This window comes from Streptomyces sp. NPDC059398 (genome assembly GCF_042751845.1).
GTDB lineage: Bacteria > Actinomycetota > Actinomycetes > Streptomycetales > Streptomycetaceae > Streptomyces.
The window spans coordinates 1-50,687 of record NZ_JBHYWP010000057.1; the positions used below are offsets into that span (position 1 = coordinate 1).

42 protein-coding genes and 1 pseudogene are annotated in these 50,687 nt (G+C 71.8%); 20 read left to right on the forward strand and 23 right to left on the reverse strand.

The window, feature by feature from the left end; all coding sequences use genetic code 11:
• Positions 1 to 402 (reverse strand): annotated as a pseudogene (locus ACFXBC_RS20525) (hypothetical protein); the annotation flags it as partial.
• A gap of 247 nt (positions 403 to 649) precedes the next feature.
• Here ACFXBC_RS20525 and ACFXBC_RS20530 point away from each other — a divergent pair.
• Positions 650 to 1,189: a GNAT family N-acetyltransferase gene (locus tag ACFXBC_RS20530; protein ID WP_385026049.1), complete on the forward strand. Its 540-nt coding sequence runs from the start codon at positions 650 to 652 to the stop codon at positions 1,187 to 1,189.
• Positions 1,190 to 1,271: 82 nt separating this feature from the next.
• On the opposite strand, the gene ACFXBC_RS20535 is transcribed toward ACFXBC_RS20530, so the two are convergent.
• The 12 genes from ACFXBC_RS20535 to ACFXBC_RS20590 form a co-directional block, all read right to left on the reverse strand.
• The gene (locus ACFXBC_RS20535; RefSeq protein ID WP_385026052.1) at positions 1,272 to 2,180 is read right to left on the reverse strand and encodes a hypothetical protein; all 909 of its coding nucleotides are present in this window, start codon (positions 2,178 to 2,180) and stop codon (positions 1,272 to 1,274) included.
• Positions 2,181 to 2,184: 4 nt separating this feature from the next.
• Positions 2,185 to 3,264 carry an NlpC/P60 family protein gene (locus tag ACFXBC_RS20540; protein WP_385026055.1) on the reverse strand — a complete coding sequence of 360 codons (1,080 nt, stop codon included), beginning with the start codon at positions 3,262 to 3,264 and terminating at the stop codon, positions 2,185 to 2,187.
• Positions 3,265 to 3,613: 349 nt separating this feature from the next.
• Positions 3,614 to 3,958, reverse strand: a complete 345-nt coding sequence (locus ACFXBC_RS20545; protein WP_385026058.1) for a beta/gamma crystallin domain-containing protein — start codon at positions 3,956 to 3,958, stop codon at positions 3,614 to 3,616.
• 321 nt (positions 3,959 to 4,279) lie between these two features.
• Positions 4,280 to 4,882: an RNA 2',3'-cyclic phosphodiesterase gene (gene thpR, locus ACFXBC_RS20550; protein WP_385026061.1), complete on the reverse strand. Its 603-nt coding sequence runs from the start codon at positions 4,880 to 4,882 to the stop codon at positions 4,280 to 4,282.
• Positions 4,883 to 5,005: 123 nt separating this feature from the next.
• Positions 5,006 to 7,003, reverse strand: a complete 1,998-nt coding sequence (locus ACFXBC_RS20555; RefSeq protein WP_385026064.1) for a TOMM precursor leader peptide-binding protein — start codon at positions 7,001 to 7,003, stop codon at positions 5,006 to 5,008.
• Positions 6,996 to 8,417 (reverse strand): hypothetical protein, encoded by a 1,422-nt coding sequence (locus ACFXBC_RS20560; RefSeq protein ID WP_385026067.1) that lies wholly within the window; start codon positions 8,415 to 8,417, stop codon positions 6,996 to 6,998. The genes ACFXBC_RS20555 and ACFXBC_RS20560 overlap by 8 nt, the downstream gene beginning before the upstream one ends.
• A gap of 49 nt (positions 8,418 to 8,466) precedes the next feature.
• Positions 8,467 to 9,804, reverse strand: coding sequence for a hypothetical protein (locus tag ACFXBC_RS20565; RefSeq protein ID WP_385026070.1), 1,338 nt, complete (start codon positions 9,802 to 9,804; stop codon positions 8,467 to 8,469).
• A complete protein-coding gene (locus ACFXBC_RS20570) occupies positions 9,801 to 11,006 on the reverse strand; it encodes a thiopeptide maturation pyridine synthase (RefSeq protein WP_385026073.1) in 1,206 nt (401 codons plus the stop codon). The genes ACFXBC_RS20565 and ACFXBC_RS20570 overlap by 4 nt, the downstream gene beginning before the upstream one ends.
• A 60-nt stretch (positions 11,007 to 11,066) precedes the next feature.
• On the reverse strand, positions 11,067 to 12,023 hold the full coding sequence (locus ACFXBC_RS20575) for a lantibiotic dehydratase C-terminal domain-containing protein (protein WP_385026076.1): 957 nt from the start codon (positions 12,021 to 12,023) through the stop codon (positions 11,067 to 11,069).
• Positions 12,017 to 14,704 (reverse strand): lantibiotic dehydratase, encoded by a 2,688-nt coding sequence (locus ACFXBC_RS20580; RefSeq protein WP_385026079.1) that lies wholly within the window; start codon positions 14,702 to 14,704, stop codon positions 12,017 to 12,019. The genes ACFXBC_RS20575 and ACFXBC_RS20580 overlap by 7 nt, the downstream gene beginning before the upstream one ends.
• Entirely contained in the window at positions 14,704 to 16,032 is a 1,329-nt protein-coding gene (locus ACFXBC_RS20585; RefSeq protein WP_385026082.1) for a hypothetical protein, read from the reverse strand. The genes ACFXBC_RS20580 and ACFXBC_RS20585 overlap by 1 nt, the downstream gene beginning before the upstream one ends.
• 68 nt (positions 16,033 to 16,100) lie before the next feature.
• Positions 16,101 to 17,198 (reverse strand): hypothetical protein, encoded by a 1,098-nt coding sequence (locus tag ACFXBC_RS20590; protein ID WP_385026085.1) that lies wholly within the window; start codon positions 17,196 to 17,198, stop codon positions 16,101 to 16,103.
• Between the two features lie 201 nt (positions 17,199 to 17,399).
• On the opposite strand from ACFXBC_RS20590, the gene ACFXBC_RS20595 reads away from it, so the two are divergent.
• Complete coding sequence (locus ACFXBC_RS20595; protein ID WP_385026088.1) at positions 17,400 to 17,591, forward strand: thiomuracin/GE37468 family thiazolyl RiPP peptide; 192 nt, start codon at positions 17,400 to 17,402, stop codon at positions 17,589 to 17,591.
• A gap of 221 nt (positions 17,592 to 17,812) precedes the next feature.
• Here the strand turns inward: ACFXBC_RS20595 and ACFXBC_RS20600 are convergent, their stop codons facing one another.
• Positions 17,813 to 18,778: a pirin family protein gene (locus ACFXBC_RS20600; RefSeq protein WP_385026091.1), complete on the reverse strand. Its 966-nt coding sequence runs from the start codon at positions 18,776 to 18,778 to the stop codon at positions 17,813 to 17,815.
• A 257-nt stretch (positions 18,779 to 19,035) separates the two neighbouring features.
• Between ACFXBC_RS20600 and ACFXBC_RS20605 the strand changes: the two genes are divergently transcribed.
• The 3 genes from ACFXBC_RS20605 to ACFXBC_RS20615 all read left to right on the forward strand — a co-directional run bounded on the left by ACFXBC_RS20605 (position 19,036) and on the right by ACFXBC_RS20615 (position 21,424).
• Positions 19,036 to 19,707, forward strand: a complete 672-nt coding sequence (locus ACFXBC_RS20605; protein WP_385026093.1) for an ABC transporter permease — start codon at positions 19,036 to 19,038, stop codon at positions 19,705 to 19,707.
• Entirely contained in the window at positions 19,704 to 20,378 is a 675-nt protein-coding gene (locus tag ACFXBC_RS20610; protein WP_385026096.1) for an ABC transporter permease, read from the forward strand. The genes ACFXBC_RS20605 and ACFXBC_RS20610 overlap by 4 nt, the downstream gene beginning before the upstream one ends.
• Positions 20,379 to 20,503: 125 nt before the next feature.
• Complete coding sequence (locus ACFXBC_RS20615) at positions 20,504 to 21,424, forward strand: ABC transporter substrate-binding protein (protein WP_385026167.1); 921 nt, start codon at positions 20,504 to 20,506, stop codon at positions 21,422 to 21,424.
• 30 nt (positions 21,425 to 21,454) lie between these two features.
• Here the strand turns inward: ACFXBC_RS20615 and ACFXBC_RS20620 are convergent, their stop codons facing one another.
• The gene (locus ACFXBC_RS20620) at positions 21,455 to 22,612 is read right to left on the reverse strand and encodes an ABC transporter ATP-binding protein (protein WP_385026098.1); all 1,158 of its coding nucleotides are present in this window, start codon (positions 22,610 to 22,612) and stop codon (positions 21,455 to 21,457) included.
• Positions 22,613 to 22,974: 362 nt separating this feature from the next.
• Here ACFXBC_RS20620 and ACFXBC_RS20625 point away from each other — a divergent pair, with 362 nt between their 5' ends.
• The 8 genes from ACFXBC_RS20625 to ACFXBC_RS20660 all read left to right on the forward strand — a co-directional run bounded on the left by ACFXBC_RS20625 (position 22,975) and on the right by ACFXBC_RS20660 (position 32,274).
• Complete coding sequence (locus tag ACFXBC_RS20625; protein ID WP_385026101.1) at positions 22,975 to 24,510, forward strand: sugar ABC transporter ATP-binding protein; 1,536 nt, start codon at positions 22,975 to 22,977, stop codon at positions 24,508 to 24,510.
• A complete protein-coding gene (locus ACFXBC_RS20630) occupies positions 24,507 to 25,532 on the forward strand; it encodes an ABC transporter permease (RefSeq protein WP_385026104.1) in 1,026 nt (341 codons plus the stop codon). Before ACFXBC_RS20625 ends, ACFXBC_RS20630 begins: the two co-directional genes overlap by 4 nt.
• Complete coding sequence (locus ACFXBC_RS20635) at positions 25,529 to 26,542, forward strand: ABC transporter permease (protein ID WP_385026107.1); 1,014 nt, start codon at positions 25,529 to 25,531, stop codon at positions 26,540 to 26,542. Before ACFXBC_RS20630 ends, ACFXBC_RS20635 begins: the two co-directional genes overlap by 4 nt.
• Complete coding sequence (gene rhaS / locus ACFXBC_RS20640) at positions 26,539 to 27,621, forward strand: rhamnose ABC transporter substrate-binding protein (RefSeq protein WP_385026110.1); 1,083 nt, start codon at positions 26,539 to 26,541, stop codon at positions 27,619 to 27,621. The genes ACFXBC_RS20635 and rhaS overlap by 4 nt, the downstream gene beginning before the upstream one ends.
• 75 nt (positions 27,622 to 27,696) lie before the next feature.
• Positions 27,697 to 29,121, forward strand: a complete 1,425-nt coding sequence (locus ACFXBC_RS20645) for an arabinose isomerase (protein ID WP_385026113.1) — start codon at positions 27,697 to 27,699, stop codon at positions 29,119 to 29,121.
• A gap of 127 nt (positions 29,122 to 29,248) precedes the next feature.
• Positions 29,249 to 30,547: an alpha/beta fold hydrolase gene (locus ACFXBC_RS20650; protein ID WP_385026116.1), complete on the forward strand. Its 1,299-nt coding sequence runs from the start codon at positions 29,249 to 29,251 to the stop codon at positions 30,545 to 30,547.
• Between the two features lie 66 nt (positions 30,548 to 30,613).
• Positions 30,614 to 31,348 carry a PIG-L deacetylase family protein gene (locus ACFXBC_RS20655; protein WP_385026119.1) on the forward strand — a complete coding sequence of 245 codons (735 nt, stop codon included), beginning with the start codon at positions 30,614 to 30,616 and terminating at the stop codon, positions 31,346 to 31,348.
• A gap of 92 nt (positions 31,349 to 31,440) precedes the next feature.
• Positions 31,441 to 32,274 carry an enoyl-CoA hydratase/isomerase family protein gene (locus ACFXBC_RS20660; RefSeq protein ID WP_385026122.1) on the forward strand — a complete coding sequence of 278 codons (834 nt, stop codon included), beginning with the start codon at positions 31,441 to 31,443 and terminating at the stop codon, positions 32,272 to 32,274.
• Between the two features lie 49 nt (positions 32,275 to 32,323).
• Here ACFXBC_RS20660 and ACFXBC_RS20665 read toward each other — a convergent pair whose 3' ends face one another.
• Positions 32,324 to 33,211: an SDR family oxidoreductase gene (locus ACFXBC_RS20665; RefSeq protein WP_385026125.1), complete on the reverse strand. Its 888-nt coding sequence runs from the start codon at positions 33,209 to 33,211 to the stop codon at positions 32,324 to 32,326.
• A 142-nt stretch (positions 33,212 to 33,353) separates the two neighbouring features.
• Between ACFXBC_RS20665 and ACFXBC_RS20670 the strand changes: the two genes are divergently transcribed.
• The 4 genes from ACFXBC_RS20670 (at position 33,354) to ACFXBC_RS20685 (ending at position 36,947) form a co-directional block, all read left to right on the forward strand.
• Complete coding sequence (locus tag ACFXBC_RS20670) at positions 33,354 to 34,322, forward strand: NADPH:quinone oxidoreductase family protein (protein ID WP_385026128.1); 969 nt, start codon at positions 33,354 to 33,356, stop codon at positions 34,320 to 34,322.
• The gene (locus ACFXBC_RS20675; RefSeq protein WP_385026131.1) at positions 34,319 to 35,536 is read left to right on the forward strand and encodes an acyl-CoA dehydrogenase family protein; all 1,218 of its coding nucleotides are present in this window, start codon (positions 34,319 to 34,321) and stop codon (positions 35,534 to 35,536) included. The genes ACFXBC_RS20670 and ACFXBC_RS20675 overlap by 4 nt, the downstream gene beginning before the upstream one ends.
• Complete coding sequence (locus tag ACFXBC_RS20680) at positions 35,533 to 36,624, forward strand: acyl-CoA dehydrogenase family protein (RefSeq protein WP_385026134.1); 1,092 nt, start codon at positions 35,533 to 35,535, stop codon at positions 36,622 to 36,624. Before ACFXBC_RS20675 ends, ACFXBC_RS20680 begins: the two co-directional genes overlap by 4 nt.
• A gap of 128 nt (positions 36,625 to 36,752) precedes the next feature.
• Complete coding sequence (locus ACFXBC_RS20685) at positions 36,753 to 36,947, forward strand: hypothetical protein (protein WP_164261242.1); 195 nt, start codon at positions 36,753 to 36,755, stop codon at positions 36,945 to 36,947.
• A 26-nt stretch (positions 36,948 to 36,973) separates the two neighbouring features.
• Here ACFXBC_RS20685 and ACFXBC_RS20690 read toward each other — a convergent pair whose 3' ends face one another.
• The 3 genes from ACFXBC_RS20690 to ACFXBC_RS20700 all read right to left on the reverse strand — a co-directional run bounded on the left by ACFXBC_RS20690 (position 36,974) and on the right by ACFXBC_RS20700 (position 38,959).
• Positions 36,974 to 37,486: a GNAT family N-acetyltransferase gene (locus ACFXBC_RS20690; RefSeq protein ID WP_385026137.1), complete on the reverse strand. Its 513-nt coding sequence runs from the start codon at positions 37,484 to 37,486 to the stop codon at positions 36,974 to 36,976.
• Positions 37,487 to 37,624: 138 nt separating this feature from the next.
• Positions 37,625 to 37,975 carry a DUF779 domain-containing protein gene (locus ACFXBC_RS20695; protein WP_385026140.1) on the reverse strand — a complete coding sequence of 117 codons (351 nt, stop codon included), beginning with the start codon at positions 37,973 to 37,975 and terminating at the stop codon, positions 37,625 to 37,627.
• Between the two features lie 135 nt (positions 37,976 to 38,110).
• Positions 38,111 to 38,959: an IclR family transcriptional regulator gene (locus ACFXBC_RS20700; RefSeq protein WP_385026143.1), complete on the reverse strand. Its 849-nt coding sequence runs from the start codon at positions 38,957 to 38,959 to the stop codon at positions 38,111 to 38,113.
• A 295-nt stretch (positions 38,960 to 39,254) separates the two neighbouring features.
• On the opposite strand from ACFXBC_RS20700, the gene ACFXBC_RS20705 reads away from it, so the two are divergent.
• The 3 genes from ACFXBC_RS20705 to ACFXBC_RS20715 all read left to right on the forward strand — a co-directional run bounded on the left by ACFXBC_RS20705 (position 39,255) and on the right by ACFXBC_RS20715 (position 45,244).
• Positions 39,255 to 40,538, forward strand: coding sequence for a hydroxyacid-oxoacid transhydrogenase (locus ACFXBC_RS20705; RefSeq protein ID WP_385026146.1), 1,284 nt, complete (start codon positions 39,255 to 39,257; stop codon positions 40,536 to 40,538).
• Between the two features lie 287 nt (positions 40,539 to 40,825).
• Entirely contained in the window at positions 40,826 to 42,145 is a 1,320-nt protein-coding gene (locus ACFXBC_RS20710) for an MFS transporter (RefSeq protein WP_385026149.1), read from the forward strand.
• A 192-nt stretch (positions 42,146 to 42,337) separates the two neighbouring features.
• Complete coding sequence (locus ACFXBC_RS20715) at positions 42,338 to 45,244, forward strand: FAD-binding and (Fe-S)-binding domain-containing protein (protein WP_385026152.1); 2,907 nt, start codon at positions 42,338 to 42,340, stop codon at positions 45,242 to 45,244.
• On the opposite strand, the gene ACFXBC_RS20720 is transcribed toward ACFXBC_RS20715, so the two are convergent.
• From ACFXBC_RS20720 to ACFXBC_RS20735, 4 genes are all read right to left on the reverse strand, one after another.
• Positions 45,189 to 46,658, reverse strand: coding sequence for a sodium:solute symporter (locus tag ACFXBC_RS20720; RefSeq protein ID WP_385026155.1), 1,470 nt, complete (start codon positions 46,656 to 46,658; stop codon positions 45,189 to 45,191). The genes ACFXBC_RS20715 and ACFXBC_RS20720 overlap by 56 nt on opposite strands.
• Entirely contained in the window at positions 46,655 to 46,897 is a 243-nt protein-coding gene (locus ACFXBC_RS20725; protein WP_385026158.1) for a DUF3311 domain-containing protein, read from the reverse strand. The genes ACFXBC_RS20720 and ACFXBC_RS20725 overlap by 4 nt, the downstream gene beginning before the upstream one ends.
• Complete coding sequence (locus ACFXBC_RS20730; protein WP_385026161.1) at positions 46,894 to 48,600, reverse strand: amidohydrolase; 1,707 nt, start codon at positions 48,598 to 48,600, stop codon at positions 46,894 to 46,896. Before ACFXBC_RS20730 ends, ACFXBC_RS20725 begins: the two co-directional genes overlap by 4 nt.
• Positions 48,601 to 48,767: 167 nt before the next feature.
• On the reverse strand, positions 48,768 to 50,234 hold the full coding sequence (locus ACFXBC_RS20735; protein ID WP_385026164.1) for an amino acid permease: 1,467 nt from the start codon (positions 50,232 to 50,234) through the stop codon (positions 48,768 to 48,770).
• Positions 50,235 to 50,687: the final 453 nt, after the last annotated feature.

Consider the following 50,687-nt stretch of genomic DNA (forward strand, 5'->3'; position numbering starts at 1 on the left):
GGCTCCCGGCTCCCGGCTCCCGGCTCCCGGCTCCCGGCTCCCGGCTCCCGGCTCCCGGCTCCCGGCTCCCGGCTCCCGGCTCCCGGCTCCCGGCTTGTCGAGTCTCTTAGTGTATCCAACTCCGTGCGAAAGTACGGCCAGTTTGCCCTTGATCCGGTCAAGTTGTCCGCCGAAGCTGGCGGAGACAGCCAGGTCCACGGGTGTCCTCAGAGCCTGCTCCCAGGGGATGACGGGCAAGCCCAGTTCGCCGAACAGCTCGGCCGTGCCGCTCTGGAAGACGGAGGACCCCGTCGAGGTCACGAGTGTCTGGATCCGGAAGTCGTCATGGAAGAGCGGCAGCACATCCAGCAGCCGTCCGGCAGAGGTGACGTTGTGCACCACGAGCAGAACGCGGCGATGCACCCTGCGGCTCGTCCAGCGCTCGGCGTCTCTCCCCACCGGTACCTTAATGAACGGGACGTTCGTCGCTCCCATCCGTCACTCCCCACTCCCTGCAAGGTCACACCGACCCAACAGCCACCCTAGCCATGCGATCGCCGACGAGGGTCCCGGGGACCGAGGCGAACTCCTCGGGAAGGCTGAACCGGTTCGCCGCCGCTCTGTCGAGCGGCCCTGGGCGGGCGGCCGCTCAGGTTGTTAGGCTGCGCGCATGTCTGATCTCGGGCCCGTAGCCTGGCCGCCCGAGCCGATCAGGACCGAGAGGCTCGTACTCCGTGAGTCCGAGGCCCGGGACCGTGAGGCCTTCATCGAGTTGCTGGCGTCGCCGGAGGTGCACACCTACCTCGGTGGCCCCCGGCCGCGTGACGACCTTGAGCGCGAGATGCCCGGGGTGCCCGAGCGGTGGCCCGGCAGCTTCGTCGTCGATCTCGACGGGGCGATGATCGGCCAGATCCTGCTCAGGAGGGCTGCGGCGCATCATCGTCCGGCTGCCGCGGGGAAGGCCGAAATCGGTTACCTGTTCTCGCCGCGGGCGTGGGGATCCGGGTACGCAGCCGAGGCGTGCGCGGCGGCACTCGGCTGGCTCGACGGCGTCCTCCCCGGTGAGCCGGTGGTGCTCGCCACCCAGACCGCCAACGTCGGCTCGATGCGCCTCGCGGCGAAGCTGGGGTTCACCGAGGTGGAGCGGTTCCACGCGTGGGACGCCGAGCAGTGGCTCGGCCTGCGGCACCCGGTCACGCCGTCCCCCTGAGCCCCAGCCGCCGCGGCAGGGCGCGTTTCTGCTGGGGCGACTGCTTCCGAAGGCTTCCGAGGGCTCCGAAGGTGGGTTCCGGTCAGTCGGCCGCCCGGCCGGGCCACCTGGTGAAGCGCCGCAGTCCCCTTCGGGTGGGCTTGAGCGGCTCGTCCTCAGGGGCGGCCGGGCCCTGAGCCGCGGTCAGGGCCGCCGCGGGGGCGGGGGCCGGCTCGACGTACTGACTGCCCCGTTCGAGCCGGGTGCGTACGGCCTGCGCCATGGTGCGGTGGGACGGGTCCTGCAGCAGGCCCTCCGTCGACAACCGCTCCCACATGTGCAGCAGTTCCTGCCCCCGGGTCACCACCTGGTCACCGTCGCGCAGCCGTTGCCATGCCGCGGTGGCACGGGCCACCTCGGGCGCGGCCCGGTTGAGATCGGTGCGGCAGCGGATGCGCGCCACGGTCAGCGCGAGGACGGTGGAGATCATGTAGTCGCCGCGCAGATAGGCGATGTACGCCTCGATCGCCCGTGCCTCCAGCGACAGATCGTCCTCCGCGTTCCTGCGCAGCGTCAGATGTTCCCGCAGGGCGCTGGCGAGGACGAACGCGGCGTGCAGCTCCTCGCGCTGCGCGTGCTGGATGATCCGCTCGACGCGGGCGAGCGGAGGGAAGGCCGCCTCCTCCGCCGCGGTCCGCTCGGGCCCCGGCGGCAGGTCCTCCTCCTCGCCGATGCTCCGGCTCGACCCGTCGGGGTACACCCGGATCCGCGCCACCTGCTGAACGCTGCGGTCGATGACGGTCGCCGCCACCGGGGCCCCCAGAGTGCGGGCGAACATGGCTATGGCGTCGAGAATCGCCTCGTTGGGCGGGCGTGTGCCGCCCATCTCCAGCAGATGGCCGTTGATCACCGTCGACCCGTCATCGGCGACGTACGCGTCGAGACGGATCAGCGGCTGTGCGCTGAGCGCGGGCAGGTTCCCCTTGTCACGGGGGGACAGTGAGTGGGACATTCGCTCAGACTCCGGGTCGGACTACGCCGAGGATGGGCATGGAAGCGGCGGGCGCGGTGGTGATCGAGCGGCCGGGCCGTGGGGCGTGGACGACCTGTCCGCCTCCGATGTACATGCCCACGTGCGTGGCGTTGTAGTAGATGATCAGGTCACCGGGCCGCGCGGATGACAGGCTGACCCGGGTCAGACCCGCCCACTGCGCCTGCGAGGTACGGGGGATGGGGTGCCCGGCCGCCGCCCAGGCCGCGGAGGTCAGTCCCGAGCAGTCGTACGACGAGGGGCCGACCGCGCCCCATACGTACGGCTTGCCGATCTGGGCCATGGCGAAAGCAACGGCTTTCCCGGCCGCTCCGCTCACCTTCGTTCCGCCGGGACTGTTCCCGCCCGACGGGCCGCCGCTCTGACCGGAGCCCGGCCACTTGGACTTGGCCGCGTCTTCGCGCTGCTTCTCCAACTGGGCCAGCTTGCGGGCCTCTCCCTTCGCCAGCCCCGACTCGATCCGCTCGGCCTCGGCGATCTTCTTCTCTATCTCCGTCTTCGACTTGGCCTTGTCCGCACGGGTGCGTTTCAGCTCCCGCAACTCCTTCTCGGCGGCCTCGGTCCGCGCGTCGAGATCCTCGCCCGCGGTCTTCTGGGCCTCGGAGGCGTTGACAAGGCTCTGCATGGCCTGACTGCTCTGGGCGGCGTCGTCCAGAGCCCGGTCGGCGTGGTCACCGAGCAGCAACTGCAGTCCGGTGGAGCCGAGATAGCCCCCGCGGTACTGGGTACGGGCCGCCTCACCCGCGAGATCGTGCAGGCTCTCCACCCGGTCCTTGGAGTGGGCGAGTTCCTTCTGCAGGGAAGCCAGCCGCTTCGCCTGCTTGGTCGCCTTCTCGTTGGCTCCGTCGTACGCCTCGGTGGCCACCTCGGCCTGACGGTAGAGGCCGTCCAACTCCGTACGGATCTGCTCGATCGACTCGTTGCCCCGCGTCCCGGGGTCGTTCGGAGCGGCGTAACTCGGCCCAGGTATCAGGGAGATCGCGCAGACGAGGACTGCTACGGTGGTCCGGCCTCGCAGCTGTCCGCCGCCGGTCGACACGTTCATCAGCTCCACTTTCAGAGGTCGCGTGCGGACAGCTCGGACGGATCGCCTGCCACCGCGGTCGCCACCACGGGGCATAGGGAGATCTGTTCGACCTGTGAACACACTACCCTCACTCGAACGGCCCACCCCGGTATCCCCGCACGTGTCAACGTCCCCGCGGAACAATGGCCCATCGCGGGGACGGAGAAGTGAATTGCAGGAAGCCCAGCCGTTCTGATCCGGTGTCCGGTCTTCTCGTGCGGATTCCCCGGAGGGGGCTGTTGCTTCCGTACGGCATTGACCGCGACCGGCCAGGTCAGCGTGGTCTCCGCTGGCCTGGCCGGGTGCCGCCGGTGCTGCTGTCAGGACGTCACAGGATCTCGATGGAGTTGACCTTGGGCGGGCGGTTCGGGAACGTGATCTCCGTCCAGCGGTTGATCCGTACGGAGTCGCCGTTGGCGTCGTAGTAGATCAGGTCGTTGTTTCCGGTGGAGATCTTGTCGACCCACCAGCCGCCGAACGCGGTCCGTCCCTTGTTCGCGTAGCAATCCACGCTCTGCCGACCGCCGCTGTGGGACCAGATCTTCAGGAAGTTCTCACCGCCCCGGCACTCGACGTGGTTGATGGCGAAGGCATTGCCGGGAGTGGTCAGCATGATTGCTGCCGCCGCGGCGAACGCCACGGCAGCCGATCGGATGAGTCTCTTCGACTTCATGAACACGTTCTCTCTTTCACGGGAATCGAGCAGGGCGGCGCCCCCGCGCCCGCGGGCACGTGGGGCGCCCGCACCGCGACGGACCCCCCAAGGTCCTTCGCGGTCGCGCACTGAGATTCCCGCGTGACCGGTGCGCTCCGGGATCAACTTGGCCGCGCTCGTCCGAAATTCGCACCTCAATGTCCCGATTTAGGCGTTCGGTTCACTGATGAAACGTTTGGGCGCCTTGGTGCGGTGGGAGGGCGGTGACGTGGTCGGCGGGGGCGGTGGGCGCGCGCCCCGCATGGGGTTCGGCCGCCGCCGTCGGCTGCCGTACGGCGTTCAGTCACCACTGCCGAGGGTCCAGGCCTCGATGTCGCGGTAGTGGATCGGTCCGGGACCGCGGCCGGTGTTGCTGCCGACGAGGTGCAGACGTCCGGCCTGCCATCGACGGCCGGTGAAGCCGGCGAGCCCGGCGGCGATCTCCGTCACGGAGGAGCGATCGTCCCTGCGGGCACGGGCCAGCGTCAGATGGGGGCGCAGCGGCCGGTCCTCGAAGGCGGCTCCGCAGTACCTGGCTACGGTACGCACGTCGGCGGCGAGCGACCGGAGCCCGTCGAGATCCCCGTCGACCCCGCTCCACAGCACGCGCGCGTCGAAGGTCCCGCTGCCGCGCAGCGCCAGGCTGAGAGGCCGGGCGGCAGCGGCGAGAGGTGCGAGCTTCAGGCGCAGGAGAGCGACGGCCGATGCCGGAAGCTCTCCGAGGAACGCGAGGGTGATGTGCCAGTCCTCGATACGGTTCCACCGCATATGAGGGTGTGTGCCGTAGGCGGGGAGCAGTTCGCGCGAGAGTTCTTCCTTCGCGCTGTCGGGCGGGGCGAGGGCGATGAACACGCGGATACTCGCGGGGCCGGTCTCTTCGTTCACTGGGACTTCGTACCGCATTCGGGTGGTCGGACGCGTTTTCGCTTCTGCCGTACGACCGTATCCGGTGCACGGGCTTCCGTGGGCGGGCGCGAGGCGGTGCCCGCTTCTCCGTGGACGCCGGGACGGCGGTCTCCGGCATGGTCACGGAAACGGGTGCGGATGCGGGTTGACCTCCTCCGGGCGCAAGGGCCGGGAGAGGCGCCCGAGGCGGTGGGGGACGGTCAGCACCCGGTCGAGTCCGGAGATGCGGCGCAGATGATGTCCGAAGGTCATCGGGAGCAGTCCGGGGACGACGGCCTTGACACAGGACAGTCCGGACGCGGCGTGCACCGGGGTGGTCTGGTCGACGACGATCGCTTCGAGACCGTTCGCGGCGAAACGGCTCACCAACGTGTCGAGATCCGCACGCAGATCGGTGTGGCGGGGCCAGGCGTAACGGTCGGCGAGTTCACGCAGGTTCAGGCGTTCCTGTGGCGGCCGGCCGCCGGGGGCGAGGAGGAAGTCGAGGCGGCGGGCGGCGACCGGATCGCAGTACAGCAGCGCGTGGTCGTCCATCAGGCGGACCTGCTCGGGGTCCTCGCGCATCCGGGCGGCGTCCTCCCTACGCTGCGGGTAGATCAGCCCGTACGCCTCGATGGCGGTGACCAGTTCGTGCAGTGCGCCGAAGATGCCCCGTTCGGGGTCGAGTCCGGAACCCCCGGCGCAGAGCACGGCGGGGCGGGGCGCATCGTGTCCGGAGCCGGGAGCGGGCCGCGGCCGAGTGTCCACGGCGGCGGCCCAGAAACACGGAATGCCCTCGGCGCCGGTCACGTCGAAGACTTCGACGCGGTAACCGGTGCGCTCCCGGATCCGGTCGGCGAGCAGGCCGATCCGCCGGTCGCGCGCGGTGTGCAGGTCGAGCGCGGGCGCCGGCACACGGGCATACCAGGTGAGCAGGAACGCGTCGCGCTCCGCGAGTTCCAGGAGCCCGTACAGGGCGGCCTCCTCGACGCAGCCGCCGAGGGCACAGCCGTTGGAGATCTCGGAGACGAACGGCCTTGCGGGGTGCGGCCGGTGGCGGCCGAGACGGTAGTACGCCAGGCTCTCGGGCACCAGGACCGGCTGTTCGCGGGTGAGGGAGTAGCCCCAGACCCACGGCAGGCCGAGGTCGGGGTGGTACGGCTGGAAGGGGAAGCCGGGTTCCTGGTAGCGGCGGGGTTCGTGGCTGCCGGTGGTGGCCGGGTCCAGTACGCCGCCGGGGTACCGGGCGGCGAGTTCGCGGTGACTGCCGTGCATCACGGTGGTCCGCCCTCCCGGGTGGCCTCCGCCGAGCCGCTCCAGCGCCTCGGCGATCGCGGTGACCCTGGCGGTACGGAAGTCGAGCGCACGGCCGTACCCGCCGTCGACCGACTCGGGCGGGCCGACCTTGGCCTCGGAGAACGGCAGGGTGTGCAGTCCGCGGTTCCGCAGCCCCTTGAGTACACCGGTCTCGTCGTCGACGTAGCGGGCTTCCAGTACGGCCCGCTCCGCGCGCAGGTCCCGGACCCGCAGGACCCCGGGGTCCGGTTTGGGCCGGGGGACGCGGGGGATTTCCGCGTGGGCCGGAGCGTCATCGGGCAGGCTGCCGCAGCCGGGGCAGTGGGGGTCGGGCAGGAAGACATGCCGGGTGATCCCCAGGTCGGTGAGCCGGAGCATGGTGACGGCGTCCTCGGCGGCCCCGGCATTCTCGGTGGCCCCCGCGGCGGTGAGCCCGCTCAGGGCGAGGTTCGCGGCGAGGTCGGCGGCGATCGGGGTGAGCAGCGGGGAGACGGTGCCGGTGAGACGGCTGCCGTAGGTGGCGAGCAGGGCCGCCGCCTCCGCCGCGTCGGCACGCGCTCCGGCACGGCGGGCGGCGAGACAGCGGTGGCAGCCCGGTGCGCCGGGGCGGATCTGCGGGCCGATGACCACGCGGTCCAGCTCCGCGACGACGAGCAGGAGCGGATGCCCGTCGGCAACCAGGTCACGCACCCGTTCTGACGCGGCGTCGGGGGTGTCGGCCGCCAGCAGCCGGACCCCGGTCCGGGGCAGCGGCACGGTGCCGGAGCGGCGGACGAGGGCCTGGCCGAGCAGGCCGCCGTCGTGGTGCACCCGGGCGGAGGCCGGCAGGAGGTCGTCACTCATCGCAGCGCACCGCTTTCAGCAGGCAGGGCAGTATCCCGGTGGCGGCCGGATCGTGGTCGAGCGGCACGAGCAGGGTGCCGTGCGCGGGGCCGCGCCGGTCGCGGAGCGCCTCCGCCACCGCCTCGTCGAAGGTGGCAGCCGAACCGAGCCCCCGGGGCGCGGACGGGCCCTGCGTACGTACGGCCGACGCCGGAACCAGGTGGGCCGTGCCGCGCTCGGGACACCACGCCCAGAGGGACGGCCCACCGGATGCCGCGACGAACCGCCGGGGGTCCAGGGCGAGCAGCGCGTAGCGCGCCAGGGCACGCCGTGCGGTGCGCAGCCGCGCCGTGGTGAAGTCCCGGCCCGTGGCGTAGACATGGTGATCGGCCAGGCCGGTGCGCGGGTCACGGACCAGGGCCCGGGAAGCGTGCCGGGGGAACTGCGGAAGAGCCCCCTCGTCCAGCTCGGCGAGCAGGCCGCCGCGCGGGTCGACGCAGGCCGCGGCGCGCCGGGAGAACTCCTCAGGACCGACGGCCGGTCCGTCGCGCAGGGAAGCGATCCCGGCGAGGAACTCCGCCGCGGACTGCGGCGCCGCCGGCAGTGCGGCCGGGTGCGGCCGGTAGGGGTGGCGGGTGGTGGTCAGGGTCGCGATGTCCAGCCGGACGAGCGGTTCCGGCTCGCCCGCCCTGCTGGTCGACGGGGCCAGGAGGGCCCGCTGGAACCGGTGCGCCAGCAGAGCGGCGGCGAACTCGGCCGCGTCGGAGTGACATGGCGGGACCCGAGGAGGGGGCTGGGTGCCATGCACGCGCAGCCAGCCGCCCAGCCAGCCACCGGCGGCGCGGTGCGGGCCGGGGGAGAGCGTCTCACCCAGCCACCAGGACTCCGCGTCACGGACGGCGGCGGCGAACCACAGGCCATGGGCACGGCACTCCTCGTCGAGCCGGGCGACGGACCGGGCGTCGTCGCCGGGCGCGAGCAGCAGCAGTGCGTCATGGCCGCCGGCCGCCACCGCGGTCCGGGCCGCCGCGTGGTCGGCCACCGGTGTGACGGCCGACAGGCCGGTCAGCCGCAGAGCGTCGGTCAGGGCCCCTGCCGCGGCCGGAGCACAGAGGATCAGCACGCGCAGCCGTGGGTAGGCCGCGGCGCGCCGCTCCGTGTCCGGAGTGGCCCGGTCCGCCAACAGGCCGTGGCGGTCGATGAGCTGGAGCACGCGCAGCACCGTCGTGCGACGCGCTCCGTCGAGGCCGTCGAGCAACTGCTCCACCGTGCGGGTGCCGTCCAGGAACGGAGTGAGCCGGTCCAGCCACCCGGCGATACCGGGGGCGGCAATCAGGTCGGTGCCATGGCTGGAGCGCACATGGACGGTACCGCTGCCGCTCGGGGTCAGGAAGACGTCGGGACGCAGGAGAGGTACGGAGTCGGAGGTGATCACTTTGTCCTCGGCCTGAGAGGGGTCGGTACGGTCGGGAGGTCCGCCAGGGTCACAACGGGCCGCCCAGCCGGGCCAGATGGCAGGCCGGCGTCCCGTTGCCGCGTTCGTGGCCGAGCAGAACGGCGAGCAGCGTGGTGCGGTCCGGGTGCGCGCCCAGTACGGCGTCGGCCGCCGCGGTGTCGACATCGCAGCGGAGCCCGGCGCCGATCCCGGCACGCGCGGCGGCCAGGCCGATCCGCTGGCCGATGACGCCCGCCCGCAGGTTGAGCATCCGGTACCAGCGGTCGCCGTGCCCGGGATAGCCCGACTCGTAGTCGCCGGTCACGAGCACGGCGCAGGCCGCCTCGAAACCCGCCAGTTCTCCCGGACCGCCGGGCGGGAAGAGGCTCCGGGGTGTGGCGCCGCCGGTGACCGGTCCTAGCTGACCGGTGCGTGGGTCGAACCGGTGACAGCCGGCTTGCAGTCCGGTGACGCGGTGGGCCACCACGTACAGCTCGCAGTCGGCCGGGACGTCATGGCCGAGGGATGTCCGGGCACCCTCGTCCAGGGGTATCGGGCGGGCCGCCTCCGCCACGGCCGCGAGCAGGGTTTCCGACGGAACGGGGACCGGCTCGAAGCCGGAGCGGGCCGTGTGGCGGCGCAGCAGCGGCGCGTCCGGCTCGATCGCCCCGGGCGTCCGCGCGGTGACGACCGAGTGGACGTGCTCCGCTGCGGAGTCGAGGCCGAGCAGGCGGCCCACTTCCCCGTCGGCGAAGCGCGTATGAGCGGTCGGCGCGGCGCCCGCCGACTCCAGCAGGGTGAGGGCCTGCCCGGTCAGCACGCCGGTGTCGAGTGCCTGCAGCCGGTGGCCGAAGGGACCGTAGCGGGCCAGATTCGCGTCCAGGCGACTGGTGATCAACAGGACTGATTCCGGCAGTTCGAGAGGCGGTCGGTCCAGTGTGCGGGTGAGGTCGGCACGCAGGTCGGCGGGGGAGAGGAGTTCGAGTGCGTGAGCCGTCGGCAGATAGTGGCAGAGCCCGGACGCGGTGGCCGTGTACACCTCACCCGGGTAGGTGCCGCCGCCGGACGGCACCGGCCGCCCGGCGGCCACGCCGGTGCTTGTCCAGTCGACCCGGGTGACGCCGTTGAGCAGGGCGAGGAGCGCGCCCAGACACTCCAGGAGTGCGGCAGGACCGCGGTCGCCCGACGGGGACGGGAAGGCCGGGGGGAACGGCAGGGGCAGGACGGGCACACCCGGATGGTGCCTGGGTGCGGTGCTGCCGGCCGCCGGGTCGATGGTGGGCAGCACACTGCCGTGCCGTGCGTGGTAGCGCCGCGCCGCCGCCCCTCCGGTGTCGGCGGGCGGTGGGTAGGCGCCGGGCGGGGGAGCCGGTGAGGCGGTCCTCATCCGCGTGCCCGTGCCGCGCTGGTGGTGCTCTCCGGCGTACCCGGGTCGTCCGCTGCGGTGGCCAGGACCAGTTCGAGCGCGCTGACCCCGTAGACCTCCTCCACCGCGTTGGCCGCGAGGTGGCAGAGCAGATAGCGCGTGAGGCCGGGCAGCCCGAGACGGGAGAGGTGGAGGTAGGTGTAGTTGAGCATCAGGCGGTAACGCAGGAAGCGCGGGTCCCGGTACATCATCTCCTTGTACGTGGGGCTGCCGCTGATCGCCCGGTGCAGCGGGCTGGCTGTGAGCAGTTCGCCGAGGCCGTTCTCCTCGTCGGCCGGGATCTCCGCCTCGGGGATCTCGCCCGCCTCGTACAGACCTGTCCAGCGGCTGCCCAGCGGGTCGATCGCACCCACCCACCGGTGCAGCGCCGCCGACAGGCCCGGCTCCGCCGCGGCCCCGGTATCCGGTGCCCCGGGCTCGGTGACCGGGGCGTCGAAGGCCGCGACCACGGCACGCACCTGAGCGGTGAGCAGTGCGCTGTTGGCCGCGTACCGCTGCTCGAAGGCGTCCCGCACCCCGGGACCGACGGTGCTCAGGTAGCCCTCGGCGTGCGAGCGGAAGGAGACGAACCCGCGGCGCACCGAAGGGTCCTGCGGGTGCCGGCAGAGCGTGTGTGCGGTGGCGAGCATCAGGCGCAGGGCCAGCGTCTCGCGCGGCAGACCCGCGGCGACGGACTCCAGGTGTTCGAACAGCAGGTCGTTGGTCCGCTGGTAGAAGAGGGCCAGCTCGTCCGCGCCCACCGGGCAGCCCAGCACGTCGACCCGGCGGTCGTGCTCCTCCCAGGTGATCGAGTTGTCGGGATAGAAGGGGGTCAGCGGGCCGGGTTCCCGTTCTGCTGCGGCGAGTCGGCGGTGCAGCGGCAGCAGGGCGGCCTCGTCGAGAGGAGCAGCGGTGGACGGCCGCGTCCTCAGAGCTCCGCCGACCAGCTCGGAAACGGCGGGTACCACCAGCCCGGCGAAGACGGCGGGTGTGGCCCGGACCACCAGGCGCAGATGGGGGCCGCGGCGCCAGTGCCGGAGCACGTACGCCGATTCGGCATGACCGGCGCAGCGCTCGATCACCGGCCGTACAGCGTCAAGGATCAGCTGGTCGGTGTCGTCACCGAAGTACGCGATGTGGGCCGCGCGCCACTGCGGCTCATCCGTCTGCGGGATGGCTGTCACGGGAGTCCCTCCTTGGCGGTTCTGTGTGCTGTCCGGGCTTCTCGGGGCGCGGGACCGGCCTCATGGCGGGTCCGCGCCGTCGTGCCGGGCGTGGTCGTGGCTGCTCCGCTGCCGCCGGGTGCTGTGCTGCAGCGGTCGGTCGTCTTCTGTCAGCTCCGTCACGGCCAGCAGGGCCAGGGCACGCAGGCCGGCCTCCTGGCCGAGCCGTATGCCGAGACGGTTGCAGGCCAGATGGGACAGATGACCGGCCAGCCGGGCAGGGAAGGCGGCCTGCGACTGGGCGCTCCGGCAGGCCGCGAGCCATCGGCTCACCGGGTCGGCGCCGGCCGGGGCGTCCACTCCCGGCGGTGCGGCCGTGCGTGCCGCGTGGGCGACGGAGAGCAGGGCGGCGCGCCGGGTCCTGTACTGGGCCCGCACATCCGGCGCGGGCCGTCCCGGCGGGACGCCCGGGTCCGTGGTGGCGGCCAGCAGGGCGAAACAGTGGGCCGTGCGCTGTGCCTGGCTCCATTCGGCCACTATGGCGTCGGTGGCCAGCTCGCTGCAGGTGGCGAACGCGTCTTCGGCGGCCCGCAACGCGGCGCCATGGCCGTACTTGCCGTGTTCCGGCCGGTAGGTGTGGAAGGCGAGGCTGTCGTTCGGGGCCAGGCCCCCGGGCTCGCTCTCCGGCTCCCGCGCGGTCAACTGGGCTGCCAGGGAACGGTACTGGTCTGCCGTCATGGGCTGTGACGGTGGCAGCGCGCGGAACACCGCCGTGGTGTGTGCCTCCAGCGCTGCGCGTACCGCGGGCTCGGCGGCCGCTGTGGTGAGACGGACCCGCAGGCGCAGGTGCGGGCCGCCCTGCCAGTGGCGGAGGAAGAAGAACTGGTCGGCCAGTCCCCGTTGCCGCAGCTCCGCGACGACCGGGGGGATCAGCGCGCTCACCACCAGGTCGAGCGGGTGGCCGGTGAACACATGGGCGCTGACCCAGCGGCCCGCCGGTTCCGGCGCCGCCGCCCCTCCGGGCAGGCGGGTCAGCATGTCCGCTCGCGCCGGTCTGCCGCCGGGAGCGGTGCGGTGGGCAGTTCGATGACGAACTCGGTCGCGTAACGCCGGCCGTCCTGGTGGGCCGGGGCGTCGTGGAGGTCGGGCAGGGCCTCGGTGAACAGCAGGGGCCGGCCCGTGGCCGCGGCCCGCTCGAAGACACGCAGCAGATGGGCGTGGGCGAAATCGATGTACACCGGCTTGCGGTCCTTGTCGTGCAGCGCGGGGCCGGTGAAGCCGTCGGCGGGGCGCGGAGTGAGGAGGCGCAGGAAGCAGCGCAGCGGCAGCCCGAGCGCCACGCGCCAGGTGTGCACGCGGACCAGATACGCCGCGTCCGCTTCCCCGGCGGCGCGGGCGGGTGCCCGGCCGGGGTCGACGAACCAGGTCGCACGGCGCAGGACCAGGGCCCCGACGGTGAGACGGGGCATCTTCGTCCACCCCGCACCGGGCGCCGCCTCCGGGCCCCCGGGGGGCGGGCCTGTCCGCTCCGGCGGGAGCAGCCGCCACAGCTGCGGCCAGTCCGACCAGAAGGCGTAGGAGGTCTGACCGAACGCCTCCGCCAGCAGCCGCGCCTGCAGCGGAAGCAGTGGTGTGGCGAGCAGGCCCAGGTGCAGTGGCCGTATGACACGGCCGGTGGTGCGGTGGGTCAGGCGGAGGCGCTGGGTGCGCCGGTCGTGTACGACATCGAGGTCGGCGGGGCGGATCAGCTGCCCGGCAGGCCGGTCCGATGTGGCACCGTCCAGGTCGATCGCGTAACGGGTGGCGGGCGCACGCTGGTTGAGGGCACTGCCGAAGGCGGCGTCGAACTCGGCGTACAAGGGGCCGTCCGCGGGGCCGCCGGGAGGCTCCTCGCGGGCCGCCCCGGGACGGGCGGATGCGCCGAGCAGGTGGGAGATCCGGGTCCGGCCGGTGCCATGGCCACAGGTGACCGTGTTGAGCACCAGTCCGAGACCGGTGGCCGGGTCGGGCAGCGTCTGTACGTAACAGGCGTGACGGTCGCCCGAGGTGTCCGGCTCGGTCCAGGCGCCGCAGAGTTCACGGACGGCCCGCGGTTCGAGACGGACAGTGCCGTCGGGGGCGAGGGGAGTACGGGCGATCAGGCGGCGCAGTGCGTCCTGCCGCCGCGCGTCGCGCTCGGTGGGAGCGTGCGGCCCGGCCGCGGCCCACCAGGGGCCGAAGTCCTGGAGGAAACGGGTGAACGGCTGCCTGAAACCCGGGCCGTGGACGGTCACGGCCTGCTGGCGGAGTGCTTCGCGCCGAGGTGTGAGGGTGTCGAACGGGGCGAGCAGCGCCGGTACTTGGGCGAGGTCGGCGAGAGCCGGCCGCCAGGCAGCCGGGTCGAGCACGGCAGCCGTGCCGACGGCCACCGTGTGGTGGAAGTACAGCGGGCCGCGGTCCAGCTCTTCGCCCGGACCGATCAGTCCGAGCCGTCGCGCGGCGGCCGTGGTGTGGTGCTGAAGGGCGGTGGCGATGCCCCGGTGGGAGCCGGGCCTGGCGGTTCTGGCGGAGTCGACACGGTCGCGGACGGCGCGCAGGTCCGCGAGCAGGAGGGTGAGGCGGTCGCCGCCGGGCGGCTCCGGCAGGTGCCGGCCGAGCCAGTCGCAGAGCGTGGTGGCGTCGAGTCCCTGGTCGGGCAGGCCGAGACGCATCTCCAGCAGGCCGGTGCGGACGAGCCGCGCGATGACGGCGTCGGCGGTGGCGGTCGTGGCGCTCCCGGTGCCGGAGGCACCGAGCAGGGTACGCAGCCGCGCAGGGCTGCCTGCCTTGTCGACCGCTGCCAGGACCGCGGCCAGCGCCGGTGTGGCGGGCAGGGCACGCACCTCGCCGGACGGGCCCGGCGCGGTGAACAGCCACTGCTCTCCCCCGGAGGAGAGCACCGGTGTGGCCGACGGATTGACGCGCAGCCGGACGGCGCCGTCCACTTCGGGCAGGTGGGCGAGAGCGGCGGCGATCCGGGACAGCGGGAGGAGAGCCGCTTCGGCCGCCTCGGCCCGGACGGAACTCACCAGGGTGACATCGGCGCCGGCGTCCGTCGCCCAGTGGCCGAAGCCGCTCGCGGCGAAGGTGGTCAGCGGGCTGGGCTTGGCCATCGCGCGGCCCGCGTACTTGGCCAGCCGGACGGCTGCCCCGTCCAGCGGCCGCCGCTCCGGCGCGTCGCGCTCCCGTCGGCGCAGGTCCTCGTACAGGTCCGGACTGGCGTAGTCGAGACCGGTGGCGAACGCCGGGTCCTGGACAAGCGCATCGAGGGCCGCTGCCGCCGACCGGGTCTCGGCGGGCAGGACGCGGCCCAGTTCCGCGAAGAGCCCGGCCCGGGCACGGCCAAGAGCGGCGTGGCCGTGGAGACGTCCGGTGAGCGCGGCACCGAGCACATCCGGCGGGGCCGCCGCGTCCAGCAGAGGGCCGATGCGGGCGCCCCGGTGCACAGCTCGGCGCAGCCCCACCAGCCTGGGCTTGAAGGGGCGTGCCGGTTCGGTACCGATCAGGGCGTACAGCGCGTCGCTGAGCTGCGCCGCCTCGTCGGCCAGCCGTTGGTCCAAAGACCCGATACGCAGGGCGAGTTCGGTGCTGCGGGGGACGCGGGAGGCGTCGAGTGCGGTGGTGGGCAGTCCGGCGATCCGTACCCCCACGGGGGCGGTGGACGCGGGAGGCGCCGTCGAGGGCGGTGTGTTCCGGCTCATCAGAACACCACCGGGATACGGAAGGCGGCGCCCGGCCGCATCCTGCCGATGGCCACCTGGAAGAGCACGGTCTCCTCACCCCGGGCAAGCCCGAGCAGACGTTCGGCCCCGGCGGCGTCGTAGCCGTTGTGGACGCGGGCGGCCAGGCCATGACGGGCCGCGACCACGCAGATCAGGTGCGCCGCCGCCCCCGCGATCAGGTGCAGTCTGCGGAAGGCGTCCGCGCCGTACCGTGCGACGGCGCCGGCGCGCCGGACGGCGATGTAGGCGGTACAGGCGGTCGAGCGGAAGTTCATCGACACCCGGCCTTCGGTCTGCCCGATCTGTTCGAGCGAAGCGAGCGGGTCGCCGTCGCCGGTCTGTCGCAGGCCGCCGCCGCTGTGGACGTAGTGGCCCGGGGGGAAGCCGGTGACACGCTGGACGAGCAGGTGGCAGGAGAAGCCGGGGAACGGCGCTGCCGTGAGGGCGGCGTCGAGATCGGTGAGCAGCGCCCGCGGGGATGGCGCCGGTTCCGGGTCGAATATCGCGGCGCCCGAGTGGCGGGCACGGAGCACAGAGGCCAGGTCGGGCGGGAGCCAGCCCCGGTCGGCCGGACGCTGCGCGGATCGCGGGATCTCCAGGTAGCCCATCGGGTGCTCGGCCGCCGGCAGCCGGTTCGCGCAGAGGCCGAGCAGCGTCTCCCGGTCCTGCCCGGGGCGGGTGCGCAGACCGACTGCGGCGGCGACCAGGTGCAGCGCGCCCAGCAGCATTCCTGCTTCCTGGGCGCAGAGCCGTGGAGCGTAGTCGCCGTAGAGCCGGGCGGTACGGGCGAACCGGCTGGTGATCACGATGAACCGGGACCGTCCGGGATCGCACTCCGGATCATCCGTCATCGATGCGTTCAGCAGGACGAGTTGATGGTGCATCGGATCGAACCGGAACGCCGCGGCGGGTGTGACGAGGGTGACCTCGCTCGGATAGCGGCAGCGCGCGGAGGCCACCGCCCGGTGAAGCGGCCAGCCGCCCGGGGTCAGGTCGTGCTGGAACAGGCCGTAGGAGTAGTGCAGCAGCGCGGAGAGGATGGCCGGGTCGGTGAGGGCGGCCGGGGATTCGGGGGTGACCGGGGATTCGGGGGTGACCGGAGGTTCGGGGGTGACCGGAGGTTCGGGGGCGGGCGGCAGGTGGAGCGGCGGCGGTGCCAGCGCAAGGCGTGGCCCGCGGGGGAGCGGGTCGCACTCCGCACCGGCTTCTCCTGGGACCGGGGATCCCGCGGCGAGCGTGGCCGGAATGGCCCTGCGGGAGTAGACCGCGTCGGCCCAGAGCGCCAGTGGGAAGGGGGTCTCGCTCACACGGGCCCGGAGGATCCCGTCGGTTTCGTCGGTTCCCCCGGTCCTGTCGGTCCTGTCGCTTCTGCTCTTCACCCCGCCTCCGTGCCGAGGAAGCGGCCGGTGGCCAGATCCAGTACCGCGGTACTGCCCACCACTGAAGGATCTGCCAATGACGGATCCTTCAGTGACGGATCTGCGCCGCCAACGGCGTTGTCCAGACCCGCCATCCGGTGCAGCAGTTGCCGGCAGAGCTGATGGGCGGCGAGAGCCGCGATCGGACCACCGAGGTAAGGACTGGGGTCTTCCGCCTGGATCAGGCCGTGCTCCCGCACGCCGGCCGGGTTTCCCGGATCCGCCGCGCCTGCTCCGTCGTGATCGTGAGCCGGTCCGCTGCCCGGCGGCCTGCAGGGGGCCGGTGCTGGAGGTTCCGACGCGCTCCCGGGGTCGCCCACGGCGCTGATCACGATGTGATCGCCCTGTGCCACCGCCTCTCCGTACCGAAGGCCGCCGCGTATCGCGAGCGCGCGGGCCCGCTCGGCCGCCTCCGCGTCGAACACGTCCGAACCGAAGAGCACCACGCCCGCGTCCGCGGGCAGTTCGGCACGGTCCCCGCTGAGCTGTTCGTAGCGGAAGCATCCGCCCTCCTGCTGGAGCAGGGCCACACACTCCCGTAGCCGGTCCACGCCCGCAGGGGCTCCGGACGCCTCATCCGCGGTGCCGGGCCGGCGGCGGACATGTGCCACACCCGAGGCGAGCAGGGCGAGCACCAGCGCATGTGCCATCCGCCCGGAACCGAGCACGAGGGGGGCGCAGTCGCGGTACCGCTCGAAGCGGTACTCGGGCGAGTCCGCGCGCGCCGCGATGAAGTCGATCAGTGCCGCGTGGTGCGCAAGGACCTGTGGGCTCAGCCCGTGTGGCAGATCCGCCGTCGCGTCGCGTACGAAGCCTTCCCGGGCCAGCAGTTCCACCAGAGCGCGAACATGCTGCGCGGTCTGTGGCGGGAGGTCGGCGGTGAGCTGGTCCAGAGTGCTGCGACCGTCCAGAAACGGCCGCAGACGTTCCAGCCACGGGTGGATTCCCGGCAGCGCGAAGGCAGTCGTGTGCTGGGGCCCGCGGATCACCACACCCCGGTCGGATGGCAGCAGATGCGTGTCGGGGAGCAGCCTCGGCCTCATCGCCACCTCCATCGGGATTCCTCAGCGGTAACGGCCTTTCGCAGGCGTGGAAGCGCCGGACGAAGTTGCGTTCCTGGGCCTCCGGGCGGCCGACACTAGCGGAGCCTAATGGTCTAGTCCATCCCCTTCACAGTTCCCAATAGTCACGCTAGTGTCCGAACTGGGTGCCCGAACATGTCTGTTGATGCTCCATTAGTTCGAAAGGAGGGCTTGATGAACGAGAACAGCACCGGTTCACCGTCGCTCGCTGCTGCGGTCGCCGACCTCGCGCTGGACCTCGACCTCGGCTCGCTGGCCGGGGACGAGCACAGCCAGTCGCTCACAGCGGGTCACGGCATGACGGAGGCGAGTGCGAGCTTCTGCTGCGCTCCGCCGCCGAACTGCTGTAACTGCAGCTGCTCCTGAGCCGGCAGCGCGTGCCGGGCGAGCAGCCGGCCCGGCACGCGCGTGGGGCCACCGGTGGCGTAAGCGGCATCGAACGGCTCGGCCCCGGCCGGCCGCACCGGGGGCAGGCCGTGTCAGAACTTGCCGTGTCAGAACTTCAGGTGAACGTCTGCCGCCGTAGCCGGTGTTCGGTGTTCTCTGCCGGTGATCTCTGTCGATCCGGGATGCGCAAGAGGCGCGGGTCAGCGCACTCGGCCCCGTGGTTTCAGCGGTACGGGCGGGAGTTCGGGAGCGGACAGCCGGTCGCCGTCGTAGCCCTTGACCTCGCCGAAGCGTGACCCTGTCATCCAGTCCGCGCGTGCCTGCGCGATGTCCTCGTCGGACCGTCCGATGAAGTTCCACCACATGACGATCTCTTCCGCGAACGGCTCGCCGCCCAGCAGCATCAGGCCCGCGTCCGACACCGCGCGCAGCGGCAGTTCTGTGCGTCCGCAGCCGAGGTAGAGCATCGAGCCGGGCTGGACCGGTACGCCGTCCACGGACGCCTCGCCCGACATGGCGAGGACCGCGTACTCGAAGTCCGGCTCCAGCGGCAGGGCGGTCTCCGTTCCCGCTGCGAGGGCCAGGTCGGCGCCGAGCAGCGGGCTGTACGCCGTACCGGGGGAGAGGGCGCCGTCGAGTTCGCCCAGGACGACCGTTGCCGTGAGGCCCGGGGCCTCCACTGTCGGCAGGTCCGCGTGGTGCTGGAAGTGCGGTTCCACTGTGCGGTGGGCTTCGGGGAGCGCCACCCAGAGCTGGGCTCCGTGCAGATAGCGGGCGTGCGCCGCGGGGCTCTCCTCCGAATGGCTGATCGCCCGGCCCGATGTCATGAGCCCCAGCTCGCGCGGGCGCACCGTCTGCAGGCTTCCCGTGCTGTCCCGGTGCAGCACTTCCCCCTCGTGCAGCCAGCTGACCGTCTGGAGGCCCATGTGCGGGTGCGGCGGGACCTGCATGCCCGGTTCGCCGGCGATGTCGTCGGGGCCGTAGTGGTCGACGAAGGCCCAGGCGCCGATCATGCGGCGGCCCAGGTTCGGCAGCAGCCGGCGCACCTCGGTCGATTCGCCGAGTCCCACCCGGCGGGGGCTGAGGAGTTCGCGCACCGGCTCGGCCGGGACGAAGCCGCGGCCACCGCAGACGGAGAGGGCCGCCTGGCGATCGAGATTGCTCATGCTGCACAACCTAGCGCCGCTGCGGGCGACAGTGCGGGGCTCCGTACGCGCGATGACACATCTGGCTCTGGAAGGTCCCAGGTTCCGTCATGGAGGCTTGGGCCAGGTCCGCCCCGACCGGTTGCGGCTTTCCCCACCGGCCGGCGCTGTCCGGCCCCCGCCCTACCGGCCGGGCCGCATCACCCCGAGCCCCGCCCTGACACTCGAACAGACCACCAGGACGGGCACCGTACCCGGTCGCGGACTGCAATGGACGGATGATCGCGCCTCCGCATGACTGCCTCGCGCGCAACGAGTGGATCTGCGGTGCCTATCTGTCGACCCGCAAGACCATCCTCTGGGATGCCGTCCTCCAGCACCTGCAGCTCACGGCGGTCTCCGTGCTGGTCGGGCTGGTGCTCGCCGTTCCCCTCGCGGTGGCGGCCCGTCGCTGGCGGCTGGCCGCCGGTCCGGTGCTCGCGATCACCACCGTGCTCTACACGGTCCCCTCCCTCGCGATGTTCTCGCTTCTCCTGCCGGTGTACGGCCTCTCCGCCTCCCTCGTGATCGCCGGCCTCGTCCTCTACTCGCTCACCCTGCTGGTACGGAACATCCTGGCCGGGCTGCGCGCCGTGCCCGAGGAGACCCGACAGGCCGCCCGCGGCATGGGGTACGGGCCGATCCGGCTGCTGCTCGCCGTCGAGCTTCCGCTCTCGCTCCCCGCCGCCATGGCGGGGCTGCGTATCGCGACCGTCTCGGCCGTCTCGCTCGTCACGGTGGGCGCCATCGTCGGATACGGCGGCCTCGGCAACCTCATCTACAGCGGTATGAACACCTACTTCAAGGCCCAGGTGCTGACCGCGTCCGTGCTCTGTGTGGTCATCGCGGTCGCCGCCGACCTCGTACTGCTCGGCGTGCAGCGGCTGCTCACACCATGGACCCGCGTATGAACACGCTCTCCTCCGCCTGGTCCTGGCTCACCAGCTCCGCCCACTGGTCCGGCGGTGACGGCATCACGCACCGGATCACCCAGCATCTCTTCCTCACCGTCGTCTGTCTGGCGCTGAGCAGTCTGATCGCCCTGCCGGTCGCCGTGGTGCTCGGTCACATCGGCCGAGGGGGTGCGCTCGCCGTCAATATCTCCAATGTCGGACGCGCCGTCCCCACCTTCGCCGTACTCGTCCTGCTGCTGCTCACCCCGCTCGGCAAGCACGGCGAGTGGCCGACCGTCATCGCGCTGGTGCTCTTCGCCGTACCGCCGCTGCTGACCAACGCCTATGTCGGGATGCGCGAGGTGGACCGGGACGTGGTCAGCGCGGCCCGGGGGATGGGCATGTCAGGGCGACAACTGCTGTTTCACGTGGAACTGCCGCTTGCGTCGCCTTTGATCCTCACCGGTATGCGGATCGCGGCCGTCCAGCTCGTCGCCACGGCCACCCTCGCCGCGCTGGCCGGTGGCGGTGGGCTCGGACGGATCATCACCGGTGGGTTCAATCTCGCCTCCACGCCTCAGGTCGTGGCGGGAGCGCTGCTGGTGGCTGTGTTCGCGTTGCTGGTGGAGGCCCTGTTCGTGATCGGGCAGCGGCTGGCACCCGCTTGGGCGCGAGGCGGTACGGAGTGAGGGCGGGCCCGTCGCACGACCGGGCCGGGCCGTGCGGGCTCTGTCCCCGGCCCCGCCTGTTGTGCGGTGCGGGCCGGGCCCGGCCCCGGCTGCCGCGCGGTGCGTTCCATGCCCGGCCCTGGCTGCTGTGCGGTGTGCTCCTGCTGACAGCCGCCGCGTGCACCACCGGACCCGCCCTGGAGAGCCGCGGTACGGTCACGGCCCCGCCCGGCAACAGCAAGCAGCTGACCATCGGCACCGCGGGTTTCACCGAGAGCGATCTGCTCGCCCAGATGTACGCGCTCCTTCTCCACCGGGCCGGATACCGCACCGACATCCTGTCCGTGACCAATCGGGAACTCTATGAACCCGCCCTGGAGAGCGGCCAGATCGACGTCGTACCGGAGTACGCGGCGACCTTCGCGGACTGGCTGAACACCAAGGTGAGGGGGGCGGGGGCGCCGCCCGCCGGGTCGCCCGACATCCGGGCCACCATGAAGGCCCTGCGCGCCCTGGCGGCCCCGCGCGGCCTCACGGTCCTGAACCCCGGCCGCGCGGTCGACCAGAACGCCTACGCGGTCACCGCCGCCTATGCCGCCCGGCACCGGCTCAGGACCCTCAGCGATCTGGGCAGGTCCGGGCTCGCGGTGCGGCTCGCCGCGGGTGACGAGTGCGTTCGGCGCCCGTACTGCGAGCCGGGTCTGAAGAAGACCTACGGCATCCGCCTCACCGGGATCGACCCCAAGGGCGTCGGTACCACCCCGGCCAAGCAGGCGGTGCAGAACGGACAGGACCAGATGGTGCTGACGACGACCACGGACGCCACGCTCGGCGCCTTCGGCCTGGTCATCCTCCGGGACGACAAGCATCTGCAGAACGCCGACTCCATCGTGCCCGTCGTCAACCGCTCACGCGCCGGGAGCCACGGCGTCACGGGCGCGCTCGACCGGCTCAACGCCGTACTGACCACCAAGGACCTTGCCTCGCTCAACCAGCAGGTGGACAGCTGGCGGCGGCTGCCCGAGGACGTCGCCAGGAACTACCTGCGGTCGAAGCACCTGCTCTGAAGGGCCGCCCGCCGTAACGCCGTTGGCCGGTTACGCATCCGAGACGGATGTGAACTCCACCTCGTCCCGCGCGACCCCGTGCGCGTCCGCGTCCACCGAGCGCCGCAGCGCCTCATGGAGCTTGGCCGGGGTCAGCACACCGAGGAAGTGGTCCCCGTCCAGCACCGCCACCCACCCCGCGTCGTGCTGCAGCATCTCGCTGAACGCCTGCTTCAGCGGCGCCCCCACCGGCACCCATGCCTCCATTCGGCGGGCCAGCGGACCCACGGTGGCGCCCGCCCCCGCCAGGGCGTCCGCGGCCACCCAGCCGTGCAGGCCCCCGTCCTGCCGCAGCACCACGGCCCACCGCGCCCCCTCGGCGCGCAGCCGGCCGGCCACCGTGCCGGCCGTCTCGTCGAGCCGGGCCACGGGGGGCTGTTCCAGGTCGTCCGTCTCGATCCGGGTGACGGAGAGCCGCTTCAGCCCGCGGTCGGCGCCCACGAACTCGGCCACATACGGAGTCGCCGGGGTGCCGAGTACCGCACCCGGTGTGTCGAACTGCTCGATGCGCCCTTCTCCGTACACCGCGATCCGGTCGCCCATCCGGACGGCCTCCTCGATGTCATGGGTCACCAGCAGCACCGTCTTGCGCACGGTCGCCTGGAGCTTCAGGAACTCGTTCTGCAGCCGCTCGCGCACCACGGGGTCGACCGCGCCGAACGGTTCGTCCATCAGCAGGACGGGCGGATCAGCGGCGAGCGCCCTGGCCACCCCGACCCGCTGCCGCTGTCCGCCGGACAGCTGCGCCGGGTATCTGGACCCGTAGATGCCGGGGTCGAGTCCGACCAGATCGAGGAGTTCGGCGGCGCGCTCCCGTGCCCTGGCCCTCTTCCAGCCGACCAGCGCGGGCACGGTGGCCGTGTTGTCGAGGACCGTACGGTGCGGGAAGAGGCCGACCTGCTGGATGACGTAGCCGATGCCGCGCCGCAGCCGCACCGGGTCGATGGCGGAGATGTCCCTGCCGTCCACCAGGATCCGGCCGGAGGTCGGTTCGATGAGCCGGTTCACCATCATCATCGTGGTCGTCTTGCCGCAGCCCGACGGCCCGACGAGGGTGACCAGTTCCCCCTCGGAGACCTCGAACGACAGGTCGTCCACCGCCATCGTGCCGTCCGGGTAGACCTTGCCGACCTGTTCGAACCGGATCATGGAGCAACGCTAACCGCCGGAGCCGCACCCCGCTCACCGGCGGCACCCGCGCGGGCCGGCCGCTGTGCGGGTGACGACCGCCGGGCCGGGCAACCGCCACCGGCAACCGCGGCTGCGGCTGACGGACGGCCTCCGCAGAGTCCTCCGCATAGTCCTCCGAGGAGCGTGAATCGTTTCATTATTGCGAGGGCATATCTGTTTGTCCAGGGCGGACTGTGTGGCTGCCCCGAGTGTCAGGCCGGGCGAAATTTTCTGCTGCACGCCCATTGACGCCGGGTGAACGGCGCCCCTAGCTTCCGTGCAACCGAGTTGAAACCTTTCATGAGTTCGCATCGCATGCCCGCAGCCACCGAGGAGCTTCCATGACCCAGTCCGACCCGGACGCGGGCCCTGCTCCCGTGCTCGCACTGGAGGACGTCTCCAAGTCCTTCGGAGCGGTTCGGGCCCTCCAGGACGTCTCCCTGCGTCTGTTCGCCGGCGAGGCCCACGCCCTCGCGGGCGAGAACGGGGCGGGCAAGTCCACCCTCATCAAGATCCTTGCCGGAGTGCACAGAACCGACTCCGGCCGGATCCTGCTTGACGGCGAACCCGTCGAGTTCTCCGGACCGGCCGGCGCACGCGACGCGGGTGTCGCCGTGATCTACCAAGAGCCGACGCTCTTCCCCGATCTCTCCATCGCCGAGAACATCTTCATGGGCCGTCAGCCGCGCCGCGCGCTGCACCGTATCGACCGCAGGGCCGTCCACGAGGCGACCGCCGTGCTGATGCGCAGGCTCGGTGTGCCACTCGACCCCGCGCGGCCGGCCCGCGGCCTGTCCATCGCGGACCAGCAGATCGTGGAGATCGCCAAGGCGCTCTCCTTCGACGCCCGTGTCCTGATCATGGACGAGCCGACCGCGGCCCTCACCGGGAGCGAGGCGGCCCGGCTCTTCGCGGTCGTGGACGCGCTGCGCGCCGAGGGCGCCGCCGTCCTCTTCATCTCGCACCGGCTGGAGGAGATGTTCCGGCTCTGCCGACGCGTCACCATCCTGCGCGACGGACGGCTGGTCGCCACCGAACCCCTCGAAGGGCTCACCGAGGACGACCTCGTACGCCGTATGGTCGGCCGTGACCTCGGGGAGCTCTACCCCAAACAGCGGGCCGCACTCGGCGCGACGGCCCTGTCCGTCAGCAGACTCACCCGCGAGGGCGTCTTCCGGGACATCAGCTTCGAGGTACGCCGCGGCGAGATCGTCGCACTCGCGGGTCTCGTCGGCGCCGGGCGCAGCGAGGTCGTTCAGGCGGTCTTCGGCGTCGACCGGGCGGACGCGGGCGAGGTGACCGTGGACGGGCGGAAGCTGCCGCCCGGTTCACCCACCGCGGCGATGGACGCCGGGATCGCCCTCGTCCCGGAGGACCGGCGCCAGCGCGGTCTCGTCATGGAGATGTCCATCGAGCGCAACATCGGCCTCACCGGACTCGGCAGCCTCGGCCGTGCGGGGCTGGTCCGCCGGACGCTGGAGACCGCGCGGGCCGCGGACTGGGCGGTGCGGCTCCAGCTCAAGTACAGCAGGCTCGGCGACAGCGTCGGCGTCCTGTCCGGGGGCAACCAGCAGAAGGTCGTCCTCGCCAAGTGGCTCGCCACCGAGCCCGGTGTCCTCATCGTCGACGAACCCACCCGGGGCATCGACGTGGGCACCAAGGCCGAGGTCCACCGGCTGCTCTCCGGGCTCGCCGCCGAAGGGCTCGCCGTCCTGATGGTCTCGTCCGACCTGCCGGAGGTCCTGGCCATGGCAGACCGGGTGCTGGTCATGCGCGAAGGGCGGCTGGTGGCCGAACTGCCCCGTACCGACGCCACCGAGGAGTCGGTGATGGCCACCGCGGCGGGACGCGGCGGCAGCGAGGAGACGGCGGCATGACCACCACCCTCGATCAACCGCTGCCCGCGCCGGACTCCGCACGCTCGCTCATCGACACCGTCTTCCGGGCCCGGGAACTGAGCATCGGCGGCGCGCTGGTGCTGCTCATCCTCTGTACCTGGCTCGCCAACCACGGCTTCCTCGACGACCAGGGCATCAAGGACCTGCTGCTCAACTCCTCCATCCTGGTCCTGCTCGCCGTCGGCCAGTCCGTCGTCGTGATCACCCGCAACATCGACCTCTCGGTCGGCTCGGTCACCGGTCTGACCGCCTTCGCCTGCGGCCACTTCGTCTCCGGCACCGACCACAGCGCTCTCACCGTCGTCCTGCTGGGGCTCGGTCTCGGCGTGGTCTGCGGCCTCGTCAGCGGAGCACTCGTCAGCTTCGGACGGGTCCCGGCGCTGGTCGTCACACTCGGGATGCTCTACGTCGTCCAGGGCGCCGACCACGCCTGGGCGCACGGCGAGCAGATCAACGCCGTCAACGTCCCCGACGGGGTGCTCTCGCTCGGCACCGGAAGCGTCCTCGGCATCCCCTATCTGCCGCTGATCTCCGCCGCCGTCCTCGCCGGGACCGCGTACTACCTGCGGAGCTACCGCAGCGGACGTGAGCTGTACGCCATCGGCTCCAGCCCCGAGGCCGCCCGCCTCGCCGGCATCCCGGTCCGCCGCCGGATCCTCGGTGCGTACGCCTTCTCCGGCGCGGTCGCCGGATTCGCCGGAGCGCTCTGGCTGGCCCGCTTCGGCACCGTCGTCGCCGACGCGGCAAACGGCTGGGAGCTGACCGTGGTCAGCGCCGTCGTCGTCGGCGGGGTCGCGATCACCGGCGGCACGGGCGCGGTCTGGGGAGCGGCGCTCGGCGCGCTGCTGCTCACCACCATCGGCAGCGCCCTGGTCGTGCTGAAGGTCGACTCCTTCTGGCAGCAGGCCATCACCGGCGTCCTGCTGCTGGCGGCCATCACCACCGACCGCGTCGTGCAGGTACGCACCACCAGTGCCCTGCGGAAGAGGAGCAGGCGATGAGCACGCTCACCAGGTACGTGCGCTGGGACACCGTGGTCACTGTGCTCCTGGTCGCCGTCTTTCTGGCGGGGGCGGGCACCACCGAGGGGTTCGCGGACACCTCCAACCTCTCGTCGGCGCTCGACGACACGGCGGAGATCGCCCTGATCGCCCTGCCGATGACGCTGCTCGTGGTGGCCGGTCAGGTGGACCTCTCGGTCGCTTCGATGCTCGGGCTCTCCAGCGCGCTCGCCGGGGCCCTGTGGGACGCGGGCTGGACGTTCGAACTGATCGTGCCCGTCTGCCTGCTGGTGGGCGCGGCGGGTGGTGTGCTCAACGGCTGGCTGGTCACCCGGATCGGGCTGCCCTCGCTGGCGGTGACCATCGGGACGCTCACCCTCTACCGGGGGCTGGCATCCGTGGTCCTGGGGGACAAGGCCGTCGCCGACTTCCCCGACACGTACGCGAAGTGGGCGGCCTATACCCGCACGGTGCCCGGCACCTTCGTGCCGTACCCGGTCGCCCTGTTCGCCGTGCTCGCCGTCATCACCGCCGTGGTGCTGCACTGCACCGGCTTCGGCCGCTCGCTCTTCGCCATCGGCGCCCAGGAGGACGCGGCGTACTTCGCGGGCATCCGGGTAAAGCGCGTCAAGATCGCGCTGTTCGCGGTGTCCGGGCTCGTCGCCTCCTTCGCGGGGATCGTCTACACGCTGCGGTACGGAAGCGCACGCGCCGACAACGGCATCGGCCTCGAACTCGTCGTCATCGCCTCGGTGCTGCTGGGCGGGGTCGACTTCGACGGCGGAAAGGGCACCCTCGGCGGCGCGGTCGCCGGGGTGCTGCTGATCGGGCTGCTCGGCAATCTGCTCACCCTCAACGACGTCTCCAACGAGGTCCAGGTGATCGTCACCGGCCTGCTGCTCATCGCGTCCGTCCTCACCCCGCGCGTCATCGGCGCGGTCTCCGCACGGCGCACCACCTCCGGCCAACTCCCCGACCAGGCAACGATCGAGAGGCCCTCAACACCATGAAGCTCCGCAGCACGCCACCGCGCATCCGCGCGCTCGCCGTCACCGCCGTGGTCTGCTCCCTCGCTCTCGCGGGCTGCTCGGGCACCACCAAGGACTCGGTGAAGAACGACGACAAACCCGCCGCGAGCGGCCAGAAGGCCGACCCGGACGCCCCGCTGAAGAAGGGCCTCAAACTGGCCTTCCTGCCGAAGCAGATCAACAACCCCTACGAGCAGATCGTCGACAACGCGGGCATCGCGGCCGCCGGGGAGTTCGGCGGTGGCGGCAAGGAGGTCGGCCCGTCCGACGCCAAGGCGTCGTCCCAGGTCTCGTACATCAACACTCTGACCCAGCAGCGCCAGAACGCCATCCTCATCGCCGCCAACGACCCCAACGCGGTGTGCGGCCCGCTCAAGCAGGCGATGAAGCAGAACATCAAGGTCGTCGCCTACGACTCGGACACCGCCAAGGACTGCCGGCAGATCTTCATCAACCAGGCGAGCTCGGAGCAGATCGGCCGCACCCAGATCCAGCACATCGCCGAGCAGCTGCACCACAAGGGCCAGATCGCGATCCTCTCGGCCACCCAGAACGCGACGAACCAGAACACCTGGATCTCGTACATGAAGGACGAGCTGAAGAAGCCGGCGTACAAGCGGATGAAGCTGGTGAAGGTCGCCTACGGGGACGACGACGACCAGAAGTCCTTCCAGGAGACGCAGGGGCTGCTCAAGGCGTACCCGAAGCTGAAGGGCATCATCTCGCCCACCACGGTCGGCATCGCCGCGGCCGCCCGGTACATCAGCGCCTCCTCGTACAAGGGCAAGGTCGTGGTGAACGGGCTCGGCACGCCCAACCAGATGCGCAAGTACGTCAAGGACGGCACCGTCGCGCAGTTCGCGCTCTGGGACCCCAAGAAGCTCGGCAAGCTGGCCTCGTACGCCGCCGCCGCGCTCGCCTCCGGGCAGATCACCGGGGCCGAGGGCGAGAAGTTCAAAGCCGGTGACCTGGGCGACTACACCGTCGGCAAGGACGGCGAGGTCATTCTCGGCCCGCCCACCGTCTTCGACAGGGCCAACATCGACCGGTTCGACTTCTGAGCGGTCGTACGCCCGCTCGCACGCGGTACGGCAGCGGCCCCGCGCATACCTGACACGACGGGAGCACGGAACACCATGAGCGCACGGACACCTGCCGTCGCCCGCAGGCCCAGGGTCGGGCTCGTGGCGGGCGGACTCGGCGCGTACTGGCCGCAGTTCCCCGAGCTGCTCCCGGGGTTGCGCCGCTCCGCGGCCCGGGTGGCGGAGCGGCTGCGCGGGCTCGACGCGGAGGTGGTGGACACCGGTTTCATCTCCGACGCGCAGGAGGGCGCCGAGGCGGCGGAGCGGCTGCGCGGCGCGGGATGCGACCTGATCGTCTGCTTCGTCGCGACGTATCTGACCGCCACCATGCTGGTCCCGGTGGCCCAGCGCAGCGGCGCTCCCGTGCTGCTGGTCAACCTCCAGCCCACCGAGGCCATGGACCACGCCTCGTTCACCACCGGGGACTGGCTCGCCTACTGCGGTGCCTGTCCGCTGCCCGAGATGGCCAGCACCTTCGAGCGGGTGGGAGTGGAGTTCCGCTCGGTCTCCGGTCATCTGGAGGACGAGCGGGCCTGGGAGCGGATCGGCCGCTGGGTCCGCGCGGCCGGTGTCCGGGCGGTGCTGCGGCGGGGCCGGCACGGACTGCTCGGGCACCTCTATCCGGGGATGTACGACGTGTCCACCGACCTCACCATGGTCCCGGGCAGCCTCGGCGGGCATGTCGAGGTGCTGGAGACCGACGACCTGCGGGTCCGGGTCGAGCAGGCGGACGGAGCCGAGGCCGAGGCGAGGCTGGCGGAGACACGGCGGCTCTTCGAGATCGACGGTTCCGTCGAGCCCGGCGATCTGGTCTGGGCGGCCAGGGTGTCCGCAGGTCTCGACCGGCTGGTCGCCGACTTCGACCTGGACTCGCTCGCGTACTACCACCGCGGACTCGGAGGGGACATCCACGAGCGGCTCGGCGCCGGGCTCACCCTGGGCGCCTCGCTGCTGACCGCACGCGGGGTCCCGGTGTGCGGCGAGTACGAACTGCGTACCTCGCTGGCCATGCTGATCACCGACCGGCTCGGCGCGGGAGGCTCCTTCACGGAACTCCAGGCGCTCGACTTCCGGGCGGGTGTGGTCGAGATGGGCCACGACGGCCCAGGCCATCTCGCCATCAGCGACGGGCGCCCGCTGCTGCGCGGACTCGGAGTGTTCCACGGCAAGCGCGGCTGGGGGGTCTCCGTCGAGTTCGACGTCCGGCACGGTCCTGTCACCCTGGTCGGACTCGGACAGACCCGCGACGGGCGCTACCGGATCGTCGCCGCCGAGGGCGAGGTCGTCGGCGGCCCCCGGCTGCGGATCGGCAACACCACGTCCCGGGTCGACTTCGGGGTGGACCCGGGGGAGTGGACCGACACCTGGAGCGCGAGCGGTGTCGGACACCACTGGGCGCTCGCCACCGGGCGGCTCCTGCCCGACCTGCGCGCACTGGCCGGTCTGGGCGGCCCGGAACTGGTGGAGGTCGCCGTCTGAGGGGGGCAGGCACGGGCGGAGGCGGCCGTCCGGCCCCGGACCGCACCTCAGCGGGGGACCACCGCCCGGCCCGGCGCGACCGGCATGGGGGATCATGAGGGTGCCGTACGTCCGACCAGGAGCACCGATGACCCGTTACCAGCAGCCCGGCCTCGTCCTCACCGACCACCGGTTCCAGGTCCCCCTGGACCACACACGCCCGGACGGGGAGCAGATCGAGCTGTACGCCCGCGAGGCCGTCGCCTCCGACAAGGCGGACGCGAGCCTGCCGTGGCTGGTCTACCTCCAGGGCGGCCCCGGATTCGGCGCGAACCGGTTCCACGGGAAGCAGGCCTGGCTGGGCCGCGCCGTGCGGGAGTTCCGGGTCCTCCTTCTCGACCAGCGCGGCACCGGATCCTCCACGCCCGCCAACCGCCAGACCCTTCCGCTGCGTGGCGGCCCCGAGGAGCAGGCCCGCTATCTCGCGCACTTCCGGACCGACTCCATCGTCCGGGACTGCGAACTGATCCGCCCACGGCTCACCGGCGGCGCACCCTGGACCGTACTGGGCCAGAGCTTCGGCGGATTCTGCGCGGTCCGCTATCTCTCCGCCGCGCCCGAGGGGCTCGCCGCAGCGCTGATCACCGGGGGCCTCCCAACCCTCGACGGGCACGCCGACGACGTCTACCGGGCCGCGTACCCCCGGATCGCCCGCAAGACGGCCGCGCACTACGCCCGCTATCCGCAGGACGTCGCGGCCGCCCGCCGTATCGCCGCGTTCCTGCGCGCCGAACGGCCGGTCCTGAACAGCGGCTACACCCTCACCGTCGAGGCCTTCCAGTCCCTGGGCATCGCACTGGGCGGCGGCGACGGCAGCCACGCTCTGCACTACCTCCTGGAGGACGCCTTCGTGGAGACCCCGCAGGGGCCGCGGCTCTCCGACTCCTTCCAGGAACGCGTGCACACGGCGCTCTCCTTCGCCGCGCACCCGCTGTACGCGCTGATGCACGAGGCGATCTACGGCCAGGGCGGCCGCCCCACCGACTGGTCGGCGGAGCGGGTACGGGCCGAATTCCCGGCCTTCGACGCCGGGGCGGCGCTCGCGGGCGACGCACCGCTGCCCTTCACCGGCGAGTCCGTGCACCCCTGGCACTTCGACGTGGACCCGGCCCTGCGTCCGCTGCGCGAGACCGCGCACCTGCTCGCCGCCCGTACGGACTGGCCCCAGCTGTACGACCCGGCCCGGCTCGCCGCGAACGAGGTGCCGGTCGCGGCGGCCGTGTACCACGACGACATGTACGTCGACACGGAGCAGGCCCTGCGTACCGCGCGCTCCATCCGGGGGCTGCGCACCTGGGTCACCGACGAGTTCGAGCACGACGGGCTGAGGGCCGGCGGGCCCCGGGTGCTGGACCGGCTGCTCGCGCTGGTCCGGGGCGAGGTCTGAGCCGTTGCCGCCATAGCCGCCGTAGCTGCCGTTGCCGGGAGTGACCGGGCGGGTGATCATGCGGACATGACCGAGCAGCAGCTGGAACCCATGCCCGCCCGGTGGGACCGCGCCCTCGCCGTCGTCGCCCACCCCGACGACCTGGAGTACGGCTGCGCGGCCGCTGTCGCCGGCTGGACGGACGAGGGGCGTGAGGTCTCGTATCTCCTCGCCACCCGCGGCGAGGCGGGCATCGACGGCATCGAGCCCGCGCGGTGCGGTCCGCTGCGTGAGCGGGAGCAGCGGGCGAGCGCCGCGGTCGTGGGAGTGGGGTCGGTCGAGTTCCTCGACCACCACGACGGGGTGATCGAGTACGGCCCGGCGCTGCGCAGGGACATCACGGCCGCCGTCCGCCGGCACCGTCCCGAGCTGGTCGTCACGCTCAACCACCGGGACACCTGGGGCGGTGTCGCCTGGAACACCCCGGACCATGTCGCGGTCGGCCGGGCCGTGCTCGACGCGGTGGGCGACGCGGGAAACCGCTGGATCTTCCCCGAGCTGGCTGCCCGGGGGCTCCAGCCGTGGAACGGAGTGCGCTGGGTGGCGGTCGCCGGGTCCTCCGCTCCGACGCACGCGGTGGACGTGACCGGCGGGCTGGAGCGTTCGGTGCGTTCGCTGCTCGAACACCGCACTTATATCGAGGCGTTGACCGACGAGGACCCGGAGACGTACTGCCGTACCTTCCTCACCGGGAACGCCGCGGCTGCGTCCGGACGCTTCGGCGGCAGACCGGCCGTCACCTTCGAGCTCTTCCCCCGCTGAATCGCACCGCCTAACCTGATGGGTCGTCAGCTAAAGGTGTTCCGGGCGCGGTCCGGGGCAGCGGCCAGGGGGTGCGGACGATGGGGGTGCGGATGATCGACACGCTGAGCACGGACATCCCGGAGGGTGAGGAGCGGCTGACCCTACGGGTCGAGGACGGAGTCGCCGTCCTCACGCTCTGCTGCCCCGAGCGGCTCAACGGCTGGAGCTGGGAATCGAGCCGCCAGCTGGGACTGCTGGCCGACCGGATCCGGTTCGACCCGGAGGTCCGGGCCGTACTGCTGCGCGCCGACGGGCGGGCCTTCTGCGCGGGCATCGATGTCACGGCACCCGGCGGCGCCATCACCGGGCGCTCATCGGCCGAGCGGACCCACCGGTACTACGAGGGGATCCGCTGGGTGCACGAGCGTTTCGCCGTCTTCGCGGGACTTCCGCAGCCGGTGGTGGCCGCCGTCCAGGGGTACTGCCTGGGCTTCGGCTTCGAGCTGGCCCTGCTCGCGGACATCAGGGTCGCGGCCGACGACGCGGTGTTCGCGCTCCCCGAGGCGCGGCTGGGGGTCGCCGTCGACGCGGGCGGAGATCTGCGGATCGCCAGGGAGGCCGGGTCGGGCTGGGCCAAGTATCTGGCGCTGACCGGGCGCCGTATCGACGTCCATACGGCCGAACGTCTCGGACTGGTCCAGCTGGTGGTGGAGCAGGACCGGCTGGAGGCCACCGCGCGGGAGGTGGCGGCCGAGATCGCGGCCAACGCGCCGCTCGCGGTCCGCGCGGTGAAACGCGACATCGACGCGTTCGCGGACGCGGGTCTGGCGGCCGCGCTGGACCGTACCGCCATGTCGGCCGCTCTCACGCTGACCTCCGACGACGTCCGGGAGGGGTACGCGGCGGGAGCGGCCCGCCGGCGGCCCGGCTTCGAAGGCCGCTGACGTCACACCGCCGTCGTCCGGAGCGGCGCCCGGCCGTTCGCCCGACGCCTCACGGGGTGAACGGATCCCGTCCGAGCTGATCGCGCACGGTCACCACCGGGGCGCCGACCAGCCCGCGCCGCTGCCAGTTCGCGCCGTCCACGACCAGCGTGTGACCCGAGATGAAGCGGGCGTACGGCGAGGCCAGGAAGGTCGCCGCCCAGCCCAGTTCATGCGGCTGCCCGACCCGCAGGGCCGGCTGGCGTGCCGCCTTGTCGTGGGCGCGGTCCAGCTGCCCGCTGATCGCCCCCGGCAGGTCGGCGTGCGGGAAGAGCCCGGGTACCAGGCCGTTCACCTGGATGCCGTACGGCCCCCACTCGACCGCGAGAGTCTCGACCAGGTTCTTCACCCCCGCCTTCGCGGCGGCGGAGTGCGCGAATCCGGGGCCGCCGGTCCAGGCGTACGAAGCACCCACATTGATCACCGATCCGCCGGTACGCGCCGCCAGGTGCCTGCGGCCGAACTCGCGCGTCATGAACCAGGTGCCGGTGAGCGTGGTGTCGAGCACCGCGCGCCAGGCGTTCGGGGACATGTCCTCGGCGGGTACGGGGAAGTTGGCCGCCGCGCTGTTGACCAGGACGGCCGGGAGCCCTGCAGCCGCACCCGCCGTGTCGAACGCCCTGGCCACCTGCTCCGGCTGCCGGATGTCGCACACGGCGCTCACCACGGTCCCGCCCAGCCCGCCCAGCTCCTCGCGCGCCCGCTCCAGCCGCTCCGCGTCCCGTCCGACGACGACGAGCGAGGCGCCGAGCCGCGCGAACTCGGCGGCCATGGCTTTCCCCAGCCCCGAACCACCACCCGTCACCATGACCGTGCACCCCTCGTAGGTGCCCGGAGGAAGTGCGCTCGCGCCGGGCGGGGGAGGGGCGGGCAGTCCCGGATGCCTGTCGTCCGTCATGAGGCATCGATACCCCGTACGGCCTGAAACCTCCAGAGTCCCGGCGGCGCGGAACCGGTCGGCGGGGACGGTTCACAGCGAGGCAAGCGACCGCTTAGTATGCGCTGAGCGCAGTACAGCCTACGGTGTGTGGAGGCCCCTGATGCAGGCATGGCAAGTACACGAGAACGGCGAGCCCGGCGAGGTCATGCGCCTCGACGAGGTGGCGGAGCCGCAGGCGGGTCCCGGCCGGCTGAAGCTGAAGGTGCTCGCGGCCAACATCAACTTTCCCGACGCGCTGCTCTGCCGGGGCCAGTACCAGGTGCGCCCGCCGCTGCCCTTCACCCCCGGTGTCGAGATCTGCGGCGAGACCGCCGACGGGCGCAGGGTGATCGCCAACCCGGAGCTGCCGCACGGCGGTTTCGCCGAGTACGTCGTGGTCGACGAGGCCGCCGTGCTCCCGGCGCCGCCCGCGCTGGACGATGCCGAGGCGGCCGCGCTGCACATCGGCTACCAGACAGGCTGGTTCGGCCTGCACCGCCGTGCCCATCTGCGGAGCGGTGAGACACTCCTCGTGCACGCCGCTGCGGGTGGTGTCGGCAGCGCGGCCGTGCAGCTGGGCAAGGCCGCGGGAGCCACCGTCATCGGCGTGGCCGGCGGCCCGGAGAAAGCCCGCATCGCCGCGGAGCTGGGCTGCGACCTGGTCATCGACCGGCGTGCCGACGACATCGTCGCCAAGGTCAAGGAGTTCACCGGGGGCAGGGGCGCGGACGTCGTCTACGACCCGGTCGGCGGCGACGCCTACGCCAAGTCCGTGAAGTGTGTGGCCTTCGAGGGCCGGATCGTGGTCGTCGGGTTCGCCAGCGGAGTCATCCCCACCGCCGCGCTCAACCACGCCCTGGTGAAGAACTACACGATCCTGGGCCTGCACTGGGGCCTTTACGCACAGAAGGACCCCGCGTCGATCGGCCGCTGCCACGCCGAACTGACCGCGCTCGCCGCTGAGGGAACCGTCAAACCGCTGGTCTCCGAACGGGTCGCGCTCAAGGACGCGGCGGCCGCGGTCCAACGCGTCGCCGACGGCGTCACCACCGGCCGCGTCGTGATCGTCCCGGAAGGGGCCGCCCGATGACCGAGCACGGCACACCGCGGGAGACCGCCCCGCAGCCGGACGCCGAAGCGCTGCGCCTGCGCACCCGCGAACTCCTTGAGGCCCACCCGCCGGAGACCACCGGCCGCACCGGCTTCCTGCGCGCCCGCTTCGACGCCGGACTCGCCTGGGTGCACTATCCCGTCGGTCTCGGCGGTCTCGGCGCACCGCGCTCGCTGCAGTCCGTCGTGGACGCCGAACTGGAGGCCGCCGGGGCGCCCGACAACGACCCGCGCCGGATCGGCATCGGCCTCGGCATGGCCGCCCCGACGATCCTGCGCTACGGCACGGACGAGCAGAAGCGCCGCTTCCTGCGCCCCCTCTGGGTCGGTGACGAGGTGTGGTGCCAGCTCTTCAGCGAGCCGGGAGCCGGGTCCGACCTCGCGGCCCTGGCGACGCGCGCCGTGCGCGACGGCGACCACTGGACCGTCACCGGTCAGAAGGTGTGGACCTCCAGCGCGCATCTCGCCCGCTGGGCCATCCTCATCGCCCGCACCGACCCGGACGTGCCCAAACACCGGGGGATCAGCTACTTCATCTGCGACATGACCGATCCGGGCGTCGAGGTGCGGCCGCTGCGCCAGATCACCGGCGAGGCCGAGTTCAACGAGGTGTTCCTGACAGAGGTACGGATCCCCGACGCACACCGGCTCGGACCGGTGGGCGACGGCTGGAAGGTCGCCCAGACCACCCTCATGAACGAGCGGGTCTCCATCGGCGGCTCCCGCATCCCGCGCGAGGGCGGCATGATCGGCCCTGTCAGCAGGACCTGGCGCGAGCGCCCCGAACTGCGCACCCACGATCTCCACCAGCGTCTTCTCACCCTCTGGGTGGAGGCCGAGGTCGCCCGCCTCACCGGCGAGCGGCTCCGCCAGCAGCTCGTCGCAGGCCAGCCAGGACCCGAGGGCTCCGGGATGAAGCTCACCTTCGCCCGCCTCAACCAGGAGATCAGCGGTCTCGAAGTCGAACTACTCGGCGATGAGGGGCTGTTGTACAGCGACTGGACCATGCGCCGCCCCGAACTGGTCGACTTCACCGGGCGCGACGCCGGTTACCGCTATCTGCGGTCCAAGGGGAATTCCATCGAGGGCGGTACCAGCGAGGTGCTGCTCAACATCGTCGCCGAGCGGGTACTCGGGCTGCCTTCCGAACCGCGCAACGACAAGGACGCCGCCTGGAAGGACCTGGCCCGATGACCGACCTCCTGTACTCCGAGACCGAGGACGACCTGCGCTCGGCCGTCCGCTCGCTGCTCGCCGACCGCTGCGGGGCGCCCCAGCTGCTGGCCGCTGTGGAGTCCGGAACGCCGGGCGACCTTCGCCTCTGGCCCTCTCTGGCGGCGGAGATGGGGCTGGCGGGACTGCTCGTACCCGAGAAGCTCGGCGGTCAGGGGGCCACGCACCGGGAGGCGGCGGTGGTCCTTGAGGAGCTGGGGCGCAGCGTCGCACCGGTGCCGTATCTGACCAGTTCCGTCGTGGCGACCGAGGTCCTGATCCGGCTCGCCACGCCCGACGGCGCGGCGGCCGGACTGCTGGCCACGCTCGCCTCCGGAGAGTGCATCGCGGTTCTCACCGCGCCGCTGACCACCGCGCCCGGCTCGGTGCCCCAGCTTCCGGGCCTGACCGGCACGGTGAGCGCGGTCGCCGACGCGGCAGCGGCGCAGGTGCTGCTCGTACCCACGGCCGACGGTCTGTACGCGGTCGGGGCGCGGGACCCCGGTGTCACCGTCGAGCCGCTGATCCCGCTCGACCTCACCCGTCCCCTGGCCACCGTCACGCTCGACGGGGCGCAGGGCAATCTCCTGGCCGGTGCGGAGGATTCACGGGCCGCGCTCGACCGGGGTCTGCTCGCCGGGGCCGGGCTGCTCGCATCGGAGCAACTGGGGCTCGCCGAGTGGTGTCTGGAGGAGACCGTCCGGTACACGCGCGAGCGCCATCAGTTCAACCGGCCCGTCGGCGGATTCCAGGCGCTCAAGCACCGGATGGCACAGCTCTGGCTGGAGGTCGTCTCGGCCCGCGCCGCCGCCCGCAACGCGGCGGACGCCCTCGCCACGGACAGCCCCGAGACGGCGCTCGCCGTCTCGGTCGCGCAGGCGTACTGCAGCCGGGTTGCCGTACACGCGGCCGAGGAGTGCGTCCAACTGCACGGCGGTATCGGCATGACGTGGGAACACCCCGCACACCTCTACCTCAAGCGCGCCAAGTCCGATGCGGTGGCGTTCGGTTCGGCCGGGGCGCACCGCGAGGCGCTGGCGCACCTGGTCGGTCTGCCGGGACCGCGGTAGCCGGAGCCCGACCGTTACAGCGAGTCAACACCCGTACGGCGTACAGGTCTTACGCCCGAAACCGGGGTCCCCTCCGCCACACTTACGGCCGAATGCCGCATATCCGGTGTGGCGGAGGAGGGACGACCATGGCCATCTCGATCTCACTTGTGCTGCTGCTCGTGGTCCTCGCCGCGATCTTCCTTCGTGGCGGCGGGCTCAAGCTCTCGCATGCGATCGTCTGTGCTCTTCTCGGTTTCACGCTGGCCAGCACCAGCCTCGCCCCGACCATCCAGCAAGGGGTCACGGGCACCGCGGACATGGTCGCCAACATCAAGCCCTGACGGCTCCGCCGGATTCTCGTCACGGATCAGTCCGACGGCAGGAGACTCCCGCCCGGCGGCGTGAGGCGGCGCCGGTAGCGGGTGGCGGGGCGTTCACCGATTCTGGCGTCCCCGGCCGTGGTGAACCCGTTGTGCCGGAGCACGGCCCTCGATGCCGGGTTGTCGAGAGTGACGACCGCGGTGAGTGCGGAGAGCCCGTACGGACCGGCAGCGAGGCGGCACACCTCGCCGACCGCGGCTGTCGCCACGCCGCGGCCCGCGGCGCGCTCGCCGATCCGGTAGCCGAGTACGGCGGCCCCGTCCGTGACATCCATGAGATTGACGCGGCCTGCCAGCCCGCCGTCGTCGTCCACGACGACATGGAAGTGGCACACGCCGGCGTCCTGTTCGGCGAGCCGGGCCCGTAGCTCGGCGGCGAATCCGGCGAAGTACGCGTCGCCGCGGTCCGATATGAACCGCGTGAAGTACGCCCGGTTCTCCCGTTCGAAGGCCAGCAGGGCCTGCTCATGTCCGGCCCGCAGCCGCTCCAGCGTCACCATGCGCGGCAGCCTACGGACCGGCGGCCGTCCCTGTACAAGGAGAATTCCACCAGGGGCCCACCAGGGGCCTCCCGGACAGGGGCCTCCCGGACCTTCTCAGGAGCTGGGGCGGTGGCCACCGCGCATCCGGTGCGCCGCTCAGATCAGCCGGGAGCGGATGAGGAATCTGACGCCCTCCGGGGCCTCCAGCGAGAAGCCGCTGCCGCGCCCCTCCACGACGTCGAGGATCAGCCGGGTGTGCGCCCACACCTCCTGCTGGCTCGCCGAGATCCAGAACGGCACCGGCTCGGCCACACCGTCCACGGCGAGCGACTCCAGCAGGATGTCCGAGCCTCCGGTACGGAACTCCCCGGCCTGGTAGCACATGGGGGCGCTGCCGTCGCAGCAGCCGCCCGACTGATGGAACATCAACGGACCGTGGAGCCCGCGCAGTCTGCGGATCAGATCGGCTGCGGCGGGGGTGAACTCCACCCGCGGGGCTTCGGACATCACACTCTCCCGGTTCTCGACCGACCGGTTCTCCCCGGCCGCGGTGGCCCCTGAGCGGCCCGGCTCCGCCCAGTCAAACCCGTGCAACGTTGCGAGGAGGTTGCATGGGGCGGGCGGGGGCCGGGTCCGTCAGTATCAGTACGTTCCCCGGGCGGGCTGCATGGTGCGGTCGGAGGGTACGACACGGGCCACCTCGGACGCGATCTCCACGACGCGCGGGGCGAGTTCACGGATCCGGCTGTCCGGCAGCCGTACCGACGGCACCTGGACCACCACGGCGGCGTGCGCGTAGCCACGGGAGTCCAGCACCGGGGCGCCGACACAGCGCACGCCCTCCACGTTCTCCTCGTTGTCGATGCTGTAACCGCGCTCCCTGGTGAGTTCCAGTTCCTCGGCGAACCGCTCCGGAGTCCGGATGGTGTGCGGGGTGACGGCGCGCAGTTCGGCGGGGAGCGATCCGAGGTACTCGGCGGCGTTCTCGGCGAAACTCATCAGTGCCTTGCCCGACGCCGTGGAGTACAGGGGGAAGTGGGCGCCTGGGTGCTGCTCGAAGCGGAGCGGCAGCGGTGAGGGGACGCGCATCACGACGACAGACTCCTCGCCGTCCCGCACCGCGAGGTTCACCGACTCGTTGGTCTCCGCGTTGAGTTGCCGGAGCAGCGGAAGGGCCCGGTCGGTGCCCAGGGCGCGTTGGGCGGCCTGGCCCAGCAGGATGGCCGTACTGCCCAGGTAGTAACCGTCCGTCGCGGGATTGCGGCTGAGGAACCCCTCGGCCGCCAGGGCCCCCACCACCCGGTGGGCGGTGCCCGGGGTCAGCCCGAGGCGCTGGATGATCTCGGTGACCTGGACATCGCCCTCCGCCTCGATGAGCAGCCGCAGGACCGCCATCGCCCGGTCGATGGCCTGGGTGCCCGCGCGCGCGTCGGTCGTCTTGGCCGAGCGTTCGGCCGGGTCCCGTCGTCCGGGAGGAGTGCCGGCAGCCACCTGGTGTCGGTCCTTTCGGCTCTGACCACGATTTCCGATCAGCCTACCGGTGCCGCAGGCGTGGCGTTGCGGGTGTCCCGTCGGTGCTGGTGGGCGTGGTGGAGGGGCGGACGGAGCGGGAGCCGGGCCGGAGTTTTTTCCTGTCATGGGCATTGACCGGCCGTGTGGGGACGTCCTAGCGTGACGGCACTCCACAATGTGGATGCGCTTCCAAAAATTTTCCCAGGCCCCGGATCCACCGGCGGACAGCGGCCCCCGCACCCCGCCGGAACGTCCCCATACGCCAGGAGACCCCATGCCCAGTTTCGAGAATCCCACCGAGTCCGTCTTCACCTGGGCCGCGCCCCCGCTGAAGTTCGGACCCGGTGCCATCGCCGAGATCGGCGAGGACCTGCAGGCACTCGGCGTGACCAACGTCCTGATCATCACCGACCCCGGTGTCGCCGCGACCGGTGTCCCCGACCGGGTCGCCCACGCGGTGAAGGCCGCGGGACTCGATGCCCAGATCTTCGACGGCGTCGCCGTCGAACCGACCGATGTGAGCATCGGGGAAGCCGTCGACTTCGCCAGGTCGGGGTCGTGGGACGGCTACGTCGCGGTCGGTGGCGGCTCCTCCATGGACACCGCCAAGGCGGTCAACCTGCTCACCACCCAGCCGGGCACGCTCATGGACTACATCGCCGCGCCGATCGGCGGCGGCAAGGTCCCCGAGCTGCCGGTCAAACCCCTGATCGCGGTGCCCACCACCTCGGGCACCGGCTCCGAGGCCACCACCATCTGCGTCGTCGACCTCCTCGACCTGCGTCTCAAAGCGGGCATCAGCCATCCCCGGCTGCGCCCGGCGCTCGCCGTCGTCGACCCGCTGACCAGCATGACCGTCCCCGCCGCCGTGACGGCGGCCAGCGGCATGGACGTCCTCACCCACGCAGCCGAGAGCTACACCGCGCTCTCCTTCGACGCCCGGCCCGCCTTCCCCAGCGCCAAGGCCCGCGCGGCGTTCTGCGGCGCCAACCCGATCAGCGACGTCTGGTGCGAGAAGGCCATGGAGCTGGTGGGCACGCATCTGCGCCGGGCCGTGATGAACGGGAACGACCTCTCCGCCCGCTACGGCATGGCCTACGCATCGGCCGTCACCGGCATGGGCTTCGGCAACGCGGGCACCCACATCCCGCACGCCAACGCCTACCCCATCGCCGGTGCCGTCGAGAACTACCGCGCCGACGGCTACCCGGAGATGCCGATGGTGCCGCACGGCCAGGCCGTCGCCTCCACCGCCATGGCCGCCTTCCGCTTCACCTATCCGTCGAATCCGCAGCGCCATCTGCGCGCCGCCGAACTGATCGGCGGGCGGCCCGTCGACCCGGACGAGGGCGCCGAAGCCCTGCCGCGCGTGCTGCGCGAACTCCTCCGTGACATCGGCATGCCCAACGGCATCAGCGCCTTCGGCTACTCGGAGGCCCAGCTCGGCGAGCTCGTCTCGGGCACGATGAAGCAGTCCCGTCAACTGAGCGTGGTTCCGCGCCCGTTGACCAACGAGGCCGCGGAGCAGATCTTCCGCGAGTCCCTCCGCAACTGGTGAACGGCGCGCGGCCGGGACCGCGCCCAGCCACCGCCCCCCCCGGGCGGAGACGGGCGGGTCACGGTCGCGGCCCCGGGNNNGTACTCAGCGCCTCCGGCACCGATCAGAGGGGCGGGCTGTGATCTTCGACCCACCGTCGCGTTGGGGTGCGGGGGGGCCGGCGCGCGCCCAAACGTGCAACCCCCCCGGGCCCCGGGAGACGTTGTGGGGCGGGGGGGGGGTCGGGGGGGCGGCCCCGGTGCCTCTGGCACACCGCCCCCTGCGCCCACGACCCGGAGGCATCCCCCATGCCCGCACCAGCGCAGACGCCGATCAGCAAGGTCGCCCTCGCCGGCGCCATCGGCACGACGATCGAGTGGTACGACTTCTTCCTGTACGGAACGGCCGCCGGCATCGTCTTCGACAAACTCTTCTTCCCCAGGTTCGACAGTCTCGTCGGCACACTCCTGGCCTTCGCGACCTTCGCCATCGGCTTCGTCGCACGCCCCCTCGGCGGAGTGGTCTTCGGCCACTTCGGCGACCGGGTGGGCCGCAAGACCGCCCTCGTCGTCACCATGTTCATCATGGGCGCGGGCACCTTCCTCATCGGCCTGCTCCCCACCTACGACAGCATCGGCGTCTGGGCCCCCGTCCTGCTGATCCTGCTCCGTATCGTCCAGGGCGTCGGGGTCGGAGGTGAGTGGGGCGGCGCGGTCCTGATGTCCGTCGAACACGCCCCCGAGGGCCGTAAGGGCTACTACGGGAGCTGGCCGCAGATCGGTGTCCCCGCCGGCCTCATGCTCGGGACCGGGGTGTACGCCCTGCTCTCCAGCTCCCTGTCCAGCGCACAGTTCCTCGACTGGGGCTGGCGCATCGCCTTCCTGCTCAGCGGCGCGCTCGTCATCATCGGGCTCTACATCCGGCTCCAGGTCTACGAGACGCCCGCCTTCAAGGCCGTCCAGGAGAAGGAGGACCGGGCCCGTATCCCGATCGTGGAGCTGCTGCGCACCTCGAAGCTCAACCTGCTGCTCGGCATGGGCACCCGGATGGCCGAGGGGATCGCCTTCAACACCTGGGGCGTCTTCGCCATCGCGTACACCACCACCGAACTCGATGTGTCGAGGACCCACGCACTGATCGGCGTGATGGTCGGCGCCGCCGTCTGCATCCCCATGATCCCGTTGTGGGGCGCGATCTCCGACCGGTACGGAAGACTGCGGATCTTCGGGCTCGGAACCGTGCTCTTCGGCCTCTCCGCCTTCCCGGCGTTCGCCCTCTTCGACAGCGGGTCCGCACTGGTCATCGGAGGCACGCTGGTCGTGACACTCGGTCTGTTCTACGGAGCGATGTACGGCCCGCAGGCGGCGCTGTACGCCGAACTCTTCCCGGCCAACGTCCGCTACAGCGGCGTCTCCTGCGTCTACCAGGTCTCCGGGATCTTCGCGAGCGGCCTCACCCCGATGATCCTCACCAGCCTGCTCGCGACCGGCGGCGGCCGCCCCTGGCTCATGTCCGTCTACATCGTGGCGATGTCCGTGCTCAGCCTGGTCTCCGTCGTCCTCATCGCCGTACTGCGCCGCAGGATCGGCGCGCGGACACCGCAGCCGGTTCCGGTGCTGCAGAGCTGAACCCCGAGGTACGGGGGAGGGGCGGGCAGGACGCACCGTCCGCCGTCCTCCACGGCGCCGCCGCGTTCCGGCAGGCCGTTCCGCCACCCGGCCGGACGGTCGTCCCGCCGGCCCCTCGGCCCCGTACATCTGCCCGTCGCGCCCCGCCCCCGATCCCCGCGGGGCGCCCCTGACCCACCGTGAGGTAGCGCTGTGCACACGTCCCGTACCCGAACCGCGGCGGAGATCACCGACGCACTCCGCCGCGCCGGTGTGGCCGAGGCCGACGACTCCCCGCTGGCCCGGTCGCTCTACGCGTCGGACGCCTCCCTGTACCGGGTGCCGCCCCGCGTGGTCGTACTCCCGCACGACATGGACGAGATCGCCGCGGTCCTCGCGGTCTGCCGGGAGGAGCGGATCCCGCTGACCATGCGGGGCGCGGGCACCTCCATCGCGGGGAACGCCGTGGGACCCGGCGTGGTCATCGACACCTCCCGGCATCTGAACCGGGTGCTGGAGATCGACCCGGACGCCAGGACCGCGCTGGTCGAACCAGGGGTGATCCAGTCCGCTCTGCAGCGGGCCGCCGCACCGCACGGTCTGCGCTTCGGCCCCGACCCCTCCACCCACAACCGGGCGACGCTCGGCGGCATGATCGGCAACAACGCCTGTGGCTCCCGGGCCCTCGGATACGGGCGTACCAGCGACAACGTCCTCGGCCTCGACGTCCTGGCGGGCACGGGGGAGCGGCTGCGGCTCGGCGCGGTACCGCACCCCACGGCCGAATCGCCCCTGCTCGACGGCCTGCGGGCCACGGTGGGCAGCGAACTCGAAGTCATCCGGACCGAGTTGGGCCGATTCCCCCGGCAGGTCTCCGGCTACAGCCTGGAACACCTCCTCCCGGAACGCGGCTTCGACATACCGCGGGCCCTCGTCGGCAGCGAGGGCACCCTGGCGCTGACCCTCGCGGCCCGGGTCCGGCTCGTACGGGACGAACCGGAGCGCATCCTGATCGCGCTCGGCTATCCCACGATGGCCGAAGCGGCGGACGCCGTCCCCGCGATCCTGCCGTACGCGCCGGTGGCCTGCGAAGGGCTCGACGCACGGATCGTCCGCGTGGTCGTCGACCGCAAGGGAGCCGCATCGGTACCCGAACTCCCCCGGGGAGAAGGGTGGCTGCTGGTCGAGCTGGCCGGTGAGAGCTCCGCCGCCCTGGTCGCCGAGGCGGGCCGGCTGATCGCGGACGCCGGGGCGCTGGACTCCCGTACCGTGACCGACCCCGCGCACGCCGCCGCGCTGTGGCGCATCCGCGAGGACGGCGCCGGGCTCGCCGCCCGTACCCCTGCGGGCGACCCGGCCCATGCCGGATGGGAGGACGCGGCCGTCCCGCCCGGGCAACTGGGCAACTACCTCAGGGAGTTCGAGTCCCTGATGGCCGAGCACCGGCTGACCGGGCTGCCCTACGGGCACTTCGGCGACGGGTGCGTCCATATCCGTATCGACTTCCCGCTCGGTGCCGCCGACGGGACACGCGTCCTGCGGGACTTCCTCTTCCAGGCCGGTGAACTGGTCGCCAGGCACGGCGGATCCATGTCCGGCGAGCACGGCGACGGGCGGGCGCGCGGAGAGCTGCTGCCGCTGATGTACTCCCCGAAGGCCATCGGCCTGTTCGAACGGGTCAAGGGCGTCTTCGACCCCGACGACCTGCTCAACCCCGGCGTCATCGTACGGCCCGACCCGGTGGACCACGCCGTGCGCGCCGCCGGCGCACGGCCGCTGCGCCGTAAGGAGCTCCCCACCCTCGGCCTCGCCCACCGGCACGACCGTGGCGATCTCTCGATGGCCGTCCACCGCTGTACCGGGGTGGGCAAGTGCCGCGCCGACACCACCGCGTCCGGCGGGGTGATGTGCCCCAGCTATCTGGCCACCCGGGAGGAGAAGGACTCCACCCGCGGCCGGGCCAGGGTGCTGCAGGACGTCGTCTCCGGCCGGCTCGGACCGGACGGCTGGCGCTCCCCGGCCCTGCACGAAGCGCTCGACCTCTGCCTGTCCTGCAAGGGCTGCTCGTCGGACTGCCCGACCGGGGTGGACATGGCCGCCTACAAGGCGGAGGCGCTGCACCAGAAGTACCGCCGCAGGCCGCGCCCCCGCAGCCACTACGCCCTCGGCTGGCTTCCCCGCTGGGCGCGTCTGGTACGGAAGCTGCCCGGCCTCACCCCGCTGGCCAACATGGTGATGCGCTCACGGGCCCTGCACCCGCTCCTGGTCCGCGCCGCCGGGGTCGATCCACGGCGCCAACTGCCGGTGTTCGCCCCCGAGACGTTCCGCGGCTGGTTCGCCCGGCGTCCCACGGCGCCGGCCGCCCGCAGCGCACGCCACGGCGATGTGGTCCTCTTCGTCGACACCTTCACCGATGCCTTCTCTCCCGGCACGGGGGCCGCGGCCGTCGCGGTCCTGGAGGACGCCGGATACCGTGTCACCGTCACCGGACAGCCTGTCTGCTGTGGTCTGACCTGGATCTCCACCGGCCAACTGGACGGCGCCCGAAGGCAGATACGGGCCACGGTACGGGCGCTCGCGCCGCACGTCAGGGCCGGAGCACTGGTGGTCGGCCTCGAACCCTCCTGCACCGCTGTGCTCCGTTCCGACGCGGCCGAACTCCTCGGAGGAGACGGTGCGGACGGGGACGAGGAGGGCGACGCGGACGCGAAGGCCGCGGCCGAGGTCGCCGCGGCCACCCGTACGCTGGCCGAACTGCTCGGCAGCACCCCCGGCTGGACCCCGCCCGACCTGTCCGGCACCACCGTGGTCGCCCAGCCGCACTGCCACCACCACGCCGTGCTGGGCTGGGAGGCCGACGCCGAACTGCTGCGTACGGCCGGTGCCACGGTCGAACGGCTCGGCGGCTGCTGTGGACTCGCGGGCAACTTCGGTGTCGAACAGGGCCACCACGACGTCTCCGTCGCGGTGGCCGGGCAGCAGCTGCTGCCCGCGGTCGGCCGGGCAGCCCCGGACGCCACGATCCTCGCCGACGGCTTCAGCTGCCGTACCCAGCTCGACAGCCTCACCGACCGCTCGGGTGACCACCTCGCCCAGCTCCTGGCGCGGCACCTGCGGTGACCACCCCGTCCGGCTTTCCGGGCAGTGCGGCGACGGGGGTGAGCGGCTGACCCGGGCGCAGCCGGCTCAGGCCGAAGGTGAGCGCGCAGTTCAGCAGGACGGCTATCAGGCCCGCGTTGATGCCCGCGAGGCCCGGGTCGGTCGCGTACAGGACGATGGAGGCGGCGACCCCGCCCACGATCCCCGCCGATACGGCCCAGGCCCGCACCCGGCGGAAGAACATCAACGCGATCCAGCCCGGCACCAGTTGGCCGAGCAGGTAGTACGTCAGATTCAGCACGGTCAGCATCAGCGTCGAAGCCGTCAGTGTGAGGACCGCCGCGGCGACCAGGAAAACCGCCACCGCGGCCGTCGTCCACCGGCGCTGGGCCTCGGGCCGTACGCGCGGCGCCAGATTCCTGGAGACGATGCCGCCGATGGACAGGGCGGTCACGGACAGGACCAGGATGCCCGAGAGGCCGGCGCCCGCCGCGACCACACCCACCAGCCAGCCGGGCAGCCGGTCCTGCACGACGGCCATGAAGACCGTGTTGGGGTCGTCGACCTTGGTGCCAGTGGCGAAGGCGAAGTACGCGGTGGCGACGAGGAAGGGGTACACGAGCATGTAGAGCGGCATCCACACGACCGATGACTTGATCGCCCGCTCCGACCTGGCGGTGAAGATGTACGTCGCCGAGAAGCCCAGATAGAAGGTGATGCTCTGGAAGACGATGGTGGTGAGCGCGAACACCATCGGAGAGCCGCCCATGGTGACCTGCGCGTGCGGCACCCGGCCGGAAGCGAAGATCCGCGAGGTGCCCCCGGCGGCCACGGTCACGATGACCCCGGCCACCACGATCCCGACGATCATCAGGACATCCTTGAGGATCGACACGAAGGCGGGGGAGCGCACCCCCGACACCGCGAGATACAGGAAGGAGACGGCCCCGGCCAGCACGACGGCCTGCACCGGGCTGAGGGGCAGTCCGAGCGCGCCGAGCACCACCTGCATCCCGATGAACTGGTACTGGCCCCACGGCACGAGCGCCACGAGCAGGGCGCCCGCCGTGACCAGCTCCAGGCTCCGGCTGCGGAAGTGCCGCCCGAACACGTCCGGGACGGTCATCGCGTCGTACCGCACGCCCGCACGCCAGATCAGCGGCGCGAGAAAGTAGCCCAGGGGATAGGCGAGCAGGATGTAGCCGAGGAACCAGACCCCGTAGCTCGCCCCGCCCGCGTAGATGCCGGCCGGAAAACCGATCATGGTGCCGATGCTGTAGACCTCACCGACCGCCAGGAAGTACAGCAGCCAGGGCGCGAAGGACCGGCCGCCGACCAGGTACTCACCGATGGACACCCTCCGCATTCCGCGCCGGGCGCTGAACGCGACCAGTACGGACAGCGCCAGGACCCCGAAGAAGACCGCCGCGATCATGTCCCGCTCACCTCCCGGTGTGCGGCGGGCGGCGGATCCTCCGGGTACCGGGGCCGGTCGATCCGCCAGGCGATCCACAGGCAGAAGCTGGTGAGGGGGAAGCAGAGGAACATCCAGAAGAACAGCAGCGGGATGCCGAGCACGTACACGGAGGTGTCGGCGAGCAGCGGCATCACCACCAGGACGGCGACGGCGGGCAGCCCGAGCCCGACCGCCAGGCTCCAGCGGTTCCCCTTCACCGCGTCTCCCCGTCCGACGGCGGGCGGCCGGCTTCGAGATCGGTGTCGCCGCGCCAGACCACCTCACCGCCGATGACGGTGGCGTCCACCCGGAGCGAGTTGATGCGGGCCGGATCGACCACCGCCGGGTCGGCCGAGAGCACCGCGATGTCGGCGAGTTTTCCCGGTTCCAGGCTGCCCTTGCTCCGTTCCTCGAAGCCGAGGTGGGCTGCCTGGCTGGTGTAGCCGCGCAGCGCGGTGTCCACGTCCACGCGCTGTTCGGGCCCGAGCTCCTCGCCGTCGCGCGTCATCCGGCGCACCGCGCACCAGATGCCTTCGAGCGGCGGCACCGGCACCACCGGTGTGTCGGAGTGCAGGCCGAACAGGACGCCGTGCGCCCGTGCCGAGGCCAGCGGGCTGATGCGCCGGGCCCGCCGCGGACCGAGGAAGCGGTCGCGGTGCCGGTCGCCCCAGTAGTACACGTGCTTGATGAAGAACGAGGCGAGCACCCCGGCCGCGGCCATCGTGTCCAGCTGCTCCTCGCTCACCATCTGGCAGTGCTCGATCCGGTGCCGCCTGTCGGCTTCCCCGGGGCCGAGGCCGAGCTTCGCGTACGCGTTGAGGATTGCCTGGATCGCGGCGTCCCCGTTGCCGTGCACGGCGACCTGCCAGCCGGCCTCGTGCAGGGTCGCGACGCGGCGGCTCAGATCGTCCTGCGGATGGATCAGCAGGCCGTTCTGGTCCGGCGCGCAGGCGTACCCCTCCGAGACACATCCGGTCAGTCCCTGCAGGGATCCGTCCGCGAACAGCTTGACCCCGGCCACCCGGAACAGATCGTCGCCGAGCCCCGCGATGCCCGCCTCGACCGGGCTGAGCGCGCCCTCGCCGAGACCGGGGAACAGGTCCTGTACGAGATAGGCCCGGATCCGGTTGCGCAACCGCCCCGATGCGTGCGCGACCCGGTAGGCGTCCAGCTCACCGGCCCCGCCCACCAGCCCGAGCCCGGTGTCGTGGACGGTGGTGACCCCGGCGGCCAGATAGGCGTCCCCGGCCAGCCCGAGCGCCCCCGCGAGATCCGCCGAGCCGGGCTTGGGCATGGCCGCGTAGGCGGCGAACGCGGCGGTCTCGGCGAGGACCCCGGTCGGCTCGCCGCCCTCGTCACGGCCGATCGCCCCGCCGACCGGGTCCGGGGACCCGCGGTCGATCCCCAGCAGCCGCAGCGCCGCAGAGTTCAGCACGCAGAAGTGACCGGAAATGTGCTGGAGGCAGACCGGATGGTGCGGGGACACCGGGTCCAGATCGTCGCGGGTGGGGTGCCGGTCGTCCGCGAGCAGGGTGTCGTCGTACCGGTAGCCGCGGATCCAACTGCCGCGCTCCGCACCGGCCACGGCCTGCTCGACCCGGTCCACGATGTCGCGGACGGCTGTGTTGGGCGGGCTCCCGGCGTCCACGTCGGCCGCCAGGGTGAGCCCGAAGAACGTCGGATGGTTGTGCGTCTCGATGAACCCCGGCACGGCGCAGCGGCCCCGCAGATCGAGCACCCGGGTCCGCGGGCCGACGAGGCCGAGCACCGCGGCGTCGGAGTCCACTGCCAGCACCCGCCCGTCACGGGCGGCCAGGGCGGTCCGGGTCGTACCACCCCGGTCCATGGTGCGCACCGTGCCGCCCAGCATCACGAGGTCGGCGGCTGCGAGGGGATCAGCGGTACGGGGGACGTCGGACATCGAACGATCACCACCTGAAGCAGGTCAACACCTGCGTAGCGGCAGCCGGCGGAGGGGGCCCGGCTGCGCGGAGCGGGCTGAGAAGGTCAACGGCGCCGGGCCCGGACGCCGCTGAATTCTCGCCATGCTCCCCGCTCAGCGGTGATCGCGGCAGGACCAGTTCGCGGTCACTTCCGGGAGTCCAGCACCGGGCTCGGCGCCGGTTCCGGGCCGGTCACGACGGGCTCGTCGGCCGTACGCGGCTGCCGCCGGGTGCGGTACGCCCGGATCCCGTACGCGCCCAGCACCACCGCGAGGGTCAGCACACTGGCGGCGAAGTCGGAGCGGGTGGAGGGCAGGACCGCCATCGCGACGATCACGGCGGCCATCGCGGCGATCGTGAACCAGCTCAGATACGGGAAGCACCACATCTTCAGCGTGAGCGACCCCGGGTCCTCGCGCTCCAGCCTGCGTCGCAGCCGCACCTGGGAGAGGGCGACCAGAAGGTAGACGAAGAGGGCGACCGCGCCGTAGGAGTGGACGATGAAGGAGAACACGGCGCCGGGCGAGACATACGCGATGATCACCGACACATAACCGAGCACCGTCGCGAGCAGGATCGCGCGCCGGGGTACGCCCCGCTTGCTGAGCTTGGTCAGGCCGTGCGGCGCGTCGTTGTTCTTGGTCAGTGCGAACACGATCCGCGATGCGCTGTAGAGACCGGCGTTGAGCGAGGAGAGCACCGCGACCAGGATCAGCACCCGCATGAGGTTGCCCGCGCCGGAGATCCCGATGTGCTGGAGCGTCGCCACATACGGGCCCTGGGCCACCGAGGGATCGTTCCACGGCACGATCGCGATGACGAGGAAGATCGAGCCCACATAGAACAGCAGCACCCGCAGCACCACGGAGCGGGTCGCCCTGGCCACGCTCTGCTGCGGGTCCTTGGACTCGGCGGCGGCCAGCGCGGCGATCTCGGCGCCGGTGAAGAAGCCCACCGCGGGAATCACGGCGGTGAGGACGGCGCCGACGCCGTGTGGTGCGAATCCGTGGTGCTGGGTGAGGTTGCCGACGTCGGCATGGGCGCCGGGCCACAGGCCGAGGACGAAGACCAGGCCGACGACGAGAAAGACGGTGATGGCGGCGACCTTGATCGAGGAGAACCAGTACTCGAACTCACCGAACGAGCGCACCGAGAACATATTGACCCCGGTGAGCAGCACCATCAGACAGAGGCTGACGACCCACAGCGGGATTCCGGGCAGCCAGGCATGGATCTGGCTGGCGCCCGCCACCGCTTCGAGAGCGACCACGTTGACCCAGAAGTACCAGTAGAGCCAGCCGATGGTGAAGCCGCCCCAATTGCCCAGGGCGAGCCGGGCGTACGCGTAGAAAGAGCCGACCGCGGGGCGGGCCACCGCCATTTCCCCCAGCATCCGCATGACGAGGATGACGAGCCCGCCGGCCAGCAGGAACGAGATGATCGCGGCAGGTCCGGTCTCGTCGATCACCACCCCGCTGCCGACGAAGAGCCCCGCCCCGATCACCCCGCCCAGGGCGATCAGTGTCATATGCCGCTGTTTGAGTGCGCTCCGGAGCCCGGCCCCTCCGGTCTCTTCGCGTCCGGTCTCGCCGGACCCGTTGTTCTCTGCCACGGGGACCCCTTACTTCGGAAAGTGCGTGGAGCTGCCGTCAGGAAATCAGCAGTGCCCGGCATGCTGGCCGAAAAGTAAATGCATGAGGAAGATCCAGAACGGGCCGCCGACCGGGTACCAGGGCCTGAATTCCGGCTCCCGCGCCCCTCTCACCGCCATCGCCTTACGTATTCCACCCGCGGCGCGGAGGGTGGAATTCCGGCCACGGGACAGGGAAAGCGTATACGGGCGCACACCTAGTGCCGCAGCACTAAGGGCTGTCCCGCAATCCCTGGCGGGCGCACGACGACAGCTACGGCGCCTCGCCGCGTTGTCGGAACGCCCGAATACATCCAGTATGCGGACGCCCCTCCGCCTTGCGATGCACCGCATCTGACGCCGCGCGCTGATCCACCAGGGATTACGGGACAGCCCTTAGGCAGCCGGTGCGGGGAGGGGACCCGTCCCCTCCCC

Excerpts from the sequence above, each read along its gene's own strand:
- ACFXBC_RS20540 (WP_385026055.1), bottom strand. The coding sequence starts at position 3,264 with ATGAACGTGTCGACCGGCGGCGGACAGCTGCGAGGCCGGACCACCGTA.
- rhaS (WP_385026110.1), top strand. The coding sequence starts at position 26,539 with ATGAAGCTCCGCAGCACGCCACCGCGCATCCGCGCGCTCGCCGTCACC.
- ACFXBC_RS20695 (WP_385026140.1), bottom strand. The coding sequence starts at position 37,975 with ATGTCCGAAGCCCCGCGGGTGGAGTTCACCCCCGCCGCAGCCGATCTG.
- ACFXBC_RS20565 (WP_385026070.1), bottom strand. The coding sequence starts at position 9,804 with ATGAGGACCGCCTCACCGGCTCCCCCGCCCGGCGCCTACCCACCGCCC.
- ACFXBC_RS20600 (WP_385026091.1), bottom strand. The coding sequence starts at position 18,778 with ATGAGCAATCTCGATCGCCAGGCGGCCCTCTCCGTCTGCGGTGGCCGC.
- ACFXBC_RS20610 (WP_385026096.1), top strand. The coding sequence starts at position 19,704 with ATGAACACGCTCTCCTCCGCCTGGTCCTGGCTCACCAGCTCCGCCCAC.
- ACFXBC_RS20670 (WP_385026128.1), top strand. The coding sequence starts at position 33,354 with ATGCAGGCATGGCAAGTACACGAGAACGGCGAGCCCGGCGAGGTCATG.
- ACFXBC_RS20645 (WP_385026113.1), top strand. The coding sequence starts at position 27,697 with ATGAGCGCACGGACACCTGCCGTCGCCCGCAGGCCCAGGGTCGGGCTC.
- thpR (WP_385026061.1), bottom strand. The coding sequence starts at position 4,882 with ATGCGGTACGAAGTCCCAGTGAACGAAGAGACCGGCCCCGCGAGTATC.
- ACFXBC_RS20625 (WP_385026101.1), top strand. The coding sequence starts at position 22,975 with ATGACCCAGTCCGACCCGGACGCGGGCCCTGCTCCCGTGCTCGCACTG.
- ACFXBC_RS20660 (WP_385026122.1), top strand. The coding sequence starts at position 31,441 with ATGATCGACACGCTGAGCACGGACATCCCGGAGGGTGAGGAGCGGCTG.
- ACFXBC_RS20675 (WP_385026131.1), top strand. The coding sequence starts at position 34,319 with ATGACCGAGCACGGCACACCGCGGGAGACCGCCCCGCAGCCGGACGCC.
- ACFXBC_RS20620 (WP_385026098.1), bottom strand. The coding sequence starts at position 22,612 with ATGATCCGGTTCGAACAGGTCGGCAAGGTCTACCCGGACGGCACGATG.
- ACFXBC_RS20655 (WP_385026119.1), top strand. The coding sequence starts at position 30,614 with ATGACCGAGCAGCAGCTGGAACCCATGCCCGCCCGGTGGGACCGCGCC.
- ACFXBC_RS20690 (WP_385026137.1), bottom strand. The coding sequence starts at position 37,486 with ATGGTGACGCTGGAGCGGCTGCGGGCCGGACATGAGCAGGCCCTGCTG.
- ACFXBC_RS20665 (WP_385026125.1), bottom strand. The coding sequence starts at position 33,211 with ATGACGGACGACAGGCATCCGGGACTGCCCGCCCCTCCCCCGCCCGGC.
- ACFXBC_RS20555 (WP_385026064.1), bottom strand. The coding sequence starts at position 7,003 with ATGAGTGACGACCTCCTGCCGGCCTCCGCCCGGGTGCACCACGACGGC.
- ACFXBC_RS20705 (WP_385026146.1), top strand. The coding sequence starts at position 39,255 with ATGCCCAGTTTCGAGAATCCCACCGAGTCCGTCTTCACCTGGGCCGCG.
- ACFXBC_RS20605 (WP_385026093.1), top strand. The coding sequence starts at position 19,036 with ATGATCGCGCCTCCGCATGACTGCCTCGCGCGCAACGAGTGGATCTGC.
- ACFXBC_RS20580 (WP_385026079.1), bottom strand. The coding sequence starts at position 14,704 with ATGAGCCGGAACACACCGCCCTCGACGGCGCCTCCCGCGTCCACCGCC.
- ACFXBC_RS20635 (WP_385026107.1), top strand. The coding sequence starts at position 25,529 with ATGAGCACGCTCACCAGGTACGTGCGCTGGGACACCGTGGTCACTGTG.
- ACFXBC_RS20595 (WP_385026088.1), top strand. The coding sequence starts at position 17,400 with ATGAACGAGAACAGCACCGGTTCACCGTCGCTCGCTGCTGCGGTCGCC.
- ACFXBC_RS20685 (WP_164261242.1), top strand. The coding sequence starts at position 36,753 with ATGGCCATCTCGATCTCACTTGTGCTGCTGCTCGTGGTCCTCGCCGCG.
- ACFXBC_RS20710 (WP_385026149.1), top strand. The coding sequence starts at position 40,826 with ATGCCCGCACCAGCGCAGACGCCGATCAGCAAGGTCGCCCTCGCCGGC.
- ACFXBC_RS20590 (WP_385026085.1), bottom strand. The coding sequence starts at position 17,198 with ATGGAGGTGGCGATGAGGCCGAGGCTGCTCCCCGACACGCATCTGCTG.
- ACFXBC_RS20680 (WP_385026134.1), top strand. The coding sequence starts at position 35,533 with ATGACCGACCTCCTGTACTCCGAGACCGAGGACGACCTGCGCTCGGCC.
- ACFXBC_RS20630 (WP_385026104.1), top strand. The coding sequence starts at position 24,507 with ATGACCACCACCCTCGATCAACCGCTGCCCGCGCCGGACTCCGCACGC.
- ACFXBC_RS20545 (WP_385026058.1), bottom strand. The coding sequence starts at position 3,958 with ATGAAGTCGAAGAGACTCATCCGATCGGCTGCCGTGGCGTTCGCCGCG.
- ACFXBC_RS20575 (WP_385026076.1), bottom strand. The coding sequence starts at position 12,023 with ATGCTGACCCGCCTGCCCGGAGGGGCGGCGGCGCCGGAACCGGCGGGC.
- ACFXBC_RS20730 (WP_385026161.1), bottom strand. The coding sequence starts at position 48,600 with ATGTCCGACGTCCCCCGTACCGCTGATCCCCTCGCAGCCGCCGACCTC.
- ACFXBC_RS20650 (WP_385026116.1), top strand. The coding sequence starts at position 29,249 with ATGACCCGTTACCAGCAGCCCGGCCTCGTCCTCACCGACCACCGGTTC.
- ACFXBC_RS20530 (WP_385026049.1), top strand. The coding sequence starts at position 650 with ATGTCTGATCTCGGGCCCGTAGCCTGGCCGCCCGAGCCGATCAGGACC.
- ACFXBC_RS20720 (WP_385026155.1), bottom strand. The coding sequence starts at position 46,658 with ATGATCGCGGCGGTCTTCTTCGGGGTCCTGGCGCTGTCCGTACTGGTC.
- ACFXBC_RS20535 (WP_385026052.1), bottom strand. The coding sequence starts at position 2,180 with ATGTCCCACTCACTGTCCCCCCGTGACAAGGGGAACCTGCCCGCGCTC.